Here is a 57,671-nt window from a genome sequence, read left to right as displayed (position 1 = left end):
CCAGTATCACCGTCACCCCCTCCAGATTCGGCATCGCCATCGCCGTCGACGTCGTCGGGCTCCATTTTAACGGCCAGTTCCGCCAGTTTACCGCCTACACCGTTGGCCAGCCCAATAGACGCACCACCCAGCCCCGCGGCTGACCCTGAGTTGCCAGAACCTGCTCCTGAACCCGGTAGCGGTTTGACGCCAAGCGCTTCATGGACCGCTTCAGCACCGTTTTTGATTCCGCTTATCGCGGCCCCCCTGCACCCTGGGGAATTTAAACACGCGTTTGCTACGTCATCAATTAGACCGCCGACAATCGTAACTGAGGCTCGACCGGCTAGGATGAGCCAGGCAACTGTCGCTGTTCCCGCCATCCTTTTCGGAGCACGAGCGTGCAAACCACTGGGATCACTCCAATTGAAGTGATCGTTCCAAACATAGGCATACAAGTTCGCATCCCCGCCGGCGAACCCAATTGGATCACGCTGGATGAACGTTCCTGTGGCCGGATCGTAGTGCCGGGCGCGGTAATAGATCAGGCCGCTTTCAAGGTCTTCCTCACGCCCAGTGAACGCATAGCGTTGGGTCAGCAGGCCAGTTTGTGTCCGCGCGCCGAAGCTGGCGTAGCGGTAGGACGCGGCGATGGTTCCGGTGGCCACTTCCACCACTTCACGTGGCGAGCCAAGATGATCGGAATGCAGCGCATATTCCGTCCCGGCCCTCTCAAAAGCAAGCGGTTCATCAATGCTCGGGCCGTGCTGCCAGCGGGTGTTAAACGCACCATCCGCGTAATCCAGCAGCACCGATGAGCCGTCATAGATAAACGCCTCGGACGCCCCGTCCACCTCCTTGGCGATACGGCGGTCCAGTGCATCGTAAGCGTAGCTTGCCGTGGTTGTGGGCGACGCATAGCCAACCAACCGGTTCTGGCTGTCATAGCTGTAACTCTCAACCGATCCATCCGCCTTGGAGGTCTTTGACACCCGGTTGCCGCGATCATCATAGGCATAGGTGAAGCCGTCATCCTCTAGCAACTGGTTGTGATCGTTGGAGGAATAGAGCGCCGAGAGATGCGATGTGGTGCGATTGCCCTCTTCGTCATAGGCGTAATCCTCAACCGGGATCGGGACACCGCCGTCAATGACAGGCACGCCCTCGGCCACCTGAACAAGGCGGTTGAGGTGATCGTAAGAGATGGTCTTGGACTTGCTGGGGTCAAGCTGATCGCGGATCTCGGTCAGCTGGCCATCGGGGCCATAGTCATAGGCCAAGTCCGTCAAGGCCACACCGGACTGCATGTGGCTGAGGGATGAGAGCAATCCGTTGGTATAGCCATACCGCGTGTCCCGACCAGAGGTCGACGTCAGCGAGGTGCGCGGCTTTCGTCACTGCAACAAGATAAACTGACACCATTACCGGATTACTTCAATGCCGACTATCCTCCCGGTTTCGGTAACATCGAACACTATATCCAAACCTGAAAAATCTTCACCCGAATTTTGAAGTGCAACCCGAAGTTCGTTCAACGAAGAAATGTCAGAACACTCGGACAAGCGAATGTTCTTAAGTACCTGCTCCCCCTGTCCATCGGGGAGATTGATCAAGACTGCAAGATCATCCTTGTCCAAATCCAATTCGGTTGCGCTTTTGAGTTTCATATTTACCGCCGTATTAGGGTCGTCACGAATCGTGCCGTTCCGTTTGATCCTACTCTAAATACAATCAAGCCGTTGTTGCCAGCAGGAACAAGTACTTGGTTGGCTTTCGCAGTATCAGGCAAGGTTCCGCGAGGCCAAGCTTTATTCGTGCGAACTGTCCGAATCAATTGGGCAATCTCATTTTGGGCCATCGTCTCATTCCTCCAAACACCTCGCTCGACACCACGACTAACTACGTGCTTGTACCCCTGTTTGTTTGCTGGATTGTTATCCTTAACAATTTTCCGAACGGACGTTGTTGTTCCGTTGTCACCAACACAACCGGCTACAGGATCGCAACCACCTCCGGCGGCCCCTACCTCTCCGGTTCCAGTATCTCCTGTTGTACCCCCGTTACCTGATCCGGAACCGCTTCCGGTACCATTCGAGCCTTCATTGCTTTTGCTTTCATCAATCCCAGATTGAATCTTGTTCCAAAACGCGCTGAGCGCGGAGCCTGCAGCCGAGGCGGCTCCCCAAACAGCGTCAGCAAAGCCTTGGCCTCCCCCCTGATTACCCGGACCAGGGGAGGGAGACGAGGTGCCAGCTCCCCCGGAAGATCCGCCGCTTCCCCCCAGATCAAATAGATCAGGAAGACCACCCAGAGCATCCCCAACTTCGTCGCAATACTGGATACACCAGATAATGCCTATCAACCCCACTCCCCCTGCGGTCAGGATCCGATGCTCGACAGAACTCATGGACAGCCCGGAAGAATCAGTAAAGTTGCTGGGATTGTTTGCAACGTATGCATACAGGTTCGCATCCCCGCCCGCGAACCCAATTGGATCACGCTGGATGAACGTTCCTGTGGCCGGATCGTAGTGCCGGGCGCGGTAGTAGATGAGGCCGCTTTCAAGGTCTTCCTCGCGACCTGTGAAGGCATAGCGTTGGGCTAGTGGACCAGTCTGCGTCCGCGCGCCGAAGCTGGCGTAGCGGTAGGACGCGGCGACGATGCCGGTGGCGGTCTCAACCACTTCGCGCGGCGAGCCAAGATGGTCGGAATGCAACGCATATTCCGTCCCGGCCCTCTCAAAGGCCAGCGGTTCATCAATGCTGGGGCCATGCTGCCAGCGGGTGTTAAACGCACCATCCGCGTAATCCAGCAGCACCGATGAGCCATCATAGATAAACGCCTCGGACGCCCCGTCCACATCCTTGGCAATCCGGCGATCCAGTGCATCGTAAGCGTAGCTCGCGGTGGTTGTGGGCGACGCATAGCCAACCAAACGGTTCTGGCTGTCATAGCTGTAGCTCTCGACCGATCCATCCGCCTTGGAGGTCTTTGACACCCGGTTGCCGCGATCATCATAGGCATAGGTGAACCCATCATCCTCGAGCAACTGATTGTGATCGTTGGAAGAATAGAGCGCTGAGAGGTGCGATGTGGTGCGGTTGCCCTCTTCGTCATAGGCATAATCCTCAACCGGGATCGGGACACCGCCGTCAATGACAGGCGCACCCTCGGCCACTTGAACAAGGCGGTTGAGGGCGCAATAGCTGATCGACTTCAACGGGTGAGCTAAAGCGTTACATTAAATTGTTCAATCCCGTATGACTACAAGTTTTTCGAAGACTTGAGCTTTTCATGGAGCGACCTTGAATGAGATACGAACGGTAGATCGGGAATAAAAATCAAGCACCATAATGAAAGCAAAAAATTGAATTTTCACTAGGTTTTACATATTTCACTCGCATGCCAATTTTTCATATTCCCCAAAACCTTAATATCATCCCTAGATGCTAAGATAACGAGGCAATCGTTGCAAAATTCGACATCATACATCTCATCTATGCCTAACACCTTGACTAATAGCCTCGAAATCTTCATTGGCGGCCCACCCCTCTTTATATTGCGATAAAGCCTCTGCTCAGCGTCCATAGCCTTTTTGGAGTGGCTTTCTTTACTCATCGTCAATCTGCTCCTTGTATGCAAATTATTAAACTCACCATTCTACAGAGTTGCCACCGCATCTTTCATCTACATATCCTTTGGCGCAATCGTGAATATTGGTGTGATTACCTGTTAGCGTCGAAGGAGGCGGATTTGGTCTAGATAACAGATCTGTGCAAGTCGCATAAGCTTCTTCCCACTGCTGATCACAATCGTCACCGTCGTCACCATCTTCCTTTGGTGGATTCTCTGGATCCGGATAGCCCATTTCTTCCATGGCTTCCTTCACATTTTGCGACAGCAAAACCACAGCAGCGAACAAACCCATTCCGCAAGGCGCACTAGGAGCGACCCCCATGGATTGCCCAACGGCGTAAGCTCCACCATAAGCAACACCCAAAGCCGCGACATCACAGTCGGGTGACGCTGCGCACTCAATTACTGAACCGGCAAGCATACCCGCAACCAATCCTACAGAAGCTCGACCGGCGAGTGTTGACCATTCTATTGTTGAAGGTCCACCTCGTTTGGTTCTCGAGAACCCTTCCTTGCCGTTCACGATGGCAGCGTTCGTACCACGCGGGTCTGAATAGTTCTGCGGATCGTTCCAAACATAGGCATATAAGTTCGCATCCCCGCCGGCGAACCCAATCGGATCACGCTGGATGAATGTTCCGGAGGCCGGATCGTAGTGCCTCGCACGGTAATAGATCAGGCCGCTTTCAACGTCTTCCTCGCGGCCGGTGAAGGCATAGCGTTGGGTCAGCAGGCCAGTTTGAGTCCGCGCTCCGAAACTGGCGTAGCGGTAGGACGCGGCGATGGTTCCGGTGGCCACTTCCACCACTTCGCGAGGTGAACCGAGGTGGTCTGAATGCAACGCATATTCCGTCCCGGCCCTCTCAAAGGCCAGCGGTTCATCAATGCTCGGGCCATGCTGCCAGCGGGTGTTGAACACTCCGTCCGCGTAGTCCAGCAGCACCGATGAGCCGTCATAAACAAACGCCTCGGACGCCCCATCCACATCCTTGGCAATCCGGCGATCCAGCGCGTCGTAGTGATAGCTCGCCGTCGTCGTGGGCGAGGTATAGCCGATCAGACGGTTCTGGCTGTCATAGCTGTAGTTTTCGACCGTCCCATCCGCCTTGGAGGTCTTTGACACCCAGTTGCCGCGATCATCATAGGCATAGGTGAACCCATCATCCTCGAGCAACTGATTGTGATCGTTGGAAGAATAAAGCGTCGAGAGGTGCGATGTGGTGCGGTTGCCCTCTTCGTCATAGGCATAATCCTCAACCGGGATCGACTACCCTCTTTTTAGTATCTCAAGAGTTCTCAGAGCAATATTTGCATCACTTTGAAATTTTGGAGGCATTCCACCTTCAATCGCCATGTGAATAATGCAATCTGACATCCATTGAATTTGTTTTGGTGAGAATGCTTTCCATCGTTCAGTAAAGCTCTCCTCCCAAAATTCGACCTCTGAACTCCTCGAAAGCTCCGCAATGATACTCTCAAAGGCATCTGATTCATAGTCCCCACTGTTCAGCGTATAGATGAATATACCAGGGAGAAAGTATCGAAACGCGCTGAAACTTAAGTACAGCACGGACTCAATGTCGAAATTACACTCCTTACATCCGATTTCCATCCAATCAACGTTGGCAAAAACAGAGGTTGAGTGCCGAGCTAACTCTTCGTCTGCATCCACTCTATAGATACGGCTTGGCCTTTCTGCCGAACCAAACAAAAGTTGGGCTGCTTCAACAAGGTTTTCTTTCATTGCATCGATATATATATCATGCATTTGCCAACACCCTGCCACGCGTTTGAATGCGCTTCCATTTCACCTCCGTAAGTTGCCGTTCCTGTCGGCCCGTTTGTGCAAACGCTATCCCTTTGCGCCCGCGCTGCACCCAATTCTATCATTGTGTATAAATTGATGATATTTTGTGGTTTCGTAAGTGTAAGTTTACACTTACGGGCTCGGGTTTTCGCTGCTTTCACTCGGGCAATGGCTGCTGCGCACTTTGACCCGTCTGGATCCCTGTAACCATTGTCTCCATACCCTGGGTAATCATCAGGACTTCCATTAGCACCTGATTTCTGCATCTCCAGAATGAGAGCCTTGCTAGCATCGTTTATCAATTCCCATGCGGGCTGCAAAATAGCCAAAGCGCTCAAAACCATGCCCACACCGGCAACTGTCCTAACCGCATTGTCTGCTGAAATGACTAAGCCACTTGGGTCGGTATAATTGAATGGATCTCCGTTGACATAAGAATATGTATTCAATGTACCAGAAGCAAACCCAATGGGATCTCTTTGTAAAAAAATACCTTGACCTGGATCAAATGCCCTCGCTCGATAGTGGTACAAACCGCTTTCGGAATCGTATTCTCGACCGGTGAACCTATAGGGCTGCTGTAAAACGCCTAGCGTCTGTCTTGTTGCGCCATAACCACTATACTCATATCCGGCCAAAATCGAACTGCTGCTTGGTTCAGATACCAAAATCACTGATCCTTGATGATTCGCATATAACACCCGTTCTGATCCTGTTCCGGCGGCGCTGTAGGACTCAAAGGCAACGGGTTCATCGATTTCGATCGAATGCAACCAACGGCGGGTTAGCGTTGCTTCGCCAGTGAAATTGTACTCCAGAATTATATCATCATGCGCCAATTTATCATTTGTAGTCCTATCATACACAAAACTTTTCATATCCCCATCCACATCCTTGGCAATCCGGCGATCCAGTGCATCGTAAGCGTAGCTCGCCGTGGTTGTGGGCGACGCATAGCCAACCAACCGGTTCTGGCTGTCATAGCTGTAGCTCTCAACCGATCCATCCGCCTTGGAGGTCTTTGATACCCGATTGCCGCGATCATCATAGGCATAGGTGAACCCGTCATCCTCGAGCAACTGATTGTGATCGTTGGAAGAATAAAGCGTCGAGAGATGCGATGTGGTGCGATTGCCCTCTTCGTCATAGGCATAATCCTCAACCGGGATCGGGACACCGCCGTCAATGACAGGCACGCCCTCGGCCACCTGAACAAGGCGGTTGAGGTGGTCATATGAGATGGTCTTGGACTTGCTGGGGTCAAGCTGATCGCGGATCTCGGTCAGCTGGCCATCGGGGCCATAGTCATAGGCCAAGTCCGTCAAGGCCACACCGGACTGCATGTGGCTGAGGGATGAGAGCAATCCGTTGGTATAGCCATACCGCGTGTCCCGACCAGAGGTCGACGTCAGCGAGGTGCGACGCCCTTCGCCATCATAGCCAAAGCTGTATACCGTGCCCCAGGGTGCCGTCAGGTCGGTCAGGCGATCCTCAGCGTCATAGGCGTAGCTGGTCACACCACCCAGCGAATCCGTCATGGAGGTACGACGGTCCAACAGATCGTAGGTGTAGTCGATGCGCACGCCAGGTTGAGGCCCAACTGTGCCATCTGTGATCGAGGCAGAGAGGCGATTGCGCAGATCATATTCAAAGGTCACACGGCTGTCGTCATCCGCCGCTTCGGTTAAGTTGCCATAGGCGTCAAAGGCGTATGTCAGTGTGTTGTCAGGGGTGACCACCTGAGTGCGACGCCCCAACCCGTCATAGATCGCGGTTTCGATGATGCCATCTTCGCGGGTCAGAGTGATTAGATTGTCGCGGGCATCGTAGGCACGTGACATAGACAATCCAAGCGGGTTGGTCCGCACGGTCATACGGTCCCGTTCGTCATAAGCGAAAATGGTTTCGCCGCCTCGGCCATCTGTCACCGAGGTGATGTTATCCCGCGTGTCATAGGCAAACGATTTCACGAAACCTTCGGCATCCGTGACCTGCGTCAGGCGGCTGACATCGTCATATGCATATGCCGTTTCCTCGCCATCGCCGTTGACATGGCGAATGACTTCGCCCGCATCATTGTATTCACGAGTGATCAGGCCTTCGGCAGGATCGTCAATTTGGACCAGTCGTTCGAGGGCGTCGTAGCCCATAGAAGTGACCAGCCCGGTTTCATCAGTCACAGTCGCCAGATTGCCTGCGGGCAAGTAGCTGTATTGCGTGATCCCGTCGATCTGAGCGCCATCAGCGCCTGTAACCTCGACCGTGAGAACTCTGTTCAGTGCGTCATAGGTCCGATGAACTTGGCGTTCCAGCGCTGTGCCCGATGCCTCAACAATCTGTGTTGTATTGCCTGACGCATCGTAGACCATCTCTGAAACCGAACCATCCGCATAGGTTACGGTTTCCAGGTTCAGATCAGGCCCATAGGTGAAGGCTGTAATATTGCCGTTTTCATCGGTTCGAGTGTTGAGCTTGCCTTCTGCTGTGTAGCTCATCAGGCGCTCGCCGCCTTCAGGATCAGTGATTTTGGTCACTTCGCCAAAGGCATCATATTCATACGACGTCGTGAACCCGTCTCCATCTGTCATGGAAACAACATTGTTGAACTCCAACTCGTAGACATAAGTTTTTGTTCGTTCTGCAGGTGTTCCCGCAGCCTCGGTCACTGCCTCTACGTTTCCGAACGCATCATAGGACAGCAGATCAATTCGGCGACCGCTCGCTGCGGCCTCGCTCGGTCGATCTATTCGGATGGCCAAGTTGTTTTCATCACGCTCAATGAAGGTCGTGCGGCCCAAGGGATCTGTGATCCGGACTGTAGAACCGAACTTGTTCACTTCGATCTCGGTCACTTGCCCTTTGCGATCAGTTACAGTCGTGACCCGATCTTCGGGGGCAACATATAGCAAAGGTTCACTGTTGAGACCGCCCAACCCATCAACCAGACCAAGCGACGCTGCAACTTGATTTGCGATGCTGGACCCATCGGGCAATGTCGCACCGCTCATGTTTCCATAGGCATCGTAGCTGTAGCTTGATTGATGTCCGTTTTGATTGGTCGTGGAAATCAGGCGACCATTTTCGTCATATGCGAAACTGACCGTGGCACTCGTGGGGTCCGTGATATTTGCCAAGTTTCCAAGATCGTCATAGGCGAACGTTGTCAATCTGCCGTCTGGATAAGTCACTGTGGCGAGACGCCCAGACGACGCGTCGTAAGTGAACAGAGTAACACCACCAACTTGATCGGTGATAGAAGTCACGCGGTTGTCGCTGTCGTAGCTATAGACAAGAGCATTGCCTTGCGTATCGCGTGTCTCAGTCTGGCGGCCAGCAGCATCAAAGATGACCGTGCTGCCATCTTTGTAGCGTCGCTCCCATCCACCGTCATCCAAGCGCGCTAGGGACGAAAACTCGCCTGCGCCAGCTATGAATCGTTGACTACCCGTCACGTCGGAGAAGCGAACCGTTACACTAAACCGCTGCGCCGAGACCAAATCAGGGCTACCATCACCGTTCAGATCGGCAATATCGGCATCGACAAATGTCTCCGGCACTGTCCCTTCTTCAAATGGTAGGAAAGTCCCATCGCCATTGCCGTAATAGACGGCGACTGATCCAGTTGTTGACAGGATAATGTCGTCGTTTTCGTCCCCATCAACGTCGAACACAGTAACGTAACCTGCTGCGCTTGCACTTGCAGGTCTTGCCAGGGAAATCGGAGCACCAAAGTCTCTGCCGCCTTCGTTCAGGAAGACGTCTAATCGGTCGGTCCCACTCCAAACAACATCAAGAAGTCCATCCTTGTTGGCATCCATCAACTCGGCATAGTTGCCCAACAGGTTTGTTCCGCTGTCACCGTAGATAGGGCCTGGGAACCCTTGCCGGAGGGTGCTGTTGGTCGCTGAGACCGAGCTGAACAGGATTCGAAACCCTTGTTCTGACCGATAACCAGCGTCAATCAGTCCGTCATTGTCGACATCGCCTAGAAGAACCTGCAACCCTGTGTTATCGCGGCTATCCCCTGGGCGCGCACTACCCAGCCCATATCTGACACCACGGCGATCCTCACCGTCTGCGGCCCCATAACTCACTGTAAGTGCGGCACTTAAGCTTGTCCTGCTGGAGACAACAATATCTGGATACCCGTCATCGTTCATATCCGCGATGCCCAAATCGCGCATACTCCGAACTTCACTGGAGAGCTCGGAAAACCCGCCGTTACCATCACCACCGAGCACAGCGAGCGTACCAGGGCTTTGGATTCCGTACGCGAAATCAGCGAAACCGTCTTCGCTGATTTGTCCGGCAACGACTTCTAACAGCTTAGGCGTAAAAGTTCCGGTCTGCGGGATTTCAACGGTATCTGCTACCGGAATAGCGACGGGGTCAGAGAATTGCCCCTCGCCTAAGTTCAGCATGAATTTGATCTCGCCGGTGCCCCCCTCGGCGAAAGCAATATCTTGCAACCCATCCAAGTTCAGGTCGTGGATCACCGTATTCATCGTGCCAACCGTCTCGACAACGATTGGATCAGGTTGGAAGGAAGTTACAGTCGGAGCTGGGTCAAACGTTGTAACGGTGTCATCGTCTTGAATAGCAACCTTGCCATCCGGAGTGACTGTCAAGCTTTGTAGTCCATCCACAGCCCAGCCGCGCCCATAGGGGCTTTCGACTGCGTTGCGCTGATAGAACTCACCGTCGATGCGCGTTGAGACGGTCGAGCAGGCATACATTGCCTGACTGACAAAACCATAAGGATAGCGGCCTTGAGCAAGCCCAATCGTGTCGATTGTTGCCGTTTGGCGCAGAGATACTTCTTCGCCAATAACCGCTGCTACCGAGCCATTCGCACTTTCTCGTGGTGTCCACGCGGGCAAATCGTCGTAGGTAAGCCCCTGTAGCTCAATTTTGGTTTGAACCGTTACGGGCAATCCAGCGTCACTGGCTATAGTAACGATGCTACCAACCAAGGCTTTAGGGTTGGCCGCGGAGGAATGATAAGCAAGCCCGACCGATTGATCTCGATTAAAGGCGCGATACCCCGGCAGAGTATAGGTCTCAGCCAAATCACCATTGAAAGGTGTCAAGTGTTGGACACCGGTGGGCATATCTTCCGACGCAATCAGCGTTGGCGCTTTCGGCAACACGCTGATCAAGGCCCCTTGTCCAGGCATCGTCAATTCGGCTTGAACGGCTGCGCCACCGGCCACAACTGAAGCGGACCCGATAACCGACATTTCGCCGCCCAGACCAGTTGCCCAAAGATCGGCCACCGCGCCTTGGGGTAGTTGATCCGAATTGGGGGCAGTGATGGTCACGGGTGCGCCGAACTGGGCACCCGGGGCATCAAGCGCGTAGATGTGGCAGGCCTGCACATCATCTGGCAAAGCATTATGCGCGAAGAGCTGTGGCAGTGATCCCAGGCAAACCTGACCGGTATAGGCCGTGCCATCGGCGGCGTTGGTCATGCTGCCCGCCGGAATGGTGACCGTCACGCCGGAGCTCGTGCCGGTTAGAACCGTTTCGACCCCGGCCACCACCGTGGCGCAACCATCGTTTAGCGGAGTCAGCAACAGATCGGGATCAACATCTCGGATCTGATTTTCGGTGACCCGCACGCTTTGGGACAAGCCAAGATAACCACTTGTCGGCAGCGCCTCGATCACATCGCTCCCGACTTGCAGGCTGCCAAAGCTGAAACTGCCATCCGGGCCAGAGGTTGTGCTAAGCGCAGCGGTTTGTAGATGCAGCGGCACATCCGGCAAAACCGCACCGGTAACCGCGTCACGCACCACACCTGTCAGCGCCGTATCACCGGCCGCAGCGGCAACCACGTTGATCACGATTTGCGCCGTGTCGCTTTGCGCTCCGTCCGAGACGCCCAAAGTCACAGCATAGCTGCCTTCTTGCCCGGCTTCGGGTCGGAAACGCAACGCACCGCTATTGGCCTGCAAAACAGCCCCATCCACCAGAGGCAGTGGATTGGCAAAGAAGCTGAGCGTGTCGCCATCAGCATCTGTCGCCGTCAGATCCAGCGCCAATTCCAGACCAAGTTCGACCGTGTAGACATCCAGAAGATCGCCCAAAACCGGAGCAGAGTTGCGGGCCTGCGCTGAAATCGCCAACTCGGCGGTCGAACTGGCGTCGCCATCAGACACCGTCACGGTCACGACATAAGACCCGGCGGTATTGGTCGTGAACACGGCTTCACCACCGTTGGGCGTGATGTCCACCAGCGCCCCTGCGGGAGCGGTAGTGATCGCAAAGCTGTAAGTGAGCGGATCATTGTCCGGGTCAGCTGAGGCGAGCGCGGATAGGGTGACATTGGTCAATGTGTCGATTGCTGTTGGACCTTCCAAGGCCGCAACCGGGGCGCGGTTTGGCACATCCAGCGTCACCAACGCCAGTTCGGAACCGAGCCCGTAATCCGCGACGCGCAGACCAAAGATGTAGCTACCACGCCGATCCGGAGTAAATTGCGCCAGCGGCCCAAACGGGTCAGCAATCGTGGCGGCGCTTCCTGCAGGTTGGCTTTCAATCGTCCACCCAAAACTGAGCGAGTCGCCATCCGGGTCATAAGAGGCGCTGCCATCAAAAGTGACCGTTTCGCCAACAAAGGCCTGAGCTGGGCCCGATGCCACCGCAACAGGCTGGGTATTGCTTGTGTCGATTGCCAGAACGACGGGTTCCGCCATCAACTCACCGTCATGGGCGGTCAACTGGATCAGATACAAGCCGGTGACATCAGGTGTGAATTCCAGCACATCAGTCACAACCACCTTTTCAGCCAATGCCGCAGAACTGGTGTCGGGGCGACGCAACAAGGACCACGAATAACTTAGCGTGTCACCATCGAGATCATTGGCATAGTCAGCCCCGTTCAGCGACAAAACCCCACCGTTCGCAGCCGGCGTGTTTTCATTGCGAACCAGCGTAGGACGCAAATTTGCGTCCCCGATGAACAGCGTGTCAGGTTTGGACACACCGTTATCAGCCTCGACAATCAACTGCGCCGTGGTTGCGATCAGGTCGGTACAGACATTTTCAGCGCGCAGGAAGTACCCGGTGTTCACCGGGGCCGAAGTGACGCTTGCGCCGCTGACCTCAAGATCGACCAATCCGGCACCTGGGTTATCCGTCATCAAGTAAACGGAGGCCTGCCCCGGCAGCTCTTGTTCAGCAAGGCTGGTGCCAGAAGCAGATCGCAGGGTCACAATATGAGTGGCGACATCCTGGTTTTCGATCCGCCAGACTTGACGGTTTTCGCCGTAGATATCCCAACCCTTACCTTCAAAAACCAAATTGGCTGTGCCCGAATGCGGATCAGACGTCAGGTCATCCGGCTGGATGAAATCAAAGGCACATGCCCCTTGCTGGCCAGCTCTCAGCGGTTCAAATACAGGGGCCAGCATGACCGCGTCGAAGAACTCCATCTGACCACGCGACAGCGAAATCCGAGCGGCTGACGGCAACAGAGTGTCGGTGGTGAGGGTAGCCCCCAAGCCGGTGCCGCCAGACAATCCAGTCAGTGACCAATGATAGGTGGGGTTGATCGCAGCAACTGCAGAACCGTCAACGGTGATCATGCCACTCAACCCAGAGTTCTGATCAACCCCAGCGACTGCCAAGGGCAGATTGTCCGAAACGCGGATCAGCAGCGTTGCGTAAGACCTGTTGGCGCCGTCGCTTACGGCCAGTTGAACGACGTAGTCACCGGACAGGTCAGATTGCAGTTCTACAATCGGGGTATTGTTGCTGTTCAGACTGGTAACGGCGCTCTCGGGTGCCGATAAGATTGACCAGGAATAGGACAACAAATCGCCATCCAAATCGAAACTCTGACTTCCGTCCAAAGAAACAGCCGCACCAGTCGCGGAAATGGAAACCGGGGCAATTCTTGCAACGGGTGCTATGTTCACTGCTCTATCGACAATAATGGCGATATAATCACGGGAATAGATACGCCCGTCATTGACATCAACCGCCGCCAAGTATGTGCCAGGCACATCTGGCACCAAGGTTGCCAGCCGGTTTTGATCGACAGACCAGCTTGGGTTCGCGCCAGCGGGGCTCATCAACAACTTCATGTCAGCAACCAAATAGGTGCCATCACTGTCGGCGCTGCGCCATGGATCTATGGAAACCGGCTGACCAACCGACCCGCTCAGACTATCAAAACGCGCGGACGGTTCTGGAACCAGATTGCGCAGTACCGCGCCTTTGGTCCATTCGTATTCGTAAAAGAATTTGAGTTCGGTGCGGTCAATTTCACCCGATGTATCGGACACTTCGAGGATGAGAACATAAAACCCTTCAGCATCATAGGTTACGCCGGTGAGAGGCGCGGAACTATCTGTAAAGACGACATTTGCTTGATATGGGGCCTCAGCGACGCTCCAGGTGTAGGTCAGGGCATCACCGTTAGGATCAAAGCTTTCACTACCGTCCAGTTCAAAGCTCACCTGATTACCCGGAACACCCCGGGCCAGCGCTTTTGCAATTGGTGGCAGGTTCTCAGTGCCAAAACGTACAATTGCCGTGTCTAATGCGGTGCCATACTGGTCCAAAAGCTGGAGCTTGGCTGCGTAAGTACCGGGCAGATCAGGTGTAACCTTGGGGAACAGGGTGCTAGGGTCCGAAAAATCGGCCACCGAACTTGCCGGCCTCGCCTCCCAGCTCCAACTGGCAGTCACATCCCCATCAAAAGGCGTGCTCATTACCTCAAGCGGGTTCAACACATGTGGCTGACCAATCGTGACCTCGCCCGCACTCAGAGGTTTCGCAATTGAGAATGTAATAAAAGAAAGAGCAAAACAAAAACGAACAAGAAAAGATGAAAACATGTGAGTCCCCACAATAACACACAAAATCTCCTGCAAGTTGTCTGCAAGTCAAAGAATAATCAACAGGAAATTTAACGCCTGGTAAGTAATTAAAACCAGCTTTGCCCCGTTATCAGTTGAAAAGATGAAATTCGCCAAATTACCAAGTCAATTACCAAGTCTAGGATAATTGAGTTCTAGATTAGCGTCGTCGAAAACGGCTCTGTCAGGCTGGTATGGCTCAACGCCTCCCCGCCTTTTCTAACCTAAGTTCACAGGAACGAAACTTGCTACTGGCGAAGCTCCAAAACTCGCTCAGGTTGTTCCTCCGACCGAAGCTTGATTGTCCCAATCGCGCGCGCGGTTTTACCACTTGGCTGAAGGAAGACCTTGAACACTTGTCCAGATGGCTGCGTCGCCCATGGCTCTGGCAGGGGCCATGCCTCTCGGCGAAGGGCGCTTTGCAAAGCGATAGGGGCCTCTTCGATCGCAACGCCAAACCGACCTGAATAAACGGTTGCAAAGGGATCGAGACCTTCGACGATTTCTGGATCAATCTCGGCCACGCGGGCAAAGTCGGTAACGCTTTGCAGTCGGTGCGGGGTTCTTCGCCACTGTCGGAACCGCTCCATGGCGTCTTCTGAGACGCTGAACTCTCTGGCCAGCAGATTCAACAGATCCGGCGCCGCAGAATTGAGATCTATCAACCCACCCACGTCTTGAAGCCACAATGACGCCTGATCTCCCAAAAACGGAAGCTCGATCTTATCACTGGGGTCCACTTGGCCGGAAGCGTCACCAAAGAGCTTTGTTGCCAGCCTTAGCAAGGCGCGTTCTTCTTGGGCCCGTTTGGCCAGTAGTATTTCGGTCGACGTCCAGGATAGCTGCGCCTTTAACCGCGCCGCAGAGGTTGCAAACAAGAAAGCGATTATGCTGAGTGTCCCAAGCACGACCAGCAGCGCATAGCCGCGCCGATCAGACCTTTGTCGGTTTAACACACGATCTTGGATACCCATGCCACGCCTCAAATTCCTGATCTTACTCTTTAGTCACCTATGCCTTTATGGCCTAGTCTTGGCGATTTGGGGAGCAGGAAGCGGTTGGCCTGCATTGATTTTTGCCATGCTGTTGGTTTGGGTCTCAATGGCAGACTGGGACAGCCTGGAGATACCCGATTCAGCTTCAGCACTTCTCGTTTTAAGCGGCGTGTCGTTTGTCCTAACGACTGAAAAGGCCGATCTGGCCGACCATTTGTTTGGCGGGGTGTTTTGGCCTTTGGCGTTTTGGTTGATCAGCAGCGTTTATCTTAGGGCACGCAAAGTGCATGGCCTTGGGTTGGGCGATGTCAAATTGATGGCTGGCATTGGTGTCTGGTGCGGGTTTCTTGGTACTATTTGGGTTGTCTTGGGGGCAGCTCTGTCTGCTCTTTCCGCGCTCACTGCTTTTCGCCTTCTGCGAATTCGCAAAGGATTGCGGCAGCAATTGGTCGCATTCGGTCCATTCCTTTGTTTCTTCGCGTGGTATGTCTGGGTGACGAGGACAGTGGTATGAAATTTGCAGAATGGACGGCGTAGGACGGGGCCATCAATTCCGAAGTTTCTAATAGTTTTGCCCATCATGGCGATGATCGCCCCTGGCGCAGGACCATGTTTTTGCAAGGATCGTTTCGCCATCAACAAAAACAACACCTTAGAGGTGGGGATCTGTCTTGCCAAAAGGGTAATGGCGGAGAGGAAGGGATTCGAACCCTCGAGACGGTTTCCCGCCTACACACTTTCCAGGCGTGCGCCTTCGACCACTCGGCCACCTCTCCGTCGACCCGTTTAATGGAAAGTCGGGGGGGGCTGCAAGTCGAATTCTTACAGCCCCGTGACAGTTTTTAGACCTTTTTGGTCGATTTAGCTGGAAACCTGTTCCCGAAGGATCGAGGCAGTCAGCGAAATCATCAGATAGATGCCACCAAAGATCAAAAATGCCAGAATCGTGTTTTCGAATTTTCGTGGGTAGGCGGGATCTTCGGAGGCGACCGGTTTGACCGATGTGGTCAGATAGCGCGCCTGGCTCGACGCATCACGCCGCGCCTGTTCCAGCGTTTGCAAGGCGGTCTGCAGCATAAGGTCACGCGTTGCCAGATCGGCCTGGGCCAATTGGATTTGCGCCGCTTTTTCAGCCAAGGAGTTTTCACCCGTTGTGGCCGACACCATCCGGGTGTTCAACTCGGCCAAAAGCGCCTCCAGCCGGCGGATATCACCGCGTGCACCATCCACTTTGGCACGGTTCGGGCGAGCATTGTCCAGCAAGGCCTGAAGCTGAAGGTTCTTTTCCTGCAACTGCAATTCATAAGTGTTGATCTGAGACCGCAAGGCGGCGATCTGCGCTTCGGGGTCAACCGCGTTCGTCTCTTGCTGCAAGCGCACCAGTTTTTCCTGGGCCTCACGGCGGGATTGTTCGGCGTCAATCAAACCCTGCTCGGCATCACGCACCGCATTGGATCTTTTGCGCAGCGACAGGTTGTCAACACGCTCTTCCGCATAGCCAATCAGGGCTTCACTGAACTCGGTCGCAACCTGTGGGTCTGCGGCCATGATCTCCATGCGGATCACGCCTTCGGTCGGGTCAAATCCGATTTCAACATGACGCTTGTAAAGCTTATAGGCCTCTTCGTTGGATGGATTTTCCTCCAACCTTTGGATTGGGTCGATGTTTTCATCGGTGAAGTGCGATTTGAAACCAACATCCGCATCCAAACGCAGCATCGCGTCCTTGGATTGCAGATAGCTTTGCACCGCGATGGCATCCTGGGCCGTGGCAAACTGGGTACCGGCCAATAGGCCCGGTACAGCGCCGCCGCCTCCATCGTTCTTGAGGATCAAGAATTCGGACTTGGTGGAATACATCGGGGTTGCAACGCCATAGAAATAATAGCCCGCCAGCAAAGTCGGTAGCAGCACAAAGGCCGCCAAGCGCGACAACAGAAGCAATTGCTTCTTGCGACGGCGCGCTGCCAGCTCGCGCTGGATCTTCGTGATCTCGGCGGCGCGGCGTTCGGCCGGGTTGGCGATTTCTGTCGACGGAAGCTGTTGCTTTTCTACTTGCACGGTCTGCGGGAGCTGCACGCGTGCCTCTGGCTTGGCCGGTGGCTGGTCAGCCTCGTCCGGTTTGACCAGTTCCAACATGTTGGTGCGTTGGAACGGATCAATGCCCTTGGCGCGCAACAGGCGCACCGCATCAAAATCTGAGGTCGGGGCGAGCCCGTGCTTTTGTGCGACGCGGCGGGCCATGCGGAGCTGACGGCCAGTCAGACCTTCGCGGCGAATGGCATCAATATCGGTTTCGCCCGACACCTGATCCGGCGATGCCACATCTCCGGCCATCGGTCCTGGCGTGGGCCGCGGTTGCTGCGCACGAGGAGCGGCCTCGGCCGGGCGTGGCACGGGTTGGGGGCGCGGTTGCGGCGCGGCGGCGGTAGGCTTGGGCGGAGTCTGGGCAACAGGCTGCTCTGCCGGGGCCTCAGCACCCGGGGAACGGCGAATTCGGAACTTCTTAGCCTTGGGTTTCGTAGTCATAGAGCTGTTTCGCTTCTTCCAAGGTGTCAAACATATGCAATTTACCATCCATCAGGACAGCGGCCTTGCGGGCGAATTTTTCGAGGATGTTAGGCTGGTGCGAGACGATGATAATCGTCGTGGTGCGCAGCCGTTCTGCCAGAACATCCCCGGCTTTCTTGTTGAATGCGGCATCCGTTGAATTCGGCATCCCCTCGTCGATGAGGTAAATGTCGAAATCCAAGGCCAGCATCAAAGAAAAGGTAAAGCGTGAGCGCATGCCGGAGGAATAGGTACCGATCGGCTGATCGAAATACTCTTCCAATCCGCAAAGCCACCGGCAGAACGCTTCGACATAGTCGGGATCAAGCCCGTACATGCGCGCAATAAAACGGGCATTTTCGCGGGCGGAAATCTTAGACACAACGCCGCCCATGAACCCAAGCGGAAAGGAAACGCGGCAATTGCGGCGCACTTCGCCCTCGTCAGGTTTTTCCAGGCCCGCCATCATCTTGATCAACGTGGTCTTGCCGGTGCCATTCGGAGCCAGGATGCCAAGGGATTCACCAAGATCGACGCGAAAAGACGCGCGATCAAGGATCACCTTGCGCTGCGTTCCCGTCCAAAAGGACTTGCTGACCATGTCAAACTCTAACATTGGGTTGCCCCGGCTCTGCTCTTCTGCACCCTTTTATATAGGGTTTCCTCACTACTAGATGCAGACTAGGGCCACATTATGGCTAGAATTGGAAACAAAAACAACGCAGGCCCCGTTTCGGGGCCCGCTTGATCAACAATATACCACAAGTATGAAGCCGTGTTTACAGCTCTTGCTTTTGCACACGCGTGACCTTGCCCGCGATGATAGACACGATGGCAGCCGCAAAGCTAAACAAAGCCCCCATTTTCGCCGCGTCCTGCACAGGGCCGGCATCAAAGGCCACGGTGGCAACAAAGAGCGATACGGTAAAGCCAATCGCGGCGACAAAACCGATAACCACGAGGTCGATGATCCGCATCCCTTGCGGTATTCCCAACCTCAAAGGACCGGCAGCAAACCAGCCAAATATCAGAATTCCCACAGGTTTCCCGATCAAGAGACCTGCCAAAACCAGCCAGGTCGCATCCCCCATCGAGGAAAACTGCACCCCGGCATTCAACAAGCCAAAGAAGAACAGAATAATCTCAACAGGATGTTTCAACGCGTGCTCCATCATGTTGAGCAGGTCATGCAAATGCTCTTCGGCAGCGGCAAAGATCCCAAAGGCGCGGTCGGCATGCGGAATGGTTGGAACGATGGGCAGCAGGCCCAGCGCCGGATGCAGGCCAGACATCATGAACCCGTACCAGCTGGCACAAGCAGCGATCAGGTATGGCCAGAAAGAGAGAGTTTTACGGAAGAAGGTCGAATTCGGGCGGTCTTGTTTACCACGATCCAGACGGCGCGGCAGCCAATTGGCCAAAACATACACCCCAATCGCGGCCCCCAAGGACAAGAGCAGCCATTCCGGCGCAAGTTCGCCGGACGGGTAGAAGATCGCCAAAATGATCAGGCCCGCCGCGTCATCGGCAATCGCCAGCAGCAGAAGGAAACGAACAGCCGGGTGCCCCGCGCCAAAGACCAAACGGCCTACGAGATAGCTGAATGCGATATCCGTCGCGGTCGGAATGGCCCAACCATTGGCGACGGCATTGTAAGTGTCAGACCCCAAGAGATAGGCCAGACCCAGATAAACACCAATCGGCCCAAACATCCCGCCCGCGGTCGCAAATAGCGGAGTCGCTGCCTTTTTGCCGCGCAATGATCCGTTTTTGAGGATCACCGCCTCCCATACTTCCTTTGCCGCGATGGCAAAGAACAGCGCCATGAGAATGTCATTGACCAGGTAATGCAGCGTCAGCGTGCGATGCCCATGATGGTAATGCCCAATCGGCGCATGATCCCAGATCACGAATTCGACAAAGTGGTGGTAACTATCGGCCCAGTAATGCGGCTGGCCCGCCACCGGGGCCAAAGCGTCGAGGTTTGCCCAAACCAGAGCGGTCAATGCACCAAAAATCAGCAGCAGCGAATAATTGGTCAGGAAGTTCCAGACGCGATACATGGGTTCTCCTCAAGGCCGAATACCGTCAGTTTCAGTCGGATTTACCGAATTTCAACCATTTGAGCAACGCGCGCCACGGAATGCTAGCGCAAAAGTAACCGCCCCAAGATTTTTTTCTTGGGGCGGTTCATGAAAAGCTGTATTTTGGTTGCCTATTTATTGGGCAATCAGGCGATTGCGCCCCAGGCTAATCCGGCCAACACCGATCCAATCAGCGCAAAGCCAAGATAGGCGGCGAACACCCGAGGTTTCACCAAGGCCCAGACTGCAATCGCGGCCGGGATGCAGCTGACGCCACCGGCAAGCATAAAGCTCATCGCGGCTCCAGGGGCCATACCCATTTCCAGCAGTTCCTTGACCAGCGGAACCGCCGCATAGCCATTCAGATAGGCGGGCATCCCGACAAAAGAGCCAAGCAGGATCGGCATGATGCCTTCGCCACCCAAAACCTGCGCCACCATCGAGGCCGGAACATGACGGATCATCACCGCTTCGATCAAATAGGCCAGGGTCAGCCATTTCAGCAAAAAGACAGCGTTGGTCAGAGCGGTGCTGCGGAATGTGTCCACGCGGTCTGCTTCATTCCAGAATTTCCAAACCGGTTTTTCGGAAAACGGGTTTTTGACACCACAGCAGCCACCAACCTGAGGTTTCTCCCGCAACGGATCGGCGAAAACCGGCGTGTTCTTGAGCAACATGGTGCCAAAGCCGCCGATCAAACCGATGCCAATCGCGGCAAATACCTTGGCCGTTGCGAATTCGAACCCCAAACCACCCGCAGTGATCGAATACATCGCCGGATCCATCAGCGGTGAGGAAATCCAGAACGCCATCACAGCACTAAGCGGGGCACCGACGGCCAAGAGCGCCGCGATAAAGGGGATGACTTCGCAGGAACAAAAGGGGGAAAGCCCGCCCAACAAGGCAGCAAGGACAATCATCCGAAGTTCGCGTCCTTCGAACGCCTTGGCCAACAGGTTTTCCGCCCCGGTTGCTTTGAGATAGGCCACCGCCAGAACAGCGAACAGGATAAACGGCGCAGTGTTCAGCAAAGCATTGAATGTAAAGGACACTGTGGGCCAGAATTCGGGCCATTCGAACAGTGCAACGGCTGCCAGAATGACCAGCGACGCCAGCCAGGCCGCCGAGATTTTGGGCCAGCGCGGCCCTTGGGTTTGGGTTGTATCAGCCATGACGGTGATCCTTGGATGGGGTGTCGCAATCAGCGCAACACTGGCTTAGCAAATAGTCGGAAAGTGCCTCGACTTCAGCGATGTCGGCACCGGCGCAAATCGTGCTGCGCCCTTGTTTTTCCTGTTTGACCAACCCAGCCGCCGAAAGAATTTTCAGATGATGGGTCAGGGTTGACCCTGTGATCCCGCATCGTTCCCCTAATTCGCCAATGCTAAGCCCGTCCGGCCCGGCCCGCACCATTGTGTGCAGAACCAAAAGCCGTTGTTCCGAGCCAAGCGCCGCGAATTTGGACGCTGCAGTTTCCAAGGTGAGAGATGGGGAATCAATCATTTTCATATTTCTAGTTTTGTCGAAATAACTTCCCAACGCAAGCTTTATTTCGACATTTGTCGAAATGAAAAGCTCTAGGCATTTTCAGACGCTACGATAGATCAGAGGGCATGGACGCTCTTTTGTCAGAAATCCGGACCTGCACGCTTTGCGCAGATCGCTTTGCCAGCACGGAAACGGCGCATGAACCGCGCCCCGTGCTGCGCATCTCGGAAAGCGCGCGCATTTTGGTTGCAGGGCAGGCACCGGGGATGAAAGTGCATCTGTCCGGCAAGCCGTTTACCGACCCCTCGGGCGACCGGCTTCGGGACTGGATGCAAGTGGACGAAGCTACCTTTTACGACGCCTCCCGCATTGGTATTTTGCCGATGGGGTTTTGTTTTCCCGGATATCGCAAAGGATCTGATCTGCCACCCCCGGCCATCTGCGCCAAGACATGGCGCAAACGCGTTTTAGGCCATATGCCCCAAATCCAGCTGACACTTTTGATCGGCGGCTATGCGCAGAAATGGCACCTGAGCGGTTTTGATCACCCGAAACGCAATGTCAGTGACACGGTGGCGCATTGGCGCGATTATGCGCCCGGGGTAATCCCCTTGCCGCATCCGTCCTGGCGCAATACCGCTTGGCTGAAACGAAATCCCTGGTTCGAGGCCGAGCTGCTGCCCGTGCTCAGAACCCGCATCCAAGAGGTCTTGAATGGCTGACACCTTGATCGACACAGCCTTTGCCGCCATGAACGCCGCGCCCGAGGACGACGCGGCCCGGTTGCGGTTCTACGATGCCTTGACCAGTTCCGAGCTGTTTCTGATGCTCACCAAAGAACCTGAGGGTGAGAATATCGAGCCCGAAGTCTTCGAAGTACAGGATGCCGCCTTTGTTCTGGTGTTTGACCGCGAAGATCGGATTTCAGAATTTGCCGGTCGCCCGGTGCCCTATGCCGCCCTGCCCGGCCGCGCTTTGGCGCAGATGTTGGCAGGCCAGGGGATCGGTATTGCCCTGAACCCCGAGGTCGCCCCGTCCGAGTTCCTGCTGCCACCCGAAGGGGTGAATTGGCTTTGCGGGACATTGGATCACGGCCCGCAGGAACGTGAGGCGAGGCCCGAAAAGCTGGCCGCACCGATGGGCCTACCGCAAGAATTGCTGTCCAGCCTTGATGCCAAGCTTGCCAGTGCCGCCGGGTTGGCGCGTTCGGCCTATCTGGCGCATGTGATTTATGATGATGGCAGTCAGGGGCATTTGCTGGGCATCACCGGTGCCATTCCCGAAGCCCAGCGCGCCTTGGCCGGGGCCGTGAACGACGCATTGGTTTTCTCGGGGCTTGAGGCCGGAATGCTGGATGTCGCCTTTGTCGAGGACAACGATATCCTGACGGCGGAACTGGCGCGGGTTGCCTTGCGTTTCGACCTGCCCGAAGCGCCCAAGGCCCCGACTTATGAACCGGTCACACCCGGATCAAACCCAGACAGCCCGCCCATCCTTAAATAAGGCCCAGATCCTGTCGGATGGCCGGCAAGGTGTCCCCGGGTTCCGGGGTCGCCTCCCAAACTGCGCGGGCGATGGCGCGGGCCAGGCACAGGCTGGCCGCATGACCTATAGCGGCCAATTCGACCCCGGGATCAGCCAGTTCATGACTGCCGGTTGAGGACGCAAAGACCAGATCACCATCCATCGGGCTATGAGCGGGCAAGATCGCCCGCGCCATCCCATCATGGGCCGCAACCGCCATACGGTGGCATTGAGCCTTGTCCAGCCGGGCATCGGTGGCGACAATGGCAATCGTGGTATTCCCAAGGCTCGCCATGGCCGGCACCTTACGGCTAGGCGGAAGGGTGATGCCGGGATTGGTGTCTGTTCCCAGCCCGCCAAATTCCTTGTCGATCTCAAACGGTGCTGCCCAGAAATGCCGGCCCGAGGGTGTCGTGACACTGCCCATCGGATTGACCGCCACCAGCGCTCCAACCGTCGCTCCGCCCGGCAAAACCAGACTGGCCGAGCCTAAACCGCCCTTGTGCATGGCCGTTTGCGCCCCGGCCCCTGCCCCGACTGTGCCCAACTCGAAATCCGCCGAGGCGTCAGCCAAAGCCGCGCGCCCCAAAGCTGGATAGGGGTTTTCGCCCCAATCCTTGTCACCGCCATTCAGCAAGTCAAAAATGATCGCGGCTGGAACGATGGGAACGCGGGCGGAAAACACTTCAAACCCGCGGCCCTGTTCGTGCAACGCATCCATCACCCCTTGCGCTGCGGCCAGACCAAAGGCGCTGCCACCGGACAAGACCAGCGCATCAACGCCCGGTGCGGATTTGTCCGGTGCCAATAGATCGGTCTCTCGCGTGCCGGGCGCGCCGCCATGGACGGCGACAGAGGTCGTAAACGGCGCGTCGGATACCAAAACGGTAGTGCCAGTCTTTAGCTCAGCATCCTGCGCATTGCCCACGCGCAAACCTGCAACATCCGTGATCAAATTCCGTGTGCCCGGTTTCATGCGACACCCCTTTCCAAACGATTGCGAGGCGGCCCAGTCGGGCCGATGAGCAGCGCCTTAGATGCAGCGCCCGCCATCAACCTCCATGCAGACGCCAGTCACCATGCTGGCCTCGTCCGAACACAGATACAGCGCTGCATTGGCGAGGTCCTCGGGCGTTGAAAACCGCCCCAAGGGGATCGTTGACAGGAATTTTGCCCGGATCTCTGGCGTGTCCTCACCCATAAAGCTTTTGAGAAGCGGGGTTTCCCCTGCGACCGGGTTCAACGCATTGACCCGTATGCCCTCGGGGGCCAGTTCCACGGCCATGGTCCGCGTTGCGGTGATCATCCAGCCTTTGGAGGCGTTATACCAGTTCAAACGCGGGCGGGGGGAAACACCTGCCGTTGAGGCAATGTTCAAAATCGCGCCGTTTCCCTGTTGCTTGAACTGCGGCACCAAGGCCTGAGCGGTCAGGTAGACCGATTTGCAATTCACCGCGAAAACCCGGTCGAAATCTTCTTCGCTGACCTCATCCAATGGTGTCGGCAAATGGGTCACCCCGGCATTGTTCACCAAGATATCGACGCCCCCCATCTGATCATTGGCTTGCGTCACCATTTCTGCCACGCTTGCCCGGTCCGAGACATCAACGCGGCAAGCGATCCCGCCATGCTCGGCCACAAATGCCTCTGCCGCGTCACCATTAATATCAGCGACCAGAACCTGCGCGCCTTCGGTCAAAAACCGCTGCGCGATCCCGGCCCCAAAGCCAGACGCCGCCCCGGTGACAATCGCGCGTTTGCCCTGCAATCTCATCTTAATCCTCCCTCACCCGTGATAGGCCGCCACGGTTTTCAAAACCGAAAAACCGTATAACGCCTCAAATCCTTTTTCCCGCCCATGGCCGGACTTTCCAATGCCGCCAAAGGGCAGCTCAACCCCGCCACCAGCGCCGTAATTGTTGATAAACACCTGGCCGCTTTTCAGCTTTTTCGCCAGTCGCATCTGCCGCGCGCCATCACGCGTCCAGATACCAGCCACAAGGCCATAATCGGTACCATTGGCGATGCGAACTGCCTCTTCTTCAGTGTCAAACGGGATGATCACCTGAACCGGGCCAAAGATCTCTTTCTGGGCCAAGTCGTGATCGGGTGCCACAGGGCCATAAAGCCTAGCAGGCACGTAATACCCGTCAGGCAGATCATTGTCCGGTGTGCTTTCCGCCAAAATCGGCAACTCGCCCGCTTGCGCCAGAAAACCCAGCACCTTATCGCGTTGCCGCGCGTTGATCAGCGGCCCGATATCCGGATCACTTGACGCAATGCCAATGCGCTTGCCACGATAGGCCTCGGCCATTTGCTGACACACCTCATCCAAACGAGACCTGTGAACCAAAATCCGGGACGAGGCAGAGCAGGTCTGCCCGGCGTTCTGCAACCCGGCATTCACCAGAAACGGCAAAGCAGCGTCAAGGTCGGCGTCGTCGAACACGATCTGAGGTGATTTCCCGCCAAGCTCAAGCGTGACCGGAACCACATTCCGCCCCGCCGCCTGTTGCACAGCCGCGCCGGTTTCGACCGAGCCGGTAAAGCTGAGGTGATTGACACCCGGATGACCGGCCAGCGCCGCCCCGGCCTCGGCCCCCAGACCGGGGACAACATTCAGCGCGCCATCCGGCAGCCCGGCCTTTTGCGCCAGATACGCAAACATCAGCGCCGTCAAACAGGCATCTTCCGCTGGTTTCAACACACAGGCATTGCCCATGGCCAAGGCCGCACCGACCGAGCGCCCAATGATCTGCATCGGATAGTTCCAAGGCACGATATGCCCAGTCACCCCATGTGGTTCCCGCATGGTGTAGACCGTATAGCCGTCCAGATAGGGGATGCTTTGCCCATGCACCTTATCCGCCGCCCCGCCATAAAACTCGCAATAGCGCGCCAAAGCCACCGCATCAGCGCGGGCTTGCGTGATCGGCTTGCCAACATCCAAGGCTTCGAGTTCGGTCAGCAGATCGACATGCTCCAGCACCAGCTGGCCCAACCTCGTCAAAACCCGGCCACGCTCCACCGCGGTGAATTCGCCCCAGGCACCGTCCAAAGCGGATTGCGCCGCCTGAACAGCCGCATCAACCTCTGCCTCTCCGGCGCGGGCAATTTTTGTCAGTTCAGACCCGTCAGAGGGGTTGGTAAGCGTCACATGCTGCGCGACAGCCTGCCATTGCCCACCGATCAGGACATAGCTTGGGTCAAACTGTAGCTCAGGACACATGTCTTTCTCCTAATTCTGGCAAACGGGGCGCGGCGGCGATCAAGTTCTGGGTGTAGTGATGTTCAGGCTTATCAAAGACACGCGCGGTTTCACCATGTTCGACGATCTCACCGGATTTCATCACCATGACCCGATCCGTGATCGAACGCACAACGCTAAGGTCATGCGAGATAAACAGGTAGGCGAGGCCGTACTCGCGACTCAGCGCAGCGATCAGATCAAGGATCTGCGCCCGCACGCGGACGTCCAAAGCTGACACCGCTTCGTCAAAGACAATCAGTTTGGGCCGGATAATGAGCGCGCGGGCAATGGCAAGGCGCTGTCGTTGTCCTCCGGAAAAGGCATGCGGGTATTTCTGGGCATCCGCAGCAGAAAGGCCGACCGCCTCCAGCGCCTCTTCGATGGCGTTTTGGCGCGCTGTACCGGTGGGCGGATGGTCCAACAGGTGGAAGGGTTCGGTGATCAACCGCTCTACCTTGTGACGTGGGTTGAAGCTGCCGAACGGGTCCTGGAACACCACCTGGATCTGGCGCTGGATATACCTGTTGGGTTTGCCGTTGGAATAAACCGGCGCGCCATCAAGACGGATGTCACCAGCGCTCACCGGATCGAGCCCAAGAATGGCGCGGGTCAGGGTCGACTTGCCACAGCCGGATTCACCAACCAAACCCACCCTTTCACCTGCAGAAATGTCAAAAGAGACATCACGCACGGCGGGAAAGCGTGGATGCGCCGCAAAAGGGTGCGGGCGCGGCAAGAGGTAGTCACGCGATACGTTCTGAACCCGCAGCAATGGGTCGCCCAGATCAATATCTGCCAGATCCGCCTGATGGGCCGAGGCCGCAAACAGCGCACGCGTATAGGGGTGAGACATCTGCGCAAAGAGGTCTTGCGTCACGGCCTGTTCGACAATCTGCCCCGATTTCATCACCGCAATCCGGTCGGCCATCTGCGAGACCACCGCAAGATCATGGGTGATCATCAACAAGGCCAGCCCTTCGCTTTTGCAAAGATCCTTGAGCAGCTCCAAAATCTGAGCCTGGGTGGTGACATCCAAAGCCGTGGTGGGCTCGTCCGCGATCAACAGTTTCGGACGCAGGGCGATGGCCATGGCAATCACCACCCGCTGGCGTTGCCCACCCGAAAGCTCGTGCGGGAACCGCCCCAGGGGAAAGCGATCTTGTGGCAGGCCGACCTTGGTCAGTACATCAGCCGCCCGCGCCCAGGCCTGTTTTCGGGTCGCGTCACTGTGCACACGAATGGTCTCCGCCACCTGCTGACCGATGCTTTGCACCGGGTTGAGGGCGGTCATCGGTTCCTGAAACACCATGCCGATCTCGGCCCCGCGAATGGCGCACATCTGTTGCTCGGTCTGAGCCAGCAGATCCTGCTCGTGCAGGTGGACCTCCCCCTCAACATGGGCGGCATTTGGCAATAAGCCCATGATCGCCAAAGCCGTCATGGATTTGCCGGACCCGGATTCGCCAGTCAGAGCGAGGATTTCGCCCGATTGTATCTCCAGCGAAACCTTGTCCAAGACCCGTTTGCCCTGGATCGACACAGAAAGATCCTGCACTTGCAACAAAGCGGTCATGCCACCCTCCGCCGCAATTTCGGATCCAAAGCATCGCGCAGCCCGTCACCCAACAGGTTCAGCCCCAGAACCGTCAGAACAATCGCCATGCCGGGAACAATCGCCACATGCGGCGCAAGCGACACCATGGTCTGAGCATCCGCCAGCATCCGCCCCCAGGACGGCACCGGCGGCTGCGCGCCAAGACCGACATAAGACAGGCCTGCTTCGGCCAGAATACCCAAGGAAAACTGGATAGTGCCCTGAACAATCAGCAGATTGGCGATATTAGGCAAGATATGCTCGACGCTGATCCTTGTTGCGGTTTTGCCCGCCGTGCGCGCCGCAAGGATGAATTCCCGCTGCCACAGGCTCAGCGCCGCGCCACGCGACAGGCGGGCAAAGACCGGGATGTTGAAAATGCCGATGGCAATGATCGCGTTGACAGCGCCGGCCCCGAAAACCGCTGTGATCAGAATGGCGATGACCAGCGAGGGAAAGGCAAAGATCAGGTCGTTGAGGCGGGAAATGACTTCGTCCAGCAGGCTTCCTTGCCTCGCCGCGGCTGCCAGCCCGAGCGGCACGCCAACCCCCATCCCGATGCCCACCGCCACCACAGCAACAGCCAGAGAGGTGCGCGCGCCCACCATGATCATCGACAAAAGATCGCGGCCAAAGTGATCGGTGCCCAGCCAATTGGTTCCATCGGGCAGACGCATTCGGGCGGCGATGTTCACCGTGTCGGTTTCAAAGGGCGTCCACATAAAGGAGACCAATGCGCCAATCAGAACAACCGACGACAAACACGCCCCGATGATCAGGTTCCTGTTCATGCGCGCCGCCTAAGCCTTGGGTCGGCAATCGCATAGGCCAGGTCGACAAGGAAATTCACCGTGATCACCGCAAAGACCAACAGCATGACCACGCTTTCCACAACGATCAGATCGCGCTGCGATATGCTTTGAAACACCAACCGCCCGAGGCCCGGCAAGAAAAAGACCTGCTCAATGATGATCGCGCCTGCGAGCAGAAAGCTGAATTGCAGACCGATGATTGTCAGAACCGGGATAAGGGCATTGCGCAGCCCATGCCGCCACAATGCCTGACGGCGGCTCAGCCCTTTGGCGCGGGCGGTGCGCATGAAATCTTCGCCCAGAATGTCGATCAAGGATGAGCGCATGACACGAGTCAGGATCGCAGCCTGAGGCAAGGCCAGGGCAATGGCGGGCAAGGTCAGGGATTTCAACGCAGCCGCCGGGTCATCCCATCCGGGGAAACCACCCGATGGGAACCAGCGCAGCTTGATCGCGAACAGGGCGACCAGCAGCATGGCAAACCAGAAATTGGGGATCGCAACGCCGAACTGTGTTGCGCTCATCACACCCGCATCAGCCACGCCTCCACGCCGGGCGGCGGCCAAAACTCCTGCGGGGATCGCAATCAAGGTCGACAAAGCCAGCGCCATCAGCGCCAGCGGCAGGGAAATCCACAAGCGGTCGGCCACCATCTCGGATACCGGGCTGCGATAGGTGTAGGACGTGCCGAAATCTCCCACCAACATGCCGCCAACCCAATTCAGGTAGCGCTGCGTTTTAGGCACATCCAACCCCAATTCGGCCCGCAAGGCGGCCACCGTGTCGGGTTGTGCATTGATGCCCAACATATAGCTGGCCGGATCACCCGGCGCGACTTCGACCACAAGGAAGATCACCAAAGAGGCCACAGCAAGGCTGAGGATCAAAGCTGTCAAACGCTTGAACACATAGGCAATCATGGCGGCAGCCTAGGCGCGCCTTTCCCTTTGGTCCAGAGGCGAAAATCAACCCTCTGCACAATTCCTGCACAACTGCGCAGACTCTCCTGCACATCCCCCTCGGCAAAAAAGGCCCAATAAAAACATGAGGGACCGAGATGATCGAACCAATGGAAATCCGAGGCCTGCCAAGATCGCTGCAACGTGATGCCTGGTGGATGAGTGTTGAGACACCCGAGCCATTGGCTCCTGCCGCCGAGAAAACCGCAAGCGGTGCCACGGACGCGCCTTTCCCGCGATGGGTCGGGTTGCTGTGGTTGGTCGTTTTGGCGGACCTCCTGTTTTGGGAAAAAGAGGCCGGGCTGTCATTGGCCATTTTCGCGCTGGCCCTGTTCTTTACCGCCGTATTCGGGGTTTCACCGCGCCGCCGGATCGTCGGGCCAAGCGTGTTGGTAGTTCTGTCTTGCCTGCCGGTAATCGAATTCTCGCAACCCTTGTCCAAGGCGTTTCTGGTCTTTGGCTTTCTGATCTCTCTGGTCTGGGCCTTTAACGGCTCCAAGACGTGGCGGGATCTGCTCGAGGCCACAACCGGATTCATCGCCAAATGGCCTGACCGGTTTTTGCAGCCCATGACCGCGCCTTTCTCAATGACACGAACTCAAGGGAAACCGTCGGGGGCGGTCAAAGACTTGCTTCGCCAATGGGCCTTTCCCTTGGGCGGTGTGTTCCTGTTCGCCAGCCTGATGTTGAATGCAAACCCGGTGCTTGAAAGCCTGGTCGTCAGCAATCTGGATCTGCAAACCCTGTTCAGCCGCGCATTCTTTTGGGGAGGGCTCGCCCTGTTGATCGCGCCGTTTTTGATCAGCGAACCAACACAACTGGCGCTGCCGAAAACCCCGACCGGAAACTGGCCAAAGATGCTGGATACTATTGGCATCAACTCCGGGTCTTGTCTGCGGGCGCTTTGGTTGTTCAACGGGGTGATTGCTGTGCAAACAGCGATGGATATCAGCATCTTCCTTGGTGGGGCGAGCCTGCCCGAGGGCATGACCTATGCCAGCTACGCCCATCGCGGGGCCTATCCGCTGCTAGGAACCGCGCTCTTGGCCGGAGCCTTTGCCCTGGCAGCGCGGCCCTTTGTGGCTGAACACAAGATGACCAAACCGCTGATCTACCTGTGGCTTGCCCAAAACATCGCTCTGTGCCTGTCTGCCCTGCTGCGGCTTGACCTGTATGTTGATGTCTACGGCCTGACCTATCTGCGCATCTACGCCATGATCTGGATGGGGCTGGTTGCTGTCGGGCTTGGGTTGATGATCTGGCAAGTGGCCCGCAGCGAAACCAACCTTTGGCTGCTTGGCTCTTGGTCCGGTTTGGCGGTCATCACCCTCTATATTTGCAGTTTCGCGAACTTTGCCGAACAAATCGTGCAGCATAACGTGGCTTTGGCGAAGCCGGATTTTGGCTATATCTGCCACTTGAACCCGACGGCGCGCGGAGCCCTTGGCCATCCTGACGCGGCCATCGTGTCACAATCCTGCCCGATCAACCAATTGAACGCATTGGATAACTGGCAGGAATGGGGCTTTCGCAATTGGCGCTCGGGTCTCTATGATAGCAGCGCGCAGGTTATGCAGGAGCGGCAGCAATGAGTATTTTGGTTGTAGATGACGATGCCCGATTGCGTGATCTGGTGCGTATTGCGCTGGAACGGGCCGGTTATCAGGTGATCACGGCCTCGGACGGTAAAATCGCCCTGACTCACGCCTTGCGCGAAGAACCCGAACTGATCGTGCTGGATGTCGGACTGCCAGAAATGGACGGGTTCGAAGTTTGCCGCAAGATCCGTGCCACATCCGAAGTGCCGATCCTGTTCCTGACTGCCCGCGACGATGAGATTGATCGCATTGTTGGGCTTGAGCTTGGCGCAGATGACTATGTGACCAAACCCTTTTCCCCGCGTGAGCTGGTGGCCCGCGTGCGCGCAATTTTGAAACGCATGGGCGGGGTGGCGCAAAAGACGCGGCATCAGGGGCAGATCACTTTGCATGTTGAGGCTCGTCAGGTTGAGGTCGCAGGTGCAAACATTGCCCTGACCGGTACCGAGTTTTCCTTGCTCGACCTGTTTATGAAAAGCCCCGGCAAGATGCTGTCACGCGCCCATCTGGTGGCCGAAATATGGGGCGCGCGGAGCGAAGTGTCGGATCGCACGCTCGACAGCCATTTGCGCAACTTGCGGCGCAAGCTGTCCGACGCCGGATGCCCCGACGCAATTGAAACCGTGCATGGCCAAGGTATTCGCCTGGGGCCCTGCACATGACCCGCAAATGGCGCCCGTCGCTTGGCCTGGTTATCGGCGGGGCCCTTGCCGGAACTTTGGTCTTGTCCTTTCTGGGCCTCATCGCCCTGCGCTATTTGGGGCCGGAAATCGGATTTCGCCAGGCGGCGATGGTCCTGGGTGTGATCATTGCGGCCATCACCGCCGTGCCGGGCTGGTTGCTTGTCCGCCTGTTGCTGCGCCCGATCCATGACCTGGAAACCTACGCCGCCGCGCAGGAGCAAGGCCAAGACGCCCCTGCCCCGCGCCATTTCGGCACCAAAGAGATCGACACAACCGCGCGCGGCGTAATTTCCATGGCCGAAGCCCTGCGGGACCGCGAGGCGACGATCCGCTCTTATACCGATCATGTCACCCATGAGCTGAAAACACCGGTTTCGGCCATTCGGGCAGCAGTCGAGCTGCTGTCAGATGACCCTGAGCTCAGCGCAGATAACCGGGTACTGTTAGAGCAAATCAATGGCGCGCGCCTGCAAATGGAAGCCCAGCTTGAGGCCTTGCGCGAGGCAGCTCAGGCCCGCGAAGTTCGCTACTTAGGAACTTGCGAGATTTCCGAGGTGATCGCCGAATTGCAGGGTGATCACCCGATTTTGACGCTCACCCTGGAAGGTGTCGCCACCCGGTTTCCCATTTCAGGGAAAGGCATGGCGATTATCCTGTCTCAGCTCCTGCGCAATGCGGCAGAACATGGGGCACAGACGGTTCAACTGGTGGCGACCGCTGGCCAGCTCACCCTGCAGGATGACGGCAGCGGCATATCCGATGGCAACGCGGCGCGGATATTCGAACCCTTTTTCACCACCAAGCGGGAAAGTGGCGGAACAGGCATGGGACTGGCTGTTGTGCGCAATATTCTGCACGCCCATCGCGGAGAAATCGCGTTGGTTCCCAGCCAGACCGGCACCCGGTTCGAGATCGACTTTGCTCAGCCCTGACCTGCGTTTCGAGCCATTGTCATAGCATCATTCAAAACGTCGCTGTCACCAATATGATTGGACAGGATCAGAATCAAACGCGCGTTCAGGGCTGCGCTTTCCTCATCACTCAGCCCGTCATGGGCTTCGATCAGTTTGGCATAAAACCCGTCTGGATCGGCGAAATTGGGTTTGGTGTTCACGCTGCTCATGCTGTCACCTCCTTGCCGCAAGCTATCTGAAGTGCCGCCTGCACGGCTTGTTCATCAAAACGATCCCAACGCGCTGCAACATGTTGGTCGGGGCGGATCAGATACACAGCCGAAGCCGCATCGCCCAAATACCGCTCAGTCAGAGCACCTGTCGCATCATCAGAGGCCGTGATGGCCAGTCGTTTGGCCGTCACACCGTCAACAGTGATCTCGTCAGGCGCATCCGCGTCAATGGTCAGGATCTGGAACCCATTGCCCAATTGCGACAACAGATAGCCCGCCCCCAAAGGCGCATCCGGGCAGGCGCTGCCGACACGTGTTCGCGCAGGGCCACCCGTCAAATCGTCAGGCCCGTTCAGGGACAGCCCATCATAGGTGCAAGGCACCGACAGACGACCCGAATTGACCAAAGGTCGGGCGAATTCATATTCCCCCGCCAAGCTCAGCACGGCATTGCGGAACGTGTGGCTGATCTTGGATTTAGGCGTGATGAAATCAGTTGCCCGCGTGGAGTTGAGAATATTCTCATCCGCGCCATAAACCCGCTCTTCGGAATAGGTATCGATCAGACGTTCGGGTGCTTCGCCACGGATCACCATGCCCAGTTTCCAACCGAGATTGTCCACATCCTGCATGCCGGAATTCGCCCCGCGCGCACCAAAGGGCGACACCTGATGCGCGCTGTCTCCGGCAAAGATCACGCGGCCATGGCGGAATTGATCCATGCGTTTACATTGGAACGTATAGATCGAGGACCAGACCATCTCGTAGTCAACATCGCCCAACATGGCATCCAGCCGCGCGCGGATGTTTTCCTCTTTCATTTCTTCCTTGCGATCCACGTCCCAGCCGATCTGAAAGTCGATCCGCCACGTGTCGTCGGGCTGTTTGTGCAATAACGTCGAGGCCCCGGAACCATGTGTAGGTTCAAACCAGAACCAGCGTTCGGTTGGAAAATCGGCGGTCATTTTGATATCCGCGATCAAGAAGCTGTCTTCAAAGACCCGCCCTTCGAAATCCAGCCCCAACATGCCGCGCAACGGGCTAGACGCCCCATCGGCACCGATCAGCCAATCCGCCTGCAGCTTGTACTCGCCATCCGGCGTGGTGATCTGCAACTCGACATAATCATCAAACTCGGTGACGGAATCGACGCGGTTTTTGCCGCGCAACTCGATCGGTGCACCGGCGGCCTGCGCCTCGCGCACACGATCGACGAGGAACTTTTCGAAATAGGGTTGCTGGAGATTGATGAAAGCTGGGTATTTGTGGCCCTCCTCCGGCAGCAGGTTGAATTCGAAAACCTTGCCTTCCTTGTGAAAGACTTTGCCGAGGTTCCAGACCACGCCCTTGTCGAGCATCGGTTCGCCGCAGCCATAACGTCCGGCAATTTCCATGCTCCGCTTGGCGAAGCAAATGGCGCGCGATCCCATGCCAATGCCTTCGTGGTCGTCCAGCACAACCACCGGAATCCCTTGCAAGCCGAGGTCCAAAGCCATGGCAACCCCGATGGGGCCTCCTCCCATCACGACAACCGGATGGCGCACCGGGCTGTCTGCATCTTGATCCGCGCTGCGCTCATACGGGTAGAGCTTGAACGCCAGTGAGTAGCGGTCTTGGAACATATCGGCTCCTCCTTTTCCGACAGGCAAAGGCGCGTTTCCCTTGCCAAAGCAGATGTAGGGTGGGGTTTTACCCCACCATCGCTCTTAACCTTGCAGGGCTTCCCACATTTCCTTGTCGCGCTCTGCGGTCCAGACGCGGGGAGTATCGATACCGCGGGCTTCGTCATAGGCGCGGGCCACGTTGAAGGGCAGGCAGTGTTCGTAGATGGCGTAATCTTTGAACTTCTCGTCACAGGATGCACGCACCGCGTCCCAGGCCTCTTTCAGCGATCCACCACGGGCGACGACTTTTTCCACCGGTTTGTAGGTCGAGCGAACAAAATCTGCGGTTGCGGCAATGGCCTTTTCAACCATGTCTTCGCCGACCAACGCGTCACCCCGGCCCGGCGCGATGCTTTTGGGTTCAAAGGATGCGATGTTCATCAGGGTCTCTTCCCAATCGCCAAAATGCCCGTCACCGCAATAGCAGGCAGAGTGGTATTCAACGATGTCACCGGTGAACATCACCTCCTGATCCGGCACCCAGACCACGGCGTCACCGGCCGTGTGGGCGCGGCCCAAATGCATGATGTCAACGCGGCGATTGCCCAGATAGACCGTCATGGAATCGCTAAAGGTTGTGGTTGGCCAAGTCAGGCCCGGGATTTCTTCATGCCCCTGGAACAGGCGCGGGAAGCGGTCGAATTCACTGGCCCAATCCTCGGCCCCGCGTTCAGCTACCATGGCACGCGCGGTGTCTGACATGATGATCTCGCGGGCACCATAAGCGGATGCGCCCAGCACGCGCACCGCGTGGTAATGGGTCAGAACGAGGTGGCTGATAGGCTTGTCGGTGACTTCGCGCACATGCTCGATCACTTTACGGGCCAGACGCGGGGTCGCCTGTGCCTCGACGATCATGACGCTGTCATCGCCGATGATCACACCGGTATTAGGGTCCCCTTCAGCGGTGAAGGCATAAAGACCCTCGCCCACTTTGGTAAAGGAGGTTTTCTTTTCTTCCATATCGCCTGCAGAGGCAAAGGCCTTGGCCATGGGAATTCCTTTCGAATGTCGGTGCCGGACGCGGGGTTGGATGCCTCCGGCGGGGATATTTTTACCAAGAAGAAGCTTAGGCGTGCTTGTTTTCACCGGCGGGGAGGATGGTTCCGGTGCAGCTGCCAAACCCGATGCGGAACCCATCACCCTGGGCATGGCCTGTCAGGGTCAATGTGTCGCCATCTTCGAGGAAGCTGCGCGTCTCGCCGGTATCAAGGGTCAACGGCTCTTTGCCACCCCAGCTCAGTTCCAGAAGCGATCCGCGGTTTTCCTTTTCAGGACCAGAGATGGTACCGGAACCGAGCAAGTCACCAGTATTCATCGCGCAGCCAGAAGTCGTGTGATGGCACAGCTGCTGGGCCGCTGAATAATACATCTCGTTATAGTTTGTGCGCGCGATGGTTGTGGCGTCTTTGCCTTCCGGGGCAAGGGTTACGGCAAGCTCGATGTCATACAGCATCGGGCCTGGTTCCTGTAGATAGGGCAACAGCTCGCGCTCACGGTCTGGGGTGGAAGTACGGAACCCTTCCAACGCTGCTTTGGTGACGATCCACGGGCTCACGCTGGTCGCGGTCGCTTTGGCCTGGAACGGGCCAAGCGGCTGATATTCCCACGCCTGGATATCGCGCGCTGACCAGTCATTCAGCAGCACATAGCCAAAGATCATGTCATCCGCTTCCTGCACGCTGACCATGCCTTCGGATGGGGTGCCGACAATTGCCCCCATTTCCAGCTCCAGGTCAAAACGCGCGCAAGGGGCAAAGCGCGGCAGGTCGTCATTTGGACCCTTTAGCTGGCCCCAGGGACGGCGCACATCGGTGCCGGAGACAACGACAGAAGAGGCACGACCGTTATAGCCGATAGGGATCGACAGCCAGTTGGGCGGCAGCGCATTTTCCGGCCCGCGGAACATGGTTCCAACGTTAACGGCGTGGTTCTTGCCAGCATAGAAATCCGTGTATTCACTGACCGAAAACGGCATCAACATCTCGGTGCCGACCTGCGGCACCAGATAGCTGACCAGTTCCGGCGCGTCACCGTTTTCCGCCGAAAGCAGTTTGGTGATCTTGGCACGAAAGGCGGCCCAGACATCGGGGCCCAGCCCCATGAACTCGGTCCAATCGCCGAAAAAGAACACTTCGTCCTCTTCGTCACTCGCCATCAGCAACCCATCCTCTTCCAAGGCGGTTACATCCAGGATCATATCGCCAATGGCCACGCCGCAATGGGCCTCGCCATCTTCGGTACGAAACGACCCATAGGGTAGATTGTTGAGTGGAAAATCGGTCTCGGGCGTGTTCGCGCTTTCGACCCAAGATTTCATCAAAGGCATGATGTCCCTTTCATGTGAATGATCACCCCCGGTGTCCTATTGGCAGAAATGCCCTGAGGGTCTGAATACGTGGGGTGCCAATGCCAGAGTCGCATTGGCACCGGGGCGGTGCCCCTTTACGCACTTATTTCTTACCAGGCGTTCCGTCGAATTTCTTTTCGATCGTTTTCCAGCAGTCGATATAGTCATCCTGTAGCGGTGCCTCATTGGCGGCAAACGGCGTCAGGTGCTGCGGGAAGCGTGTTTCGAACATGAAGGACATGGTGTTGTCCAGCTTCTCGGGCTCCAGCTCGGAGTAAGACGCTTTGTCAAAGGCATCACGGTCCGGCCCATGCGGCAGCATCATGTTATGCAGGCTCACACCGCCAGGGATAAAGCCCTGAGGCTTGGCATCATACTGGCCATAGATGTTCCCCATCAGCTCGGACATGATGTTCTTGTGATACCAAGGTGGGCGGAAGGTATCCTCCATCACCATCCAGCGTTCGCGGAACAAAACAAAGTCGATATTGGCCGTGCCCGGCACGCCAGAAGGCGCGGTCAGAACGGTAAAGATCGAAGGATCCGGGTGATCAAACAGGATCGAACCGACCGGGCAATAGGTCTTGAGATCATATTTCACCGGCGCGTAATTGCCGTGCCAGGCAACCACATCCAGCGGTGATTGCGGGATCTCGCATTCGTGGAACTGGCCGCACCATTTGATGGTCAGTTTTGAGGGCACTTCACGGTCTTCGTAAGCGGCGACGGGTGTTTTGAAATCGCGGCGGTTGGCCATGCAGTTGGCCCCAATCGGGCCACGGCCCGGCAGTTCAAATTTCTGACCGTAATTCTCGCAAACAAAGCCACGGCAGGGCCCTTCGAGAACCTCAACCCGGTAGACAAGCCCGCGCGGAATGATTGCAATTTCTTGTGGTTCGATATCGATCACACCCAGTTCGGTGCAAAAGCGCAGCTTGCCTTCCTGCGGAACGACCAGCAATTCGCTGTCGGCGGAAAAGAAATAGCTATCTACCATGCTCTCATTGACCAGATAGATATGTGTCGCCATGCCGACCTGGGTGTTCACATCTCCGGCTGTGGTCATGGTGCGCATGCCGGTCAGCCATGTCAGGTCTTCACCATGTGGAACCGGATCCCAACGGTACTGGCCCAAAGAAATCACGTCAGGGTCAACACATGGGGCGGATTTCCAGAGCGGCAGGTCGATCTTGGAATAGCGCGAGGAATGTTTGACCGAGGGACGGATACGGTAGCACCAGGTGCGTTCGTTCTGGTGGCTCGGCGCGGTGAAGGCCGTGCCAGACAACTGCTCGCCATAAAGACCATAGTTGCAGCGCTGAGGGGAGTTCATGCCTTGCGGCAGCGCTCCGGGCAGTGCCTCGGTTTCAAAGTCATTGCCGAAACCCGGCATATAACCTTCATGTGTCCCGGTTGTGTCCGTGGCGCGGATCATCCCGCTGGGCAATTCATGACGAGTCATCTTGGTCCCTCCCAACTTCATCTTTGGCCACATAATTCGTTGCATTCGCAACGATGTCAACAATTTTGTTGCAAATGAAACGTTTCTTGGGGCAATCTCTGTCGAACCCTGATTGTGGAAGAACTTGCATGTCGACCCCATTGCCCGACTTTGATCTGGACCGCTATTTGCCCTTTCGTTTTGCCGTGGTCGCGTCGCGTCTCAGCAACGAACTTGCCCAGCAATACCGTGAAAAATATGACATCTCGATCGCCGAATGGCGGGTTCTGGTGAACCTCGCCTATTCAGACAGCACGTCTGTGCGCGACATTGAACGACGTGTCAGTATGGAGAAATCCAAGGTCAGCCGCGCGGTCAGCCGACTAGAGGAAGCGGGATATCTGACCAAGTCTGTCGATGAAAATGACCGCCGCCTGCTCCAGCTTGAATTGACCGAATCGGGCACTGAAATGGTCCGGGATCTGGTGCCTTTGGCGCAATCTTACCAGGATGAACTGGTTGCGATGCTGCAGGACAAGATGCCGGGACTTCAGGATGCGCTGGATGACCTGATGCAGGGGGCCGATCTGTGACAATTCTCTATGATTACTGGCGCTCCTCCGCCAGCTACCGTGTCCGCATTGCTTTGGGTCTTGCCGGAGAAGACTGGCAGGGCGTTTCCGTGGACTTGCTGCAAGGGGCGCATAAATCCCAGGATCACCTGGCTCGAAATCCGCAGGGGCTGGTTCCGGCGCTGGAGATTGACGGTGTTACGCTGACCCAATCCGTGGCAATCACCGAATACCTCAACGAAACACGACATCTGGGCCTTCTGCCCGATGACCCTATTAAGCGCGCGCAGGTGCGGGCAATATCGCAGGCCATCGCCATGGAGATCCACCCGGTCTGCAATTTGAACGTCGCCAAATTTGCGACCGCTCAAAGCGACGGCAAGATGTCGATGCAGGACTGGATGCAGCATTTCATAACGCCCGGCCTTGCCGCGGTCGAGGAAATGGTCACCGGTGCCCGTTTCTGTTTCGGCGACCGTGTGTCGCTGGCCGATATCTGCCTGATGCCGCAACTCTACAACGCCCAGCGCTGGGAAATCGACCTGAGCCCAATGCCAAAACTGCGCGGCATTCATGACAACCTATCGCAAATCCCGGCCTTTGCGGCGGCGCATCCCGACCGGGTTAAACCCTAAGCTCAACAGAGCCTAGTCGCCAAACATCTGTTCCGGCGCGCCCAATGCCTCAAGCAACCCGTTAAGACCCATTTGCAGGGCTGCTTTTTGTTCTTTGGACATGCTCGAAACGATATCGCTGGCGCGGGCATCAACCTGAGGTTTGATCTCGGCAAAAAGGGCCCGGCCCTTTTCGGTGCTTTGATACAGTTTCAGACGCCGATCCTTTGGGGACACATTGCGCGTGATCAAACCCTTGTCCGCTAAACGTTGTGAGGCGCGCGACAGTTGCACTTTGTCCAATGTCGTGCGCTGCGCCAATTCGTTCGAGGCAATTTGCCCCTCTCTCGACAGCAAAAACAACAGCCGCCACTCTTCTCGCGTCAGGCCATAGGTCTTGTTGTAAACCTCCATCAGATCACGGGAAAATCGTTCCGCCGCGACCGCCAGTTGGTAGGGAAAGAAGGTTTCAAGCTGTTCCAAGTCGTCCGAAATCCGAAAGGTCATGATTTCGTTTCATCTGAAACAATTTGCCTTTTGTCAATGTTTCCGCGCAAAACGAAAAGCCTAACCGGGCCAACCGCATGACTTGCGTGCCTAAAATTAGCCCCTCATATGGCTCCCGTCCGGGTCATAAATCGGGCCGCCCAAAACCTCGGCTTTGTGCAATTCCCCAAGGATTTCGACCTGCAAACCTGATCCAGCTTCGCAATTTTCAGTGGCGATATAGGCCAACGCCATGGATTTTTGCGACCGGTGCGAATAGCCGCCCGAGGTGATGTAGCCCACGGCTTTGCCATCCTTCATCACCGCCTCATCCAGGGTGACGTCGATGTCAGTGTCGATAACCAAAGTCACCAATTTGCGCGCGACACCGTCCTCTTTGAACTTTTGCGTCGCTTCTTTACCGACAAAATCCTTGTTCCAGTTGATAAAGGCGTCCATCCCCGCTTCGACGGCATTGAAATCCGGGCGGAACTCCAAACCCCATGCGCCCCAGCCTTTGTCCAATCGTAGGCTCATCAAAGCGCGATTGCCGTACCATTTGAAGCCGAGATCAGCGCCCGCTTCTTCTATCGCTTCGCTCAGGCGGATCAGATATTGCGGACGGCAATAGATCTCGTATCCCAATTCGCCCGAGAAACTGATCCGATTCAGGATCACCGGCACTCCGCCCACAAAGGTTTCGCAGCAATCGCGGAACTTCATCGCCTCCGCTGACACATCCTTGCGCGTGATCTTTTGCAGTAACTCGCGGGATTTCGGACCGGACAAGCCAATCCCGTGCCAATCGCCGGTTTGGTTCTGATGCGTGACACCCTCGGGCAAGGTTTTGGCAAAAAACCGGCTATGGGCATCCTGCATCGCGCCGGAACCAAACAGCATGAAATGCTCGTTCCCCAAACAACCGATGGTCAGATCACCATAGAGACGCCCCTTTTCCGTCAGCATCGGGGTCAAGGTCATGCGGCCCGGCTTGGGAACGTAACCGGCCATGGTTTTGTTCATCCAGTCGCGCGCACCGGGGCCTTTGATCTCGTGTTTGGCAAAGTTGGCCAGCTCAATCCCGCCAACTGCGTTTTGCACCGCGGCGCATTCCTGAGCCACATAGTCAAAGGATCGGTTGCGCTCAAAGGTTGGGTCCTCATGCGCGTCTTCTGGGCCATCCGCGAACCACAGCACATGCTCCAGACCAAAGGCCTGCCCCATGACAGCGCCCTTTTGGACCAAGCGATCATACAGCGCGGTGGTCTGCTGGCGGCGCCCCTTGGGAAGCGTTTCGTTCGGGAAGGTCATCACAAAGCGGCGCTCGTAGTTTTCGCAGCTTTTGACCGTGCCCCAATCCGGCGTCGCCCAATCGCCAAAGCGCGCGATATCCATCGCCCAGACGTCAATCGACGGCTCGCCATCAATCATCCATTCCGCCATGGTCAGACCAACGCCGCCACCCTGACAGAAACCCGCCATTACGCCCACGGCACACCAATAGTTGCGCATACCCGGAACCGGGCCAATCATCGGGTTGCCATCCGGACCAAAGGTGAACGGGCCGTTGATCGTATCCTTGATACCGGCCTCTGCCAGGGCAGGAATGCGCTCAAACCCCAATTCCAGACGGTCGGCGATATGTTCAAGATTTGGCTGCAATAGCTCATGACCAAAGTCCTGCGGCGTGCCACCCACTTTCCAAGGCACGCCAACCGGCTCATAAGTGCCCAGCAACAACCCATCCCTTTCCTGACGGAAATAGATATTCGCCTCGTAATCAATCCCGCAGGGCAGGCGCTCGCCGTAATTGGCGATTTCGTCAATGCGGTCGGTGATCAGATAGTGATGCTCCATCGGTTGGACCGGCAGATTCAGCCCGGCCATATGCCCGACCTCACGCGCCCATAGCCCACCGCAATTCACCACATGTTCGGCAATGACGACGCCGCGCGACGTCGTAACCTCCCACATCCCATCGGGACGCATTTTGGTGCCGGTGACAGGTGTATGGGTGAAGTATTGCGCGCCATAGTGACGGGCCGCCTTGGCAAAGGCATAGGTGGTGCCCGACGGGTCAAGATCACCATCCTGATCATCCCACAACGCGGCGTAATAGTGTTTGGGGTCAATCAGTGGGTGACGTTCCGCCAACTCCTTGGGGCTGATCCATTCTTGCTCAAGCCCCATATAGCGCGCCTTAGAACGCTCCCGCTTGAGGTAATCATGCCAAGTCTTGTTCGAGGCCAAATAGAATCCGCCAGTCATATGCAGCCCCACGGACTGCCCCGAAAGCTCTTCGATCTCTTTGTAAAGATTGATCGTATAAGATTGCAGGCGCGAGATATTGGGATCGGACGAGATTGTGTGGATCTGCCCCGCCGCATGCCAGCTTGACCCCGATGTCAACTCGTTCCGTTCCAGCAGGATCGTGTCTTTCCAGCCGAATTTGGCAAGGTGATAGAGGATCGAACACCCAACAACTCCACCACCGATTATGGCGCATTTGACATGGCTCGGCAGGGGTTTGCCGCGCGCCGTGTCGTCGGTTTGAATGTTCAATGTCGATTGTGCGAGCGTATCGGTCATATCTCTCTCCCTGATCCGCGCCTGATCAATACCCGATTAGTACCAGGCGTCCGGCAATTCTTCTTTGCGACGCGCCACATAGGCGGTCAGTTCTTCTTTGGTGGCGATGTCGATGGGTGGCGTTTCATATTGATTCAACATGTCGTTCCAGCGCTCAAAGGCGCGTTGCCGCATGTCTTTGGAACCACCCTCCTCCCAGCTTTCGACATTTTCACTGTCGCTCAGCTTGGGCTCGTAAAAGGCGGTTTGATAGTTGCGCATCGTGTGACCACTGCCGAGGAAATGCCCGCCCGGTTGCACTTCGCCATAGGCATCGCGGGCAAAGGCGTTTTCATCGGTCTCGAGCCCCAGACCACCCAGCTTTTGATAACTGCCCAACCGGTCCGCATCCATGATCAGCTTTTCAAACCCGGTGGCGAGCCCCCCTTCCAGCCAGCCGGCCGCATGAAGGGTGAAATTTGAACCTGCCAACATGGTGGAATGCATCGAATCCGCGCTTTCATAGGCGGCCTGCGCGTCTTCGATCTTGGAAGCCGTTAAAGACCCGCCACAACGCAGCGGCAATCCTACCCGACGGGCCATTTGGCCAATGACATAGTTGGACAGAACCGGTTCGGGCATACCAAAGGTTGGGGCACCGGATTTCAGTGACATGGAAGACAGAAAATTGCCCATGACAAAGGGCGCGCCGGGCCGGACCAACTGAGCAAAGGCGCAGCAGATCATCGCCTCGGCCACAGCCTGCGCGACAGAGGCTGCGGTGCTGACCGGCCCCATGGCTCCGGTCAGGATGAACGGCGTGACAATCATACCCTGCCCGCGCGCGGAATAGACCTGGATCGCTTCCGACGCGACCTTGTCCACCAAGAGCGGCGAGTTGGTGTTTACATTGCCCATGATGCAAATGTTGCCTTGGGCGGCTTCGGCATCCATGCGCGCACGACCAAACAGGATCTCGGCCATGTCGACACTGTCCTGCGCGCGGCTTTTCTCGGTGATTGCGCCCAGATGCGGCTTGTCCGACAGGGTTATATGGGCAAAAACCATATCCAAATGGCGCTTGGAGACCGGAATGTCGGTGGGTTCGGTGATCACCAGCCCGGTATGATGCAGATTGGGATGCATATAGGCCAGCTTCACCAGTTTCTCGAAGTCAGCCATGTTGCCATAGCGCCGCCCGCCCGCAAGGTCGCGCACAAAGGGCGCTCCATAGATCGGGGCAAAGACCTGATTTTCGCCGCCAATGGTGACATTACGCGCGGGGTTACGCGCCAGTTGTGTGAATTGACCGGGGGCCTTGGCGCACAGGTCGCGAATCCATTTCGCATCTGCCTTGATCAAATCGCCATGCTCACCAGTCGGCGCAACACCCGCAGCGCACCAAATCTCCAGAGCGGCGGGGTCATCGCGAAAGGCAATGCCAACATCCTCAAGCAGCCAATCAACCTGCGCCTCCATGCGCTGCAACTGCTCTTCGTTGAGCACGTCAAAAAACGGAAGTTCGCGTTGAATGTAGGGCGAGGGCAAGCTGGCAGTGTCTGTCTGAGGCGAGCGTCGCAAAGCGCGTGAACGGCGGGCCATCCGGGGGTTCCTTGTCCTGATCTTCCATAGGCGTAGCAAATGGAAAACCCGCCGTGATCCTTGAAAAACCCTATGCTTGAGATAGAAACATGTTATGCGAGATTTTTGGAAACAGGTTCATTCCCCCCGCAATCTGATCGTCTTTGATGCGGCGGCGCGGCTCGGCTCCTTTACCCGGGCGGCGGAAGAGTTGAACATGCAACAGCCCTCGGTCAGCGCGGCGATCAAGCAATTGGAAGAGGCGCTGAACGTCAAACTATTCATTCGCGGCCATCGCAAAGTCGACCTGACCGTCGCGGGAACACGGTTGTTTTCAGACATTTCAAAGGCGTTGAACGATATCGACACCTCAGTCCAAGCAGTTCGGCAGATGGGGCGGGATGAGCATATCACCCTCAACAGCTCTTCGGCTTTTTCCTATTATTGGATGATGCCCCGGCTGGCGGACTTGCACGAGAAGCACCCAAATATCGATTTGCGACTGCAAATCTCGGATCGCGAACCGGATCTGGAAAAGGAAAATATCAGCCTTGGCATACGCATCGGTGATGGCAATTGGCCAAATACCCATGCCGTACGACTCGCGGATGAGGTGATCTTTCCCGTTGCTAGCCCACACGTGATGATGGCGGCGCGCAACCTGCGCTCTGTCCCGAACCTGATGCAGGAACGACTCATCCATCTTGAGGAACCCATCCGAGAGCGACCGACCTGGTCGCATTGGTTCGATCATCACGGGATTCGCGGCCGCAACATAACTGCGGGTCTTCGGCTAAACGATTATGCTCTGGTGCTACAGGCCGCGATGTCAGGCGAAGGCTTTGCCTTTGGCTGGGAACATGTTGTCCGCCACCTGATCGAGTCCGGGCTTTTGGTTGGGCGCGAGGACTGGGCATGGCGGACAGGGCGTGGCGTTTACCTGATCTGGTCCAAAAACACGCCGCTTTTGCCCCATGCGGAGCAGGTGCGCGACTGGATTATCTCGCAAGCCGACAGTCAAAAGAAATAATCCCACCGTCAAAGGCACGCATCGCGTAACTTTTGACAAGTCCCACATCTTGAATTGCAAGGATTGCCTTGCAAATTAAGGGGGCATACCCCTAAAGACGATGCAGCCTTCGCGACAGACGCATAAGAGAGAGATTCAATGCCGCATTACCGCTCCCGTACATCTACCCACGGACGCAATATGGCCGGTGCCCGCGCCCTTTGGCGTGCTACAGGCATGGGCGAAGGGGATTTTGGTAAACCGATTATTGCGGTTGTGAACTCTTTCACCCAATTTGTGCCCGGTCACGTCCATCTTAAGGACCTTGGCCAGATGGTCGCGCGCGAGATTGAAGCAGCGGGCGGGATCGCCAAGGAATTCAACACCATCGCCGTGGATGACGGGATCGCCATGGGGCATGACGGCATGCTCTATTCCCTGCCCTCACGCGAGGTGATTGCCGATAGCGTTGAATATATGGTGAACGGCCACTGTGCCGATGCGATGGTCTGCATCTCGAACTGTGACAAGATCACGCCGGGCATGTTGATGGCCGCCATGCGCCTGAACATCCCGGTGATCTTTGTGTCCGGCGGCCCGATGGAGGCCGGCAAGGTCGATATCGAGGATCTGGAACTGACCAAGGTTGACCTTGTTGACGCCATGGTTGCGGCGGCCAGCGAAGACTACACCGATGAGCAGATCCAGCACATCGAAGAAAACGCCTGCCCGACCTGCGGCTCTTGCTCGGGTATGTTCACCGCCAACTCGATGAACTGTCTGGCCGAGGCGCTGGGCTTGGCTTTGCCGGGCAACGGCTCGACCCTGGCGACCCATGCGGATCGCAAGAACCTGTTCCTCGAGGCCGGGCGCAAGATCGTCGACATCACCAAGCGCCATTATGAAGGTGAGGAAAAGGGCCTGCTGCCTCGCGAGATCGCAACCTTCGAGGCTTTTGAAAACGCGATGGCGCTGGATATCGCCATGGGCGGGTCAACCAACACCGTGTTGCACCTGCTGGCCATTGCCCATGAGGGCGAGGTAGATTTCAACATGACCCATATGGACGCGCTGAGCCGCAAGGTGCCTTGCCTTTGCAAGGTCGCGCCGAACATCCACAACGTCCATATGGAGGACGTGCACCGCGCGGGCGGGATCTTTTCCATCCTGGGCGAACTCAGTCGCGCTGACCTGCTGAACCTCGATGTGTCCACTGTTCACAGCGCAACCATGGGCGAAGCAATTGCCAAATGGGACATCAAGGTCGCCAATAATGCCGAAGCCGAGCAGCTGTTCAAGGCGGCTCCGGGCGGCGTTCGAACCACGCAGGCCTTTAGCCAGTCCAACCGCTACAAGGAGCTGGATACCGACCGCGAAAACGGCGTGATCCGCGCCAAGGACCACGCCTTTAGCCAGGATGGCGGTTTGGCCGTGCTCTTTGGCAACATTGCGCTGGATGGATGTATCGTGAAAACCGCCGGGGTGGATGCGTCGATCCTACAATTCACCGGCACGGCCCATGTTTGCGAAAGCCAGGATGCTGCGGTGAATGACATTCTGACCAACAAGGTCAAAGAGGGCGACGTTGTGGTCATTCGCTACGAAGGGCCGCGTGGTGGTCCGGGGATGCAGGAAATGCTCTACCCGACCTCTTACCTGAAATCCAAAGGGCTGGGCAAAGCCTGCGCGCTGCTCACCGACGGCCGTTTCTCTGGCGGCACATCGGGGCTGTCCATCGGCCACGTCTCGCCCGAAGCTGCCGAAGGTGGCGCGATTGGGTTGGTGCGCGATGGCGACAAAATCGAGATCGACATCCCGAATCGGACCATCAACCTTGCCGTTTCTGACGAAGAACTGGCACAGCGCCGCGCCGAGCAGGATGAGAAAGGCTGGGCCCCAGCCGAGCCGCGCAAGCGCAAGGTCTCCAAAGCGTTGAAAGCCTATGGCATGCTGGCCAGTTCGGCGGCCAAGGGCGCTGTGCGCACGCTGTAAACGGTCTGGATCGCGACATTCAAAAGGCGCTGGCCTGATCGGTCAGCGCCTTTTTACTTTGGCCCGGAAATCCATGAACTCCCGCCCCAGTTTCAGGGTGTAGGATTGCAATTCATCGAGAACGCGATTGGCTGCCTCGGCTTCTCGTTCCTCTACGACATCCGTCAGCATGGTGTGCAAATCAACGATTTGCTCACGCGACCGCTGGCTATAGGTGATCATGTTCATCAGAGGCTGCATTGCCTCGACAGCCCCGGCCAATTGGTAAGACAACACCTGGTTGCCAGCCGCGTCAACCAAAGCACGATGCAGCGCCACATCAGAGGCACAAAAAGCCTCATCGCTTAATCCCGGCTGCGCCTGCCGAAAAATCTCGGCCCGCATGGTGGCAAGGTCATCGGCGCTACGCCGCTCCACCGCCAATTGCGTGCAGGCCTTTTCTAGCGCGAAGCGTGCCTCACATGCGGTGGCGAAATCAACTTCGTTGATCGTCAACAGCAGGGTTGAGGTCGTCGCGTGCTGCTCTTGTGCTTCGGGATAGGACAAGCGCCGCACAAAGGCACCGCCAAAGGCACCGCGCTCGGTCCGGATCAGGGATTGCGCCGCCAGGCGTTTCAATGCCTCGCGCACGGTTGGTCGTGACACATCGAACTGCTCTGCCATATCCGATTCCGATGGCAACCGATCATCGACCGCCAACTCGCCGCTCATGATCGCGTCGCGCAACGCCTTGGCGATCTGTGCAGGCAAGTCAGGTTTTTTCTTGCTCGTCTGTTTTTTCATTTGTCTTACATTTAAATGTCAGGCAATTTGATGTCCACTAGAATCCGCCAGCAAGACGGAGGAGACCTTGCCCGGAATTTGGTAGCAGATCGCCCTGCAAGATGCACCAAGAACCACAGGCTGGCCCTACCGACCCAGAGGTACCCCTAAAACTCGTGTCCGGAATTGGAGATCCGCACTATGGTACAACTGTCCCTATCCCGTCGCCTACGTCGCACGCCATTTTCAGACGGTGTCGACGCCGCAGGAGTCAAAGCCTATACGGTTTATAACCATATGCTTTTGCCCACGGTTTTTCGCTCTGTCCAAGAAGATTATCATCACCTGAAACAGGCGGTGCAAATCTGGGATGTGTCTTGTGAACGCCAGGTCGAGCTGCGCGGGCCTGATGCCAGCCGCTTGATGCAACTGCTCACTCCGCGCGATCTGCGTAGGATGAATCCGGGGCAATGTTTCTATGTGCCGATTGTCGACGAAACCGGCGGAATGTTGAACGACCCCGTGGCAGTGAAGCTGGCCGAAGATCGTTGGTGGATTTCCATTGCCGATAGCGATCTGCTTTATTGGGTCAAAGGCATTGCCTATGGCTATCGGTTGGATGTGCTGGTGGATGAACCAGATGTCTCGCCCTTGGCCGTGCAGGGGCCGCGCTCTGATGATTTGATGGCGCGGGTGTTCGGTGACCGCGTGCGCGACATCCGGTTTTTCCGCTTTGATGAATTCGATTTCCAAGGTCGCAAGATGGTCATTGCGCGCTCGGGATATTCTAAGCAGGGCGGGTTTGAGATCTATGTCGAGGGCAGCGATATCGGCATGCCGCTGTGGAATGCCTTGATGGAGGCGGGGCGTGATCTGGATGTGCATGCGGGATGCCCAAACCTGATCGAGAGGATCGAGGGTGGTTTGCTGTCTTATGGCAACGATATGACCGACGATAACACGCCCCATGAATGCGGCTTGGGCAAGTTTTGCAACACGCAAACGGCGATTGGCTGTATCGGACGCGACGCTTTGCTGCGGGTGGCCAAAGAGGGGCCGGTCAAGCAAATCCGCCCGATTGCGATTGGCGGAGACCCGGTGCCACCCTGTGATCGGCATTGGCCTCTGCTCGCCGGGGATAAACAGGTCGGACGGGTTTCGTCTGCCGCCTGGTCGCCGGATTTCAACACGAATGTTGCCATCGGCATGGTGCGCATGACCCATTGGGACAGCGGAACCGAGCTGATGGTCCAGACGCCAGCAGGCACGCGCCCGGCGACTGTTATGGAAACCTTTTGGAACTAGGGAAACACCATGTTCAAAGCTTTGATTGTCGAGAAAAACGACGAGGGCAAGACCTCGGCCGCGGTGGGTGAGATCAGCGAAGATCAACTGCCCGAAGGTGAGGTTCTGGTTGCGGTGGAATATTCCACCGTCAACTACAAGGACGGGCTGTGCATTGGGCCCGGCGGTGGGCTGGTGCGCAATTACCCGCATGTGCCGGGGATCGATTTTTCTGGCACGGTCGAAGCTTCGGATGACGCGCGTTACAAGCCCGGCGACAAGGTGGTGCTGACCGGTTGGCGTGTTGGTGAAAACCGCTGGGGCGGTTATGCGCAAAAGGCACGGGTCAAGGCGGATATGCTGGTGCCATTGCCCGAAGGGCTAAGCACCAAACAGGCCATGGCCGTCGGCACGGCGGGCTTTACCGCGATGCTGGCAGTGATGGCGCTGGAAGATCACGGGATCAAGGATGGGCCAGTGCTGGTGACCGGGGCTGCAGGTGGCGTTGGCTCGGTCGCAACGGCGATCCTCGCCAATCTCGGCCATCAGGTGGCCGGTGTCACCGGGCGCCCCGATAGCAGCGATTACATAACCTCGCTCGGAGCCACCCAGATCGTTGCGCGCGAAGAGCTGAGTGAAACCGTGAAACGCCCGCTCGAAAGCGAAACCTGGGGTGGCTGTGTCGACGCCGTGGGCGGCGCAATGTTGGCCCGCGTGCTGGGGCAGCTACAGTATGGGGCCAGCGTTGCCGCGATTGGATTGGCCGGTGGCGCGAACCTGCCCGCGACCGTGGTGCCCTTCCTCTTGCGCGGTGTGAACCTGCTGGGGATCGACAGCGTCATGCAGCCCTATGACAACCGGTTGCGCGCCTGGCAGCGCATCGCCAAAGACTTGCCGATGGACAAGCTTGAGGCCATGGTCAAACCAGCCACGCTGGACGATCTGCCCCAATTGGGCGCAGACATCCTGCAAGGGCAGGTTCAGGGCCGTGTTGTGGTGGATGTGAACGCCTAAAGACAGGCTGGACAATCGCCAAGCTTCCTCCAATCTTGGCCGCATAGTGACGCGGCTTGGATTGGAAAGTTCAGAATGCTTTATATGCAAGCCTTGAAAGAGGCGATTGTTCAGTTTGATGACAAAAAAGGCTGGCAGCGTAGCAGCCATATTGCGCTGTCGATGATGTTTGCGCTGTTTCCCTTTTGTATCTTTGTCCTGTCTTTGGCCGGGATCAGCAGCAGCGGGTTGGATTCGGACAAGCTCATCGAACTGGTCTTTGGCACCTGGCCCGAGGTCGTGGCCGCCCCCATCGTCAACGAATTGCAGGCGGTTCTGGCCCAAAGCAGCGGGCGCACGGCAACCTTCAGCGCCTTGCTGGCGATTTTCTTTGCTTCAAACGGCGTCGATGCCATTCGGGTCTCGATCACCGATGCCTATCGCGAAGACGACCTGCGCCCCTTTTGGAAAACCCGTTTGCTTTGCATCGGGTTTGTTCTGGCAGGGGGCGCGGCCCTGATCGGGGTCACAGCGCTCGTGATCGCAAGGCCGCTCTATCTGGATTTGCTCGACGCCATCCAGCTCAATGCCCTACCCGAAGCCTATAGCGCATGGCGCCCACCCTGGGCTGGGGCGCTCATTACTTTGGTGGTCGCCTTGATCGCGTTCCACAAATGGCTGCCCGGCGTTCACCGCCCGGTCAAAGAGCTGTTGCCCGGCGTGCTGCTGACAGTCTGCCTATGGGCAGTGTCAGCAAAGCTGTTCGAGCTCTACCTCACCAATTTTTCCACCTATAGCGTCACCTATGCCGGTTTGGCCGGGGTCATGGCCACTTTGGTTTTTCTATATTTGATGGCCGTGATTTTTGTTTTTGGCGCAGAGTATAACGGGAGGCTGGCGCGCCTGAGACAATCTGCTCTGCTGGCTGGTTAGCCTCCTGAACCCAGGGCCAACACCCTAATGCATCGCGGTATCCGTCGCCCGATAGTCACCGGGCGTGGAGCCCGTCCATCCCTGAAACGCTCGGAAAAAAGACGACGTGTCGCGAAAACCCAGAAGGTATGAAATCTCCGGGATGCTAAGCCCGCTTTCTTTGAGATAGCGGATCGCCATATTGTGGCGCACGTCGCTTAGAATTCCCTGAAAGCTTGTCCCCTCTTCGCTCAGGCGCCGCTGCAAACTGCGTTTGCTGATGTTCAGTTTTCGCGCCATGTTTTCGACCGATGCGGACCCGCCGGGCAGCGCTTCGGTCAGGGCTTGCTTGATGCGGCCCGTCATCGTTGCTGAGCCTGACTGCGTTTCCAACTGTTCCAGAAGGTCCGGTTCCAGCGTTTCCCAGAGGGATTGGCTGCGCGTAATCAATGGCAAATCCGCATCCTCGGCGCTGAAGGTCAGGGTAAGGTCTCCGGTGACCTTTGGTGCTTTTTGCAGCAGGTTTTCCGTTGCCTCATCCATAGCTACCGGCGCGGTCACGGTCATTTCGACGGGTGTCACTGTGGTCCCGGAAAACACGCGCGCGCATTCCGTAATATACAGAAGCTCGAAAAGACCCAAACTGGCCGGCAGTTCCACAGCCGGATCAAGGGCCTTGATCGACATGCGCAACTTACCCTCTGGTCGTGTTACAGAAAACACCATCGGGCCGATCAAGGGTTTGAAAACAGACAGCCTTTCCAATCCCAAAGCCAGGGTATCAGCGCAGGAAAAGGCAAAGATCGGCGGCAGGAACGGGCCATGTGCATAGGCCATGGCAAGGTCCATGACGATACTGGGGCGATCAGCCTCGATGATCATGGCATCCCAAAGCGAGAAATAGACATCTGACCCAACGCTAAAATCGGGGTCTTCGGCAAGACTGGGCGACAAACCTGCCCGCGCCAGAACGCGCCCTGTATCCAGGTTCAGAATGGCGCTGACCTGCTGCATCATCTGCCCAACCGCATATTTATTGCCCATCATTGTACCCGGTGTTGCCTGCCAAATACGGGCCACTTTCGTGGCCTTCGCGCTCTACCTAAGCATAATTGGCACGAAATGTCAGAACTTTGGCGCATTCAGTGAATTCCCAATAGGGGGATTCCAAATACATTAAAATGCAGCGAACAGAGGAATTGCCGCTGAAAAGCCGATCAATTCCGTCTTGGGAGACGTGACATGATTAAGTTAAACCACTTCATCGCGGCTTTGGTTCTTGCCGCGCCCGCCCTTGCCGAGGGGGAGGGGGACCCCATTGCCGTCAAGAATATCCCGGCACCAGGGTCAGTCACCCTGGAAGACGGGCTCGTCGCATTTGCGCGGATCTTTGAAGTGGCAAGCCATCCGCGCTGCGCCAATTGCCATGTGGGTGAGAGCAACATTCCCATGTGGTCAGGCCCAAGTTATGGCAAAACCCGCCCGCACGGGATGAACATCAATGCCGGTGAAAGCCGGATTGGTGCTGAAACGGTCATGTGCTCCACCTGCCATCGTACCAATTCCGATCTGGCCAGCGCACCTCATGCCCCGCCGCATTTTGGTATCGATTGGCAGCTGGCTCCGGTCGAATTTGTCTGGTTTGGTAAAACCGACAAAGAGATCTGTGAGCAAATGAAAGACCCTGAACGCAATGGAGGCCGCGATTGGGAGGGTCTGGTTGACCACCTTATTCACGATGCCAGCCTGTATGGGCCCGTGCTGTGGGGGTGGAACCCCGGTGGCACCCGCGAACCTGCGCCCTACAGCCTGCAGCAGCATGTGGATGACATGGCAATCTGGGGCGTGGCAGGCCAGCCCTGCCCATAAAGGCAAAGGAATTCAGTATGTATACAGGAATAGCAGGCGGGTTGCTCGTCTTTACCGGAATCTGGCACGCAACCGAGTGGATGATGGACGGGCGTCGACGCGACACCTGGGCCCTGGTTCCTGTAGGTTTGGTCTATCTCGCCCTAGGTTACATGGTCGCCACGTCAATCGGTGGCGCGGCGACACAAATCATCGCGTTGATCGCGGTCACCGCCGGAGGCACCATTGCCTTCAAACGCCGCGACCAATTCGAAATCCGCAAATGGGTGACATGGTCCTTTATCCTGATTGATATGCTGATCGCCCTTTCGCTGATCCTCGGCCTGCTGGGCTGATTTTTCCGACGCAGTGCGGAAGCTCCCTCATAGAACTGCGCCAAAATTTTCCGAAATTCGATCCTGAACAATTAGTCCTTGGACCCGACAGCCCTCACGGCTATCACAGGTTTCCGATTTGTTTGCAGGAGCCTGTTTTGGATCAGACCGCCACCCGTATCGCCCGCACCATTGCCTCTGACATTGGGGCCAATACCAATCAGGTCACTGCAGCGGTTGAACTGCTGGATGGTGGTGCGACGATTCCTTTTGTGGCACGCTACCGCAAAGAGGTCACCGGTGGGCTGGATGACAGCCAATTGCGGCTTTTGGCGGATCGTCTGGGCTATTTGCGCGACATGGAAGCGCGCCGTGCGACCATCCTGCAATCCATCAAGGATCAGGGCAAACTAACAGATGATCTGACCCGTGCCATCGCCGGGGCCGAAACCAAATCGGCACTCGAAGACATCTATTTGCCCTACAAACCCAAACGCCGCACCAAAGCGATGATTGCCCGCGAAAATGGGCTGGAACCATTGCTGCGCGCGATTTTGGGCGATCGGAACGCTGACCCCGAGGCTTTGGCGGCGGGCTATGTCTCTGACGCTGTGGCGGATGTGAAAACCGCGCTGAACGGCGCGCGCGATATCCTGGCCGAAGAGCTGACCGAAAACGCCGATCTGCTGGGCCGGTTACGCGAGTTCATGAAGGCTGAGGCGGTTATTACCTCGCGTGTGGCTGAGGGCAAAGAACAGGCTGGGGCCAAGTTTTCGGACTATTTCGACCATTCCGAAAAATGGTCGGATATTGCCGCGCACCGCGCCTTGGCCATCCTGCGCGCCTCAAAAGAGGAAATTGTCACCATCGACATTGCGCCTGACCCTGAAACAGGCGTCGCAAGGGCCGAGACGATTATTGGTGCTGCCATTGGCATTCGTGGCGATGGGCCGGGCGATGCCTGGCTGCGCAAAGCGGCCAGTTGGACCTGGCGGATCAAACTGAGCCTGTCCATGTATATGGATCTGCTCACCGATCTTCGCCAACGCGCCCACGAGGAAGCCATCACCGTTTTCGCTCGCAACCTCAAAGATCTGCTGCTGGCCGCCCCCGCCGGTCCGCGTGCCACGCTTGGGCTTGATCCCGGTATTCGCACCGGAGTCAAAGTCGCGGTGGTCGACGCAACCGGCAAGGTTTTGGACACGGCAACCATCTACCCGTTCCAGCCCAAAATGGATGTGCGCGGGTCTGAGGCCAAGATTATCGAGCTGGTCCAACGCCACAATGTTGATCTGGTCGCCATCGGCAATGGCACCGCCAGCCGCGAGACTGAAAAACTAGTCGCCGAAACCCTGAAACTGCTGCCCCCCGCGGTCAAGAAACCCACCAAGGTTGTGGTGTCCGAGGCCGGGGCCTCGGTCTATTCGGCCTCTGAATTGGCGGCGCGGGAATTCCCCGATCTCGACGTGTCTTTGCGCGGGGCCGTATCGATTGCACGCCGCTTGCAGGACCCGCTGGCCGAGCTGGTCAAAATCGAACCGCAATCCATCGGTGTCGGGCAATATCAGCATGATGTGGATCAGCGCCGCCTTGCCAAAACGCTTGAGGCCGTGGTCGAAGACGCGGTGAACGCCGTTGGCGTTGACCTCAATACCGCCTCTGCGCCTTTGCTTTCTCATGTGGCTGGGCTTGGGCCGTCGCTGGCGCAATCCATCGTCGATCATCGCGATATCAACGGGGCCTTTGCCTCGCGCAAGGCGCTGCTCAAGGTCTCAGGTCTTGGGCCAAAAGCGTTTGAGCAATGCGCGGGATTCTTACGCATTCGCGAGGGGGAGGAGCCGCTGGATGCCTCTTCGGTCCATCCTGAAGCATACGATGTGGCGCGGCGGATCGTTGCGTCTTGCGGTCGTGACCTGCGTGCGATTGCCGGTGATGACAAGGCCCTGCGCGGTTTGCGTGCTGAGCAGTTTGTTGATGACCGTTTTGGCCTGCCCACCGTGCGCGACATCTTTCAGGAACTTGAAAAACCCGGTCGCGACCCGCGCCCGGATTTCAAAACCGCCAGCTTTGCCGATGGAATCGAAGACATAAAAGACCTACGTACTGGTATGTCGCTTGAAGGAACTGTGACCAATGTCGCCGCCTTTGGGGCGTTTGTGGATATTGGTGTGCATCAGGATGGTTTGGTCCATATCAGCCAGCTTGCGGATAGGTTCGTCAAAGATCCTCATGACGTGGTCAAGGCCGGAGATGTTGTCAAGGTGCGCGTGACCGAGGTCGATGTAGCCCGCAAACGCATTGGGTTGTCGATGAAGAAGCCCGGCAATGATCAACGCAGCGACCGCCGTAATGATCGCGGGGCCAAAGGCCCATCCAAGGGACCAAGGCAGCCGCGCCAAGGCAATAACAAGGGCTACAGCGCGAAACCCAACCAAAGCAACCAATCCGGTGCGCTTGGGGCCGCCTTGCAAGAGGCGATGTCGCGTAAAAAGCGGTGATGATCTGGCAGAATTGCCAGGTCTCACCCCCCATTCATGGTGCATTTGCATCGCTTTGACCGCTTTGTGCCCAAACCGTTAGAAACCCGTGCGTTTTCTGCGGTTTTGGCCTATGATCGCTGCAAATAATCAAAGCAAGGGGCGCAAAAGCCCCGAAAATGAGAGCAGATCATGATGCATCAAGCATTGCAGACCCCCGTCAGGGCCGGTTTCTCCGTGGCCTTGTCCCATCTGTTGCGTGGCTGTCAGTGTCTTTGTTTTTTCCTTTTGTTTCTTTGTATTAGCGCGACCTTCCCCAGCAAATCACAGGCGCAGGTCACCCTGAACCTGCGCGACGCCGACCTTCGCAACTTTGTGGAAATCGTATCCGAGGCCACCGGGCGCAGCTTTGTCCTTGATCCCGGAGTGCGCGGCACGGTCACCGTGCTGTCGCCCGAGGAAATGTCGAATGAAGACCTCTATCAGGTCTTTTTGTCCGTTTTGGAACTGAACAGGCTGACCATTGTCGACGGGGCCGGGGCCGACCGGATCGTGCCGTTGAATTCGGCGCGCGAATTGGCCACAAGCGGCGACGCGCTGCCCGGCGGGTTTGAAACCCGCGTGATCCGCGTGCATGACATCACCCCGCAAGAGGCCATCGAAGTTGTCCGCCCGCTGCTGCCATCCGAGGCGATTATCACGGCGGTACCAGGGTCTGACCGGTTGATCCTGTCGGATCGTGGGGCCAATATTGATCGCATTGCCAAGCTGATCGACCAGCTTGACAAACCGTCCAAGACCCAACCCATCGAAATCCTGCGGCTGAGCAACGCCAACGCGGCAGAGGTGATGCAGGTCATTCAGGCGATGGAGATTCTCGAGGACAGCTCGACCGTCACCGTCGACCGGCGCTCGAATGCGCTGCTGATTTCAGGGTCCGAGGCCATTCGCCATCGCGTACGTGTTCTGGTGGCCGAGCTGGACACACAGCGCGACACGGTGGTGTCCCGCGCCATTCCATTGAATTATGCCGATGCGACCTCAATCGCTGAGGTTGTCATGCGCACATTGAACACCGAGGACCCAACCGGTGTTCGCGAACCAATCCGCATTGTGCCTGAACTGCAAACCAACTCCTTGCTGGTCTCCGCCCCGCAAGAGCGGATCAGCGATATCGCCAAGATGATCCATTACCTTGATCAGCGCCCGAAACAGGTGCTTGTCGAGGCGGTGATTTTTGAAATGTCGGTCGAAGGGCTGTCTGACCTCTCGGTCCAGTTCGGAGCCATCCTGAACGATGCTTTGGTCGGAGGCGCGCAATTCGCCCTGCCCGGACGCACCAGCCTGATCAACCTGATTTCGGCCGTGACCAGCGGCACCGGAGGCGACCCCGGCAATGGTGGCGTTTTGGCGGTGAACCATCGACGCGGCAATGACGGGCTGATCGGCTTGCTGACCGCCATTACTTCGCTGAACTCCACCCGGCTGTTATCGACCCCTTCGGTTTTGACCCTGAACAACGAAGAGGCCGAGATTGTCGTGGCGCAGAACGTGCCTTTTGTCACCGGCAGCTTTTCAACCGTGGGCGAAAGCGCTGTTGAAAACCCGTTCCAGACCATTGAGCGCCAGGACGTTGGCCTGACCTTGAACGTCACGCCGCAGATCAACGCGGATCGCACCGTGCGTCTGCTGATCAAGCAAGAGGTCTCCAACCTGACCAGCGACAACGCCTCGTCGGGCGGTGAAATCACCACACGGCGGTCCTTGTCCACCACTGTGCTCGTGCGCGATGGGTCGGTGATCATGCTGGGCGGATTGTTGGAAAACGGCA

45 protein-coding genes and 1 tRNA gene (2 of these 46 cut by a window edge) are annotated in these 57,671 nt (G+C 56.8%); 17 read left to right on the top strand and 29 right to left on the bottom strand.

All coding sequences use genetic code 11. From position 1 onward, the window contains the following. The 7 genes from CLV87_RS09560 to CLV87_RS09530 all read right to left on the bottom strand — a co-directional run. Window positions 1-1,274, bottom strand: the 5' portion of a protein-coding gene (locus tag CLV87_RS09560; RefSeq protein ID WP_176556002.1) for an RHS repeat domain-containing protein. 262 nt of this gene lie to the left of the window's left edge; only the first 1,274 of its 1,536 coding nucleotides appear in the window; it begins with the start codon at window positions 1,272-1,274; its stop codon lies off the left edge, out of view. A 126-nt stretch (window positions 1,275-1,400) separates the two neighbouring features. Beyond that, window positions 1,401-1,646, bottom strand: a complete 246-nt coding sequence (locus CLV87_RS09555; RefSeq protein ID WP_099241617.1) for a hypothetical protein — start codon at window positions 1,644-1,646, stop codon at window positions 1,401-1,403. Between the two features lie 2 nt (window positions 1,647-1,648). Next, the gene (locus CLV87_RS09550) at window positions 1,649-3,199 is read right to left on the bottom strand and encodes an RHS repeat domain-containing protein (RefSeq protein WP_099241618.1); all 1,551 of its coding nucleotides are present in this window, start codon (window positions 3,197-3,199) and stop codon (window positions 1,649-1,651) included. Window positions 3,200-3,631: 432 nt separating this feature from the next. Beyond that, window positions 3,632-4,789 (bottom strand): RHS repeat domain-containing protein, encoded by a 1,158-nt coding sequence (locus CLV87_RS09545; RefSeq protein ID WP_099241622.1) that lies wholly within the window; start codon window positions 4,787-4,789, stop codon window positions 3,632-3,634. Between the two features lie 93 nt (window positions 4,790-4,882). Further along, window positions 4,883-5,383, bottom strand: a complete 501-nt coding sequence (locus CLV87_RS09540) for a hypothetical protein (protein WP_133840736.1) — start codon at window positions 5,381-5,383, stop codon at window positions 4,883-4,885. Beyond that, window positions 5,356-14,142: a PKD domain-containing protein gene (locus CLV87_RS09535; RefSeq protein WP_166652706.1), complete on the bottom strand. Its 8,787-nt coding sequence runs from the start codon at window positions 14,140-14,142 to the stop codon at window positions 5,356-5,358. The genes CLV87_RS09540 and CLV87_RS09535 overlap by 28 nt, the downstream gene beginning before the upstream one ends. A 395-nt stretch (window positions 14,143-14,537) precedes the next feature. Beyond that, window positions 14,538-15,074 carry a hypothetical protein gene (locus CLV87_RS09530; protein WP_133840735.1) on the bottom strand — a complete coding sequence of 179 codons (537 nt, stop codon included), beginning with the start codon at window positions 15,072-15,074 and terminating at the stop codon, window positions 14,538-14,540. Between the two features lie 247 nt (window positions 15,075-15,321). Here CLV87_RS09530 and CLV87_RS09525 point away from each other — a divergent pair, with 247 nt between their 5' ends. Further along, window positions 15,322-15,798: a prepilin peptidase gene (locus CLV87_RS09525; protein ID WP_208293330.1), complete on the top strand. Its 477-nt coding sequence runs from the start codon at window positions 15,322-15,324 to the stop codon at window positions 15,796-15,798. Between the two features lie 172 nt (window positions 15,799-15,970). On the opposite strand, the gene CLV87_RS09520 is transcribed toward CLV87_RS09525, so the two are convergent. The 6 genes from CLV87_RS09520 to CLV87_RS09495 form a co-directional block, all read right to left on the bottom strand. Further along, window positions 15,971-16,060 (bottom strand) — tRNA-Ser (locus tag CLV87_RS09520). Between the two features lie 85 nt (window positions 16,061-16,145). Further along, window positions 16,146-17,813 carry a capsule biosynthesis protein gene (locus CLV87_RS09515; RefSeq protein WP_099241631.1) on the bottom strand — a complete coding sequence of 556 codons (1,668 nt, stop codon included), beginning with the start codon at window positions 17,811-17,813 and terminating at the stop codon, window positions 16,146-16,148. Continuing rightward, a complete protein-coding gene (locus CLV87_RS09510) occupies window positions 17,791-18,450 on the bottom strand; it encodes an ABC transporter ATP-binding protein (RefSeq protein ID WP_099241633.1) in 660 nt (219 codons plus the stop codon). Before CLV87_RS09510 ends, CLV87_RS09515 begins: the two co-directional genes overlap by 23 nt. Before the next feature lie 163 nt (window positions 18,451-18,613). Next, window positions 18,614-19,897, bottom strand: coding sequence for a Na+/H+ antiporter NhaA (locus tag CLV87_RS09505; protein WP_133840734.1), 1,284 nt, complete (start codon window positions 19,895-19,897; stop codon window positions 18,614-18,616). 167 nt (window positions 19,898-20,064) lie between these two features. Continuing rightward, on the bottom strand, window positions 20,065-21,090 hold the full coding sequence (locus CLV87_RS09500; protein WP_099241637.1) for a permease: 1,026 nt from the start codon (window positions 21,088-21,090) through the stop codon (window positions 20,065-20,067). Continuing rightward, window positions 21,083-21,427 carry an ArsR/SmtB family transcription factor gene (locus CLV87_RS09495; protein ID WP_099241639.1) on the bottom strand — a complete coding sequence of 115 codons (345 nt, stop codon included), beginning with the start codon at window positions 21,425-21,427 and terminating at the stop codon, window positions 21,083-21,085. Before CLV87_RS09495 ends, CLV87_RS09500 begins: the two co-directional genes overlap by 8 nt. A gap of 104 nt (window positions 21,428-21,531) precedes the next feature. On the opposite strand from CLV87_RS09495, the gene CLV87_RS09490 reads away from it, so the two are divergent. Together CLV87_RS09490 and CLV87_RS09485 are read left to right on the top strand one after the other, a co-directional pair. Beyond that, window positions 21,532-22,128, top strand: a complete 597-nt coding sequence (locus tag CLV87_RS09490; protein WP_099241641.1) for a uracil-DNA glycosylase family protein — start codon at window positions 21,532-21,534, stop codon at window positions 22,126-22,128. Then, entirely contained in the window at window positions 22,121-22,909 is a 789-nt protein-coding gene (locus CLV87_RS09485; protein WP_099241643.1) for an SseB family protein, read from the top strand. Before CLV87_RS09490 ends, CLV87_RS09485 begins: the two co-directional genes overlap by 8 nt. Here the strand turns inward: CLV87_RS09485 and CLV87_RS09480 are convergent. From CLV87_RS09480 to CLV87_RS09455, 6 genes are read right to left on the bottom strand one after another with little or no spacing between them, the layout of a single operon-like run. Then, window positions 22,902-23,906, bottom strand: coding sequence for a P1 family peptidase (locus tag CLV87_RS09480; protein WP_099241645.1), 1,005 nt, complete (start codon window positions 23,904-23,906; stop codon window positions 22,902-22,904). The genes CLV87_RS09485 and CLV87_RS09480 overlap by 8 nt on opposite strands. A 57-nt stretch (window positions 23,907-23,963) precedes the next feature. Beyond that, window positions 23,964-24,704: an SDR family oxidoreductase gene (locus CLV87_RS09475; RefSeq protein WP_099241646.1), complete on the bottom strand. Its 741-nt coding sequence runs from the start codon at window positions 24,702-24,704 to the stop codon at window positions 23,964-23,966. Window positions 24,705-24,716: 12 nt separating this feature from the next. After that, on the bottom strand, window positions 24,717-26,159 hold the full coding sequence (locus tag CLV87_RS09470; protein ID WP_099241648.1) for an aldehyde dehydrogenase family protein: 1,443 nt from the start codon (window positions 26,157-26,159) through the stop codon (window positions 24,717-24,719). Further along, window positions 26,149-27,753, bottom strand: a complete 1,605-nt coding sequence (locus tag CLV87_RS09465; protein WP_099241650.1) for an ABC transporter ATP-binding protein — start codon at window positions 27,751-27,753, stop codon at window positions 26,149-26,151. Before CLV87_RS09465 ends, CLV87_RS09470 begins: the two co-directional genes overlap by 11 nt. Beyond that, window positions 27,750-28,565, bottom strand: coding sequence for an ABC transporter permease (locus CLV87_RS09460; protein WP_099241652.1), 816 nt, complete (start codon window positions 28,563-28,565; stop codon window positions 27,750-27,752). Before CLV87_RS09460 ends, CLV87_RS09465 begins: the two co-directional genes overlap by 4 nt. Then, entirely contained in the window at window positions 28,562-29,506 is a 945-nt protein-coding gene (locus CLV87_RS09455) for an ABC transporter permease (protein WP_099241654.1), read from the bottom strand. The genes CLV87_RS09460 and CLV87_RS09455 overlap by 4 nt, the downstream gene beginning before the upstream one ends. A gap of 137 nt (window positions 29,507-29,643) precedes the next feature. Here CLV87_RS09455 and CLV87_RS09450 point away from each other — a divergent pair, with 137 nt between their 5' ends. The 3 genes from CLV87_RS09450 to CLV87_RS09440 are packed head-to-tail and all read left to right on the top strand — an operon-like array spanning window position 29,644 to window position 32,758. Beyond that, a complete protein-coding gene (locus CLV87_RS09450; protein ID WP_099241656.1) occupies window positions 29,644-31,137 on the top strand; it encodes a DUF4153 domain-containing protein in 1,494 nt (497 codons plus the stop codon). After that, complete coding sequence (locus CLV87_RS09445) at window positions 31,134-31,805, top strand: response regulator transcription factor (protein ID WP_099241658.1); 672 nt, start codon at window positions 31,134-31,136, stop codon at window positions 31,803-31,805. Before CLV87_RS09450 ends, CLV87_RS09445 begins: the two co-directional genes overlap by 4 nt. Continuing rightward, window positions 31,802-32,758 (top strand): ATP-binding protein, encoded by a 957-nt coding sequence (locus CLV87_RS09440; protein WP_099241660.1) that lies wholly within the window; start codon window positions 31,802-31,804, stop codon window positions 32,756-32,758. The genes CLV87_RS09445 and CLV87_RS09440 overlap by 4 nt, the downstream gene beginning before the upstream one ends. Here CLV87_RS09440 and CLV87_RS09435 read toward each other — a convergent pair. The 5 genes from CLV87_RS09435 to hmgA all read right to left on the bottom strand — a co-directional run bounded on the left by CLV87_RS09435 (window position 32,749) and on the right by hmgA (window position 38,428). Next, a complete protein-coding gene (locus CLV87_RS09435; protein WP_099241661.1) occupies window positions 32,749-32,949 on the bottom strand; it encodes a DUF2783 domain-containing protein in 201 nt (66 codons plus the stop codon). The genes CLV87_RS09440 and CLV87_RS09435 overlap by 10 nt on opposite strands. Further along, a complete protein-coding gene (locus CLV87_RS09430) occupies window positions 32,946-34,574 on the bottom strand; it encodes an FAD-dependent oxidoreductase (RefSeq protein WP_099241663.1) in 1,629 nt (542 codons plus the stop codon). The genes CLV87_RS09435 and CLV87_RS09430 overlap by 4 nt, the downstream gene beginning before the upstream one ends. An 84-nt stretch (window positions 34,575-34,658) precedes the next feature. Then, complete coding sequence (locus CLV87_RS09425) at window positions 34,659-35,609, bottom strand: MBL fold metallo-hydrolase (RefSeq protein ID WP_099241664.1); 951 nt, start codon at window positions 35,607-35,609, stop codon at window positions 34,659-34,661. A gap of 76 nt (window positions 35,610-35,685) precedes the next feature. After that, the gene (gene fahA / locus CLV87_RS09420) at window positions 35,686-36,945 is read right to left on the bottom strand and encodes a fumarylacetoacetase (RefSeq protein ID WP_099241666.1); all 1,260 of its coding nucleotides are present in this window, start codon (window positions 36,943-36,945) and stop codon (window positions 35,686-35,688) included. Between the two features lie 124 nt (window positions 36,946-37,069). Next, the gene (gene hmgA, locus CLV87_RS09415) at window positions 37,070-38,428 is read right to left on the bottom strand and encodes a homogentisate 1,2-dioxygenase (protein ID WP_099244526.1); all 1,359 of its coding nucleotides are present in this window, start codon (window positions 38,426-38,428) and stop codon (window positions 37,070-37,072) included. A 128-nt stretch (window positions 38,429-38,556) separates the two neighbouring features. Here hmgA and CLV87_RS09410 point away from each other — a divergent pair, with 128 nt between their 5' ends. Both CLV87_RS09410 and maiA read left to right on the top strand, forming a co-directional pair. Beyond that, on the top strand, window positions 38,557-39,000 hold the full coding sequence (locus CLV87_RS09410; protein WP_099241668.1) for a MarR family winged helix-turn-helix transcriptional regulator: 444 nt from the start codon (window positions 38,557-38,559) through the stop codon (window positions 38,998-39,000). Further along, window positions 38,997-39,614, top strand: coding sequence for a maleylacetoacetate isomerase (maiA, locus tag CLV87_RS09405; protein WP_099241670.1), 618 nt, complete (start codon window positions 38,997-38,999; stop codon window positions 39,612-39,614). Before CLV87_RS09410 ends, maiA begins: the two co-directional genes overlap by 4 nt. Window positions 39,615-39,626: 12 nt before the next feature. Here maiA and CLV87_RS09400 read toward each other — a convergent pair whose 3' ends face one another. From CLV87_RS09400 to CLV87_RS09390, 3 genes are all read right to left on the bottom strand, one after another. Beyond that, window positions 39,627-40,100, bottom strand: a complete 474-nt coding sequence (locus CLV87_RS09400; protein WP_099241671.1) for a MarR family winged helix-turn-helix transcriptional regulator — start codon at window positions 40,098-40,100, stop codon at window positions 39,627-39,629. Between the two features lie 96 nt (window positions 40,101-40,196). Further along, complete coding sequence (locus CLV87_RS09395; protein WP_099241673.1) at window positions 40,197-42,668, bottom strand: GcvT family protein; 2,472 nt, start codon at window positions 42,666-42,668, stop codon at window positions 40,197-40,199. 36 nt (window positions 42,669-42,704) lie between these two features. Then, window positions 42,705-44,249: a trimethylamine methyltransferase family protein gene (locus tag CLV87_RS09390; RefSeq protein ID WP_099241674.1), complete on the bottom strand. Its 1,545-nt coding sequence runs from the start codon at window positions 44,247-44,249 to the stop codon at window positions 42,705-42,707. 94 nt (window positions 44,250-44,343) lie between these two features. Between CLV87_RS09390 and CLV87_RS09385 the strand changes: the two genes are divergently transcribed. Then, the gene (locus tag CLV87_RS09385; RefSeq protein WP_099241676.1) at window positions 44,344-45,258 is read left to right on the top strand and encodes a LysR substrate-binding domain-containing protein; all 915 of its coding nucleotides are present in this window, start codon (window positions 44,344-44,346) and stop codon (window positions 45,256-45,258) included. Window positions 45,259-45,396: 138 nt separating this feature from the next. Continuing rightward, window positions 45,397-47,229, top strand: a complete 1,833-nt coding sequence (gene ilvD, locus CLV87_RS09380; protein WP_099241677.1) for a dihydroxy-acid dehydratase — start codon at window positions 45,397-45,399, stop codon at window positions 47,227-47,229. 42 nt (window positions 47,230-47,271) lie between these two features. Here the strand turns inward: ilvD and CLV87_RS09375 are convergent, their stop codons facing one another. Continuing rightward, the gene (locus tag CLV87_RS09375) at window positions 47,272-48,012 is read right to left on the bottom strand and encodes a FadR/GntR family transcriptional regulator (RefSeq protein WP_099241679.1); all 741 of its coding nucleotides are present in this window, start codon (window positions 48,010-48,012) and stop codon (window positions 47,272-47,274) included. A 180-nt stretch (window positions 48,013-48,192) separates the two neighbouring features. Between CLV87_RS09375 and CLV87_RS09370 the strand changes: the two genes are divergently transcribed. The 3 genes from CLV87_RS09370 (at window position 48,193) to CLV87_RS09360 (ending at window position 51,201) form a co-directional block, all read left to right on the top strand. After that, window positions 48,193-49,296, top strand: coding sequence for a dimethylsulfoniopropionate demethylase (locus CLV87_RS09370; protein WP_099241680.1), 1,104 nt, complete (start codon window positions 48,193-48,195; stop codon window positions 49,294-49,296). A 9-nt stretch (window positions 49,297-49,305) separates the two neighbouring features. Beyond that, the gene (acuI, locus tag CLV87_RS09365; RefSeq protein ID WP_099241682.1) at window positions 49,306-50,289 is read left to right on the top strand and encodes an acryloyl-CoA reductase; all 984 of its coding nucleotides are present in this window, start codon (window positions 49,306-49,308) and stop codon (window positions 50,287-50,289) included. A gap of 75 nt (window positions 50,290-50,364) precedes the next feature. After that, window positions 50,365-51,201 (top strand): YihY/virulence factor BrkB family protein, encoded by an 837-nt coding sequence (locus CLV87_RS09360; RefSeq protein ID WP_099241684.1) that lies wholly within the window; start codon window positions 50,365-50,367, stop codon window positions 51,199-51,201. Between the two features lie 24 nt (window positions 51,202-51,225). On the opposite strand, the gene CLV87_RS09355 is transcribed toward CLV87_RS09360, so the two are convergent. Then, on the bottom strand, window positions 51,226-52,260 hold the full coding sequence (locus CLV87_RS09355; protein WP_133840733.1) for an AraC family transcriptional regulator: 1,035 nt from the start codon (window positions 52,258-52,260) through the stop codon (window positions 51,226-51,228). Between the two features lie 162 nt (window positions 52,261-52,422). On the opposite strand from CLV87_RS09355, the gene CLV87_RS09350 reads away from it, so the two are divergent. From CLV87_RS09350 to gspD, 4 genes are all read left to right on the top strand, one after another. Further along, a complete protein-coding gene (locus CLV87_RS09350; RefSeq protein WP_099241687.1) occupies window positions 52,423-53,049 on the top strand; it encodes a hypothetical protein in 627 nt (208 codons plus the stop codon). Window positions 53,050-53,066: 17 nt separating this feature from the next. Continuing rightward, complete coding sequence (locus CLV87_RS09345) at window positions 53,067-53,384, top strand: hypothetical protein (RefSeq protein WP_133840732.1); 318 nt, start codon at window positions 53,067-53,069, stop codon at window positions 53,382-53,384. A gap of 137 nt (window positions 53,385-53,521) precedes the next feature. Next, the gene (locus CLV87_RS09340) at window positions 53,522-55,861 is read left to right on the top strand and encodes a Tex family protein (RefSeq protein WP_099244528.1); all 2,340 of its coding nucleotides are present in this window, start codon (window positions 53,522-53,524) and stop codon (window positions 55,859-55,861) included. A gap of 171 nt (window positions 55,862-56,032) precedes the next feature. Next, on the top strand, window positions 56,033-57,671 hold the 5' portion of the coding sequence (gene gspD / locus CLV87_RS09335; protein ID WP_235871884.1) for a type II secretion system secretin GspD. The gene runs 359 nt beyond the window's last position; only the first 1,639 of its 1,998 coding nucleotides appear in the window; it begins with the start codon at window positions 56,033-56,035; its stop codon lies beyond the right edge, outside the window.

Source organism: Pelagimonas phthalicica (assembly GCF_004364805.1).
Taxonomy (GTDB): Bacteria; Pseudomonadota; Alphaproteobacteria; order Rhodobacterales; family Rhodobacteraceae; genus Pelagimonas; species Pelagimonas phthalicica.
This window is presented reverse-complemented; position numbering and strand designations above follow the sequence as displayed.

Excerpts from the sequence above, each read along its gene's own strand:
- fahA (WP_099241666.1), bottom strand. The coding sequence starts at position 36,945 with ATGCCTTTGATGAAATCTTGGGTCGAAAGCGCGAACACGCCCGAGACC.
- CLV87_RS09345 (WP_133840732.1), top strand. The coding sequence starts at position 53,067 with ATGTATACAGGAATAGCAGGCGGGTTGCTCGTCTTTACCGGAATCTGG.
- CLV87_RS09435 (WP_099241661.1), bottom strand. The coding sequence starts at position 32,949 with ATGAGCAGCGTGAACACCAAACCCAATTTCGCCGATCCAGACGGGTTT.
- CLV87_RS09505 (WP_133840734.1), bottom strand. The coding sequence starts at position 19,897 with ATGTATCGCGTCTGGAACTTCCTGACCAATTATTCGCTGCTGCTGATT.
- CLV87_RS09440 (WP_099241660.1), top strand. The coding sequence starts at position 31,802 with ATGACCCGCAAATGGCGCCCGTCGCTTGGCCTGGTTATCGGCGGGGCC.
- CLV87_RS09450 (WP_099241656.1), top strand. The coding sequence starts at position 29,644 with ATGATCGAACCAATGGAAATCCGAGGCCTGCCAAGATCGCTGCAACGT.
- CLV87_RS09555 (WP_099241617.1), bottom strand. The coding sequence starts at position 1,646 with ATGAAACTCAAAAGCGCAACCGAATTGGATTTGGACAAGGATGATCTT.
- CLV87_RS09465 (WP_099241650.1), bottom strand. The coding sequence starts at position 27,753 with ATGACCGCTTTGTTGCAAGTGCAGGATCTTTCTGTGTCGATCCAGGGC.
- CLV87_RS09540 (WP_133840736.1), bottom strand. The coding sequence starts at position 5,383 with ATGCATGATATATATATCGATGCAATGAAAGAAAACCTTGTTGAAGCA.
- CLV87_RS09480 (WP_099241645.1), bottom strand. The coding sequence starts at position 23,906 with ATGAAACCGGGCACACGGAATTTGATCACGGATGTTGCAGGTTTGCGC.
- CLV87_RS09475 (WP_099241646.1), bottom strand. The coding sequence starts at position 24,704 with ATGAGATTGCAGGGCAAACGCGCGATTGTCACCGGGGCGGCGTCTGGC.
- CLV87_RS09470 (WP_099241648.1), bottom strand. The coding sequence starts at position 26,159 with ATGTGTCCTGAGCTACAGTTTGACCCAAGCTATGTCCTGATCGGTGGG.
- CLV87_RS09485 (WP_099241643.1), top strand. The coding sequence starts at position 22,121 with ATGGCTGACACCTTGATCGACACAGCCTTTGCCGCCATGAACGCCGCG.
- CLV87_RS09375 (WP_099241679.1), bottom strand. The coding sequence starts at position 48,012 with ATGAAAAAACAGACGAGCAAGAAAAAACCTGACTTGCCTGCACAGATC.
- CLV87_RS09395 (WP_099241673.1), bottom strand. The coding sequence starts at position 42,668 with ATGACCGATACGCTCGCACAATCGACATTGAACATTCAAACCGACGAC.
- hmgA (WP_099244526.1), bottom strand. The coding sequence starts at position 38,428 with ATGACTCGTCATGAATTGCCCAGCGGGATGATCCGCGCCACGGACACA.
- CLV87_RS09400 (WP_099241671.1), bottom strand. The coding sequence starts at position 40,100 with ATGACCTTTCGGATTTCGGACGACTTGGAACAGCTTGAAACCTTCTTT.
- CLV87_RS09500 (WP_099241637.1), bottom strand. The coding sequence starts at position 21,090 with ATGGCTGATACAACCCAAACCCAAGGGCCGCGCTGGCCCAAAATCTCG.
- CLV87_RS09360 (WP_099241684.1), top strand. The coding sequence starts at position 50,365 with ATGCTTTATATGCAAGCCTTGAAAGAGGCGATTGTTCAGTTTGATGAC.
- CLV87_RS09445 (WP_099241658.1), top strand. The coding sequence starts at position 31,134 with ATGAGTATTTTGGTTGTAGATGACGATGCCCGATTGCGTGATCTGGTG.
- CLV87_RS09350 (WP_099241687.1), top strand. The coding sequence starts at position 52,423 with ATGATTAAGTTAAACCACTTCATCGCGGCTTTGGTTCTTGCCGCGCCC.
- CLV87_RS09430 (WP_099241663.1), bottom strand. The coding sequence starts at position 34,574 with ATGTTCCAAGACCGCTACTCACTGGCGTTCAAGCTCTACCCGTATGAG.
- CLV87_RS09390 (WP_099241674.1), bottom strand. The coding sequence starts at position 44,249 with ATGGCCCGCCGTTCACGCGCTTTGCGACGCTCGCCTCAGACAGACACT.
- CLV87_RS09495 (WP_099241639.1), bottom strand. The coding sequence starts at position 21,427 with ATGAAAATGATTGATTCCCCATCTCTCACCTTGGAAACTGCAGCGTCC.
- CLV87_RS09535 (WP_166652706.1), bottom strand. The coding sequence starts at position 14,142 with ATGAGCACGCCTTTTGATGGGGATGTGACTGCCAGTTGGAGCTGGGAG.
- CLV87_RS09410 (WP_099241668.1), top strand. The coding sequence starts at position 38,557 with ATGTCGACCCCATTGCCCGACTTTGATCTGGACCGCTATTTGCCCTTT.
- CLV87_RS09460 (WP_099241652.1), bottom strand. The coding sequence starts at position 28,565 with ATGAACAGGAACCTGATCATCGGGGCGTGTTTGTCGTCGGTTGTTCTG.
- CLV87_RS09370 (WP_099241680.1), top strand. The coding sequence starts at position 48,193 with ATGGTACAACTGTCCCTATCCCGTCGCCTACGTCGCACGCCATTTTCA.
- CLV87_RS09515 (WP_099241631.1), bottom strand. The coding sequence starts at position 17,813 with ATGACTACGAAACCCAAGGCTAAGAAGTTCCGAATTCGCCGTTCCCCG.
- CLV87_RS09385 (WP_099241676.1), top strand. The coding sequence starts at position 44,344 with ATGCGAGATTTTTGGAAACAGGTTCATTCCCCCCGCAATCTGATCGTC.
- ilvD (WP_099241677.1), top strand. The coding sequence starts at position 45,397 with ATGCCGCATTACCGCTCCCGTACATCTACCCACGGACGCAATATGGCC.
- CLV87_RS09425 (WP_099241664.1), bottom strand. The coding sequence starts at position 35,609 with ATGGCCAAGGCCTTTGCCTCTGCAGGCGATATGGAAGAAAAGAAAACC.
- CLV87_RS09490 (WP_099241641.1), top strand. The coding sequence starts at position 21,532 with ATGGACGCTCTTTTGTCAGAAATCCGGACCTGCACGCTTTGCGCAGAT.
- acuI (WP_099241682.1), top strand. The coding sequence starts at position 49,306 with ATGTTCAAAGCTTTGATTGTCGAGAAAAACGACGAGGGCAAGACCTCG.
- CLV87_RS09455 (WP_099241654.1), bottom strand. The coding sequence starts at position 29,506 with ATGATTGCCTATGTGTTCAAGCGTTTGACAGCTTTGATCCTCAGCCTT.
- CLV87_RS09510 (WP_099241633.1), bottom strand. The coding sequence starts at position 18,450 with ATGTTAGAGTTTGACATGGTCAGCAAGTCCTTTTGGACGGGAACGCAG.